Source organism: Amycolatopsis melonis (genome assembly GCF_040064235.1).
Lineage (GTDB): Bacteria > Actinomycetota > Actinomycetes > Mycobacteriales > Pseudonocardiaceae > Amycolatopsis > Amycolatopsis melonis.
This window is the reverse complement of sequence record NZ_JBDZYD010000014.1, coordinates 1-57,671: the sequence shown is the minus strand read 5'-3', so window position 1 is coordinate 57,671 and position 57,671 is coordinate 1. Positions and strand designations below refer to the sequence as shown.

Genomic DNA, 57,671 nt, shown 5'->3' with positions numbered 1-57,671 from the left:
GACACCGACCTGCTGCAGGTCCGAAGCGATCGCCTGGGCCATGTCGCCGGGAAACGCGGGCGTGGACGGGATCACCACAGGCAGCTCGAACCCGCCGCCCACCCCGGCCTCGGCCAGCAGCTGCCGCGCCTTGCCGGGATCGTGGGTGTAGAAGGGCTGTTCGGAGTAGCTGTCCTGGGCGGGCGCCGAGGGCTGGTCGACCGGGATGCCGTACTCGCCGAGCAGTGCCGCGGTGATCTTCACGCGGTCGACGGCGTAGTTGAGGGCCTGGCGCACCCGCACGTCGCCCAGCGGACGGCACAGTGTCCCGGCCCGGTCGTTGAGCTGCAGGCCCATCACGATCGCCGGGCTCGACGCCACCTTGAGCCCGGCGGCCTTCGCGCCGCCGGCAATGGCGTAGCTGCCCTGGACGACGTCGACCTGGCCGGTCTTGAGCGCGGCGAGCGCGGTGTTCTCGTTGGGCAGCACCTTGACGGTGATCCGGTCGTAGAACCGGCCCTCGGCGTTCCAGTACTTCGGGTTGGGGCCGTAGGTGTAGTGGTCGTTGGCGACGGTCTCGCCGGGCAGCAGCACGTACGGGCCGGCGCCGACGGTGCCGGTCGCCAGCCGCGCCGGGTCGGCGACCCCGGCCGGGCCGATCACGTCGCCGGCGAGGAAGTCCTGGGTGAACAGCGCGGGCAGCAGCGGGTGCGGCTGGTTCAGCGTCAGGCGCAGGACAAGCGGTCCGGACACGGTCATCGTGGCGATCGGGGCGAGGAAGGCCGCCGCCTGGCCGGCGGAGCGGCGGAAGTGCTCGATGCTGCCCTTGAGGGCTTCGGCGGTCAGCGGGCTGCCGTCGCTGAAGGTCACGCCGTCGCGCAGCGAGATCTCGAACGCGGTGTTGCCGGTGCCGAGGTAGCGCCACGCCGTGGCCAGGCGCGGCTGGTAGCTGCCGTCGGCGGCCCGGTAGATGAGCGGGTCGTAGGCGGGTTGCAGGAACAGCTGGGACTCCCCGCCCGCCTTGCCGGGGTCGAGGCTGGTCGGCGGCCAGTACTGGCCGATGCGCAGGGTGCGGCCGGTGGCGGGGGAGCCGGACGGCCCGCCGCAGGCGCCGGCGGCCAGTCCGGCGGCGAGCAGCAGGCCGCCGACGGTGAATTCGCGGCGGGAGAGGACGGCAGCGGAGGACATGGGGAACCTTTCGCGGGAGGACGCGGTCAGCCGCGCCAGTGCCGGTCGAGCAGGGAAACGCCGTCCTGGACGACCTTTCCGGTGGCGTCGAGGGTGGTCGCGGTGGCGGTGACGGCGATCTCGACGGTGACGTGGGCGCCGGTCGCGGTGTCGACGGTGCCGGTGATCCGCCCGGCGACGGTGGAGGCCGCCGGGTCGAGCCGGTGCGCGGTGGCGACCAGTTCCTGGTCCACCTGCAGCCGGTGCCGCGCGCCGGGGACGTCCTCCGGCCCGATCCGGTTGCGGCCGGCCAGACGCAGGGAAACCGTGTCGTGCAGGAGGTCTTCGGTGACTTCCCAGGACGCCTCCGGTTCGCCACCGCCGTCGAGCCGCTCTTCGAGGTCCGCGATCGCGGGTTCGGCCGGCTCCGGCATCGGGCAGGCCCGTCCCTGTGCGGGATCGGCGAGGGGGAGTGTCAGCGTCCGCACCACCGGCCAGCCTTCCGGCGGTTCCTGCGGCCAGACGCGCGGGAAGTCGCCGGGCGCGACGACCACGCGCAGCCGGTGCCCGGCGGCGACCTGGTAGGTGGTCGGGGTCAGCGGCACGACGGGGTCGTCGCATTCGAGTCCCGCGCAGATCATCAGGGACCGTCCCGCCGGGTCGACGTCGGTGAGCTTCACCGACACCCGTGGCCAGGGCCCGGTGACCGTCACCGCGGGCCGTCCGCTGATCAGCAGCGGGCGGGGCAGCGGCGGCGAGGTCCAGCAGAGGCTGCGGCTGTCGTCGCCGTGCTGGTCCTGCGGCTGCCCGAACTGCCCGGCGGGGGTCGCCCACAGCCCCGACTGCAGGCCGGTGGCCGGATCCGGTTCGGGCGGCGCGGACCGCTGCCAGCCGGAGAGGTCGTCGGTCCGGACGGTGCCTTCCGGTGGCCAGCACGGGAAAGCGAGCCAGCGCGGCTGCTCGCCCTGGACGTAGACGCGGACGGCGGGCTCGTCCGCGGTGCCGGTGTCGTCGCCGAGCAGCCAGCGGTCCCACCAGGACCGGGCGATCTCGAGGAAGTCGATCGGCGTGACCGGGCATTCCTGCGGCATGACGTGCATCCACGGCCCGGCGATGAGTGCCTTGGTCCCGCGCAGGCTTTCGTACGCGCGGATCGCGCCGTCCACGAACAGGTCCCGCCAGCCGGCGACGCACAGGGCGGGGACCTCGACGGCCGGGACGTCGATCCGGCGCCGCGCCCACACGGGCGAGCCGGGACCGTGGCGGAACATGTCGAGCACGTACGGCGCGAAGGTCAGCCGCCGGTGCCAGCGGGCCTGCTCGTCGGCGTCGGCGAAGTCGTCCACCGGCGGCAGCAGCTGGTTGAACAGCGTGCTCACCGACCACGACGCGAGCGGTGAGAACGCGCCGCGCGAGCCGCCGGGGTGGACGAAGTCGCGGCCGGGATCGGTCGGGCCTTCGAGCGCGATGATCGCCTTGAGCGCGTCGGGCCGCCGGGCGGCGGTGCGCAGGGTCGTGATGGCGCCGTAGGAACCGCCCCACATGCCGACCGCGCCACTGCACCACGGCTGCGCGGCACCCCACCGGATGGCGTCGAGCGCGTCGTCGGCGTCCCCGGGATCGAACGGCGGCCGCGGCACGCCGTCGGACGAACCGGTGCCGAGCAGGTCGACGAGCAGGGACGCGTACCCGCGCTCGGCGAACCAGCGTTCGGTGGGCGAGCCGTTGAGCACCGCGACGTCCCGCCGGTAGGGCAGGACGGTCACCAGCAGCGGGAACGGCCCCGGCCCGGCAGGAAGGAAGAGGTTGGCCGAAAGCGTGATCCCGGGGTCGAGCGTGGGGATGCGGACATCGCGCCGCAGCACGACTTCGTGGCGCCGGTCGGTCTCCGTGCGTGCGGGCATCGTCGCCTCCGTGGGTACTAGATCCAATACTTCAGTACCGGATTCCGTACGTTAGACACACGCGCGGCGGCAGCGCAAGCCCTCGCGGGGGAGTGCGCTACTTCCCGGCCGGGTTGGTCAGCGCGGCGAGCACCAGCGCGCCCAGCTCGGTGTAGGCGTCGGCCATCGACAGTCCCGACCGGTCCAGCAGCTCACCGTGCTGGATGCCGTCGATGAGCAGGCTGACCGCGGCGCCGACGAAATCGGCGTTGACCGCGCGGAACGCGCCGGAGGCGACACCGTCCTGAATGGACTCCCGCACCCGGTGCGCCGCGGCGAGCGAATGCCGGGCGTACAGCTCGGCGGTGGCCTCGAAGCTGAGCAGGTCCGCGTAGCACTCCGGGGACATCCGCCGCAGCTCCGACCCCAGCCCGGCGAGGTACTCGGCGATGCGCTGGGGCGGGTCGGTGATCGGCCCGACCTTCTCCTCGACCCGCGCGGCCGCCTCCTGGAAGAAGTGCCGGACGGCGACGACGACCAGCTGCTCCTTGCTGCCGGCCACCGCGTACAGCGTCGACTTCGAGCACTGGAGCCTGCTGGCCAGGTCGTCGACGGTCAGCCGGGCGAAGCCCTCGTCCAGGAACAGCCGTTCCAGGCGCAGGATCAGCTCCTCGCGCTTGGCGTCGGACATGCGTCGGCTTCGCGCCGTGCGCGCTCCCGGTGGCGTCATCCAAGGTGGCTTCGCGGTCATGGTTCCGTAGCCTCGCACACGCCCCGGGTGGAGGCGGCGCACGGTACTACCGTACCCCAATCGGTACCCTCACGGGAGTAGCCCGAAGCGCCGGGCGCTGACCACGGCCTCCATCCGGCTGCGCGCGACGAGCTTGCGCATCGAGCTGCGCAGGTAGCTTTTCACCGTCTCCGCGGTGATCCCGAGATCCTCCGCGATCTGCCGGTTGGTCCAGCCGAGTGCCACGCAGGCGAGCACGTCGAGTTCCCGTGCCGACAGCACCGGCACGTTCCCGCTGCGCGGCGGGCGGCCCGCGACCGCCGACAGCGTCTCGGCGACCGCGCGGACGCGGCCGCGCAGCACCGGGTCGTCCACGGTCTGGGTGAGGATCCGCAGCTCGGCGTAGGCCTCGCGGACCAGCTCCCAGTGCGGCCGGTGGCAGTCGGTCGCGTCGTAGCGGTCGAGCCAGGCCAGCCGCCGGGTCACCTCGTCGCGGACGGCCAGGCCCTGCTCCAGCTCCCGCGCCGCCTCCACGACGGTCTGGACCACCCGGTCGCCGAGCGGCAGCGGGCTGCGCAGGGCGCCGTAGAGGACCCCGCGCACGGTCCGAGCCACCACGACCGGCACGGCCACCATCGCGCGCAGCCCTTCGGCCTGGATGATGTGGTCGTAGTGGTGGCTGATGCCGGGGGAGCGCACGTAGTCGTCGACGACGATCGGACGCCGCTGGACGACGGCCTTCCCGCCGAGCCCGCGCCCGGGTTCCAGGCGCACGCCCCGCAGCGCGCCGGTGTTCGGGCCGGCGATCTGGCTGAGCTTGACCTGCCGCGCGGCACCGACTTCGCCGCCGAAGGTGATCGGAAGCCCGGTGGCGTCCCGCATCCGGGCGAGCGCGCGGTAGATCTCCGGGCGGTCGTCGGCCGTGGCGTTCGGGTTCACGCCTGCCTCCTCGCGAAAGCGTGCGCCGGGGGACGGCTCCCCTCACCCGGGGGTAGCTGGGTCCCCGGCGCGATGGGACATTTTTGCCACGGTACGGCAGTGCTGCCGGATCGCGAAGCCGCAGGAGGCCGCCATGACGAGGACCCGCCGATCCGGCTCCGCCGTCCGGCCGCCGACTGTCCACTTCGGTCTGCCGTTACCGATGACGCACGCCTGAATCCCGCCGCCCGCGCGGGTTCTCGGCTGCTCTTCCTCCGCCTGGCGTCCCTGACCGGTCGCACCGGCGCGCCCGAGCACGTCCGGGACGCCAGGCTCCGCACCCCTCACCCCTGGAGGCAACGATGCCCAGGCCCGTCGAAGACCGGCAGATCCAGCCCACGCTCTCGCGGCGGACGTTCACCCTCGGAGCGGCGGCCGCGGGGCTGTCCGCACTCGCGTTCGCCCGGCCCCGGCCCGCGAGCGCCACCGGCGGGGCGAGAGTGCTGGCGGAGCAGCGGCTGAGCCCCACGATGCTGGACCTGACGATCGATTCCCCGGCGCTGGGCAGTACGGCGATGGTCCGCCTGCTGCACCCGGCAGGCTGGGCACCCGGCACGACCCGCACCTGGCCGGTCCTGTACCTGCTGCACGGCGCGGGCGACGACTACACGTCGTGGACGCGCTCGACGGACGTGGCAACGTTGACCCGCGGCGCGGAGATGCTGGTGGTGATGCCGTCGGGTGGCCGCGACGGGTTCTATTCGGACTGGTACAACCGGGGCGCGGGCGGCCCCCCGCGCTGGGAGACGTTCCACCTGACCGAGCTGCGCGAAATCCTGGAGCGCGGTTACGGGGCGGGAACGGACCGGTCGATCGCGGGCCTGTCGATGGGCGGCCTGGGAGCACTGGCGTACGCGGCCCGCCACCCGGGCATGTTCGCGGCGGCGGCGTCGTACAGCGGAGTGGTGCACACGAGGTACCAGGGAGCCCGCGGCCCGAGCCTGATCCAGGGGGTACTGGTGAAGGACGGCTACGACCCGACGGCCCTGTGGGGCGACCCGAACCTCAACGCGGACATCTGGGCGGCCCACAACCCGTACGACCTGGCCCGCAACCTGGTGGGAATCCCCCTGTACCTGGCGTGTGGCAACGGAACCCCGGGTCCTCTCGACCCGCCGGGAACACCCCCGGACCTGTTCATCGAGCCGTTGTGCGCGGAGATGAACACGGCACTGGCGGCCCGCCTGCGCGAGCTGGGGGCCGGCGTGACAACGGACTTCTACGGCCCGGGAACGCACAACTGGCCGTGGTGGCAACGGGATCTGCACCTGTCGTTCCCGTTGCTGACGGAGCCGTTGAGCAGATGAGGACCGGATCCTTCGGGACGCGGATAGCCCGCGCCCCGAAGGATCGCCGAGGATCGGCCCTGCCGTTTTCGGACAGGGAGGAATCGATGCGATCCATCGCAGTAATCGCGGCCATACTGGGCGCCCTGCTGCCGGCCGCCACCCCGGCATCGGCAGCGGACGTGTCCACACAGGACAGGGAGTACCTGAACCGGGCCCACCAGAGCAACCTTTTCGAGATCGTGACGGGGAATCTGGCGGAGCGGGGAGAGTGCACCCGGGTACGGCAGCTGGGTCCTCGTTTCGCAGCTCACCACACGGAGCTGGACGCGGACCTCGTGGCGGTGGCGACCCGGGTCGCGGTCCCGTTGTACTCGGTCCCGGAGGCGGATCAGCTGGGCCAGATCACGGATCTGGCATCGCGCTCAGGCCCAGACTTCGACGCGGCGTGGCTGCGCGACCAGTTTGCGGCGCATGTGCGAGCGATCGAGCTGGGGGAGCGGGAGCAGCGGATCGGGTGGTCCCCGGAGGTGAAGTCCTTGGCCGCGCGTTCGGAGCCGGTGCTGCGGCACCATCTGGAGGAGGTCCAGGAGGCAGCGGCTGAATGCACCCCCGGCTGAGGGGCCGTCTGACCTGCGCCTGTCCGGGCCGCCTGCCCCGGGGGTTGCCGTTGCCTGACGGTGTTCCACCACAAAGGGCCCGTGAGCTGCGGTTTCGCTGCTCGCGGGCCCTGCAGGTGTGTCTGTCGGGCTGACAGGGTTTGAACCTGCGACCCCTTGACTCCAGGCCTTCGGTGCGCCCCGACCTGCGAAAAGAGCAAGATGGGCTGTCGCTTGTGGATGCTCTTTGTCAGCTTTCGCGCGTTTCAGCGGTGCGACTGCTGGTTGACCGGCTCGCCGTGCTCGACTTTCCCCGCACCTACGAGGGCCGTAAGCCTGACCGGAAGGCGAACACCCTTCTCCGCGGGACACCGGCTGGCCGGGGGCCGGACGCGCAATCGCCGCACCGGGGTTGTCACGAACGCCCCCGCGGCCGCCCGGGGCGTGCCGGTCAGCGCCGCCGCGGCGCAGTGGCGCGGCGAGATCATCCCACACCCGCCGTCTCGTGCCGAGCCTGTCGTCGGGAACCCTGGACCGGTTCGCGCTACTCTGCGCCGCGTCGCGGCCGACGCCGAGACCACCGGGGAGGGTCGGTGAACGCGCCGACGCTGCAGCCCGGGCTGCGTTCGACGCCGAGGTCAAGGCAGCGGGGCTATGCAGGTGCTTGCCGACCTGCCCGAGGTGCTGACGTTCGAGGACTTCCTGCGGGAAACCGGGGAGCCGGCGGCGGTCACCTACGGGGCGCGGAAGCTGTCGAAGATCGTGCAGCTGGACATGTTCGGCAACGAGGACGAGGTCGACCGCGAGGCGTTCGTGCGCACACGCGCGACCTTCCACGACGTCATCCGCGCGACCGAGGTGCACCGCTACAAGGCCCGTCGTGGTGGAGAACGTCCCAGCTGTCGCGACGGACTGGGAGCTGTTCGGGGTCGTCGGGTTGGCAATTACGGCCAACAGTACGACTACGTGTGTCCGCAGGTGGCGCGGCACCCGGGCAAGCGCCGGGTGGTCGAGTCCGACGTCCGGCCAGCCGTGGCCGCATCAACTGGCACGAGCTGGGCACCCCGCTCGGTGAGCGGAAGAGGCCACTCAAGGCGCCGACGACGGCGAAGATCAAGAAGGCGGTGGCGATGCTCGCCGCCGAGTCGGTGGTGGTCACCCTGACCCACGGCGCGAGCAGTGACGACCGGCCTTCCCGGTGGGCGCGGCACTGCTGCCGACATGCACGGTCAAGATCGGCGAGGGCTTCGTTGTGCTGCCGTTCGTCACTATGTTGCGCCGCAACGGCGGGCACCACCTGACCACAGCCGGGTCGCTGGCGACGATGGCGGCCGGCGGCAACTATCACGGTTTGGCGGTGCCACCGGCCGGCGAGCTGACGCTGCCGGAGGCATGGGATCGCACCCTGGTGATCCCGTACCGGCGCGGCTCCGCGCCGCACCGGGTCGACGAACCGGTCTCCACCGTGGCGACACGGACACAGCACGGCCTGGTGCACCCCGCTGCCGACGTCGACCTGGACGCCGTCCGGTTCCGGATGCTCAAGCCCCGTGAGCAGGCCCGAGCGCAGGCCTTCCCCGACATCTACGAGATGACCGGCGGCCCGACCGACCAAACCAAGCAGGCTGGCAACGCCGTCGCCGCCAACGTCGCGCGCTGGCTCGAGCAAGCCCTCGCCAAGGTCCTCTTGACGGGCGGACAGACGTGATCGCGCGTCATCAGGGCGAAGGGGATGGTTACGCCACGTCGCGCTGCCGCAGTAGAGTGTACGGGGCGTAGCCATCCCACCATGCAGCGCAACCCGCTCGGCCGATGCCCGCGTCGAGCAAGGAGCTACGCGACTAGAAGAGGTGAACCGTGAGCGACAGGTCCAGCATCGAGTGGACGCAGGCCACGTGGAACCCGACCACCGGGTGCGACCGAATTTCCGCTGGCTGCGACCACTGCTACGCGCTGACTTTGGCTAAGCGGCTCAAGGCGATGGGGTCGGCGAAGTATCAGACCGACGGTGATCCGCACACCAGTGGCCCCGGTTTCGGGGTTACGACGCACGCGCCCTCGCTGGCGGAACCATTCCGGTGGCGCCAGCCGCGGCTGGTGTTCGTCAACTCCATGTCCGACCTGTTCCACGCCAAGGTCCCAGTCGACTTCATCCGCCGCGTGTTCACGGTCATGGAGGCAACCCCGCAGCACACCTACCAGGTCCTGACCAAGCGGTCGCGGCGGATCCGACGCATCGCTGGCTCCCTGGACTGGCCCCGCAATCTGTGGCTGGGGGTGTCGGTGGAGAACCAGGACGCCGCCTACCGGGTCGACGACCTGCGGGCGGTGCCCGCCGCGGTGCGCTTCCTGTCGTGTGAACCACTGCTCGGCCCGCTGGAGCAGCTCGACCTCGACGGGATCGGGTGGGTCATCGTCGGCGGCGAGTCCGGGCCCGGGTGCCGGCCGATGGCTGCGGTGTGGGCCCGCGACCTGCGCGACCAGTGTATCGACGTCCGGGTGCCGTTCTTCTTCAAGCAGTGGGGCGGGCGAACTCCGAAGGCCGGCGGCCGGGAGCTCGACGGCCGCACCTGGGATCAGATGCCCCAGCTGGCCGGTGCTACAGCAGCTTGACCTCTGAGCCTCGGGTGACCCGGCCGACCGGGTCGATCCGCAACACACCTTCGTCCACCAAAGCGCGCACCGCTTGCGGGGCGTGGGTACCGCGCCAACGCGAGGTTTCCCGCTCCAGCCAATCGCGGAGCACCCCAACCGTGACGCTGCCGTCCCGGAGTCGTTGAACGACGAGTTCACGGAGCTCGGGATGGACGGCCCCGCCGGTGCCGAAGAGGTCCGTCTGACCGATGATTTCGGCCCCGCGAGTACGCGGATCGCGAAACAGCGTGCCGCCTTCGGGGTCCACCTTCCACATGGCGTCCTTCATGACCTCGACGCCGGCTGGGTGCTTGGTGCCGTAGACGAGGTAGAGCGGTTGCCCGGTGCGAGGTACAACCTGGAACTGCAGTCGATATTCGAACCCCGCTCTTCCCAACGCGTCTCGGTAGGTCGACAGCCAGACCCGCCAGCGCTCATCTGGGCTTGTTTCGCGGTCGGCGCGTTGCCAGTACTCGTGGCCGCCAAAGACCGCGTCGAGCTGGTCGGGGTTCTGCTCTTCGCGACGGCTGAACCAGTTGGGGCCGAACGTCACGATCGACTCGCTGCCGCCGTTGCCCGCGATCCGATGCAGCAGGGACAGTGGCACGTTCACATTGCCCCAGCTATCGAAGATCGTCAGCATCGGATTTCCCCAAGCGTTGAACTTGTTGAGCACGCGGGTGGTCTCTGTTGCGGCGTCGCCGCGGCGAACCTCCACTCGTACCGGCAGGGTCGTGAGGTCGCCGAACTTGCGGGCAAGCTCGGCCTTCAAGTACTCGAACCGGTCGCGGCGCTTCTCGATGAACGCCAGCTGTACCCGGTCGCGACGGAGGTCCATCCGGTCCCTGGCCGCATGCTCCAGAAGGCCTTTGAGCACGAAGACAGGGGAGCCTTCCTCGCCGCCTTCGTACCGGCCGGGGCCGGCAAACGCGTCGACGTACGTCACCTTTGGCCAGCTGAAGCCCTTGGCATTCGGCTGAAGCATTTTCGCCCACCAGCCGCCGAGGTAGCGCTTGTACAGGCGATGCTTCGCCTCCGTCGCTGGCTCCAACGGCCACAGCGTGTCTTCCATGGGGCCCCTCCGCGAACGTCAACCGTAGACACAGATTACCTAGCGTGTGCAACCGGTCAGAGCGAACATGTGTTCGTGAGCATGGTCGATCGTCCGGAGTAACGCTGAACCTGCGGGAAAGACGGCCACCGAGATGCTCCGCGCAGCGGGTCGCAACTACGATCGAGAAGTTCGATGTCAACTGAAGTCTGGACGATCTTGCGGGTGCAAACATCGGCGCCGGATGAAGGAGTGAGGTCGTGTGGTGAACGGCTGGACGCTCGCTTTGATTCTTTACCCGGCTGTGGCCGCCGGAAGTTTTGCGCCGGTTGGGCGCGTCCTGCTCAAGGGGGTTGACCTGCATCCAGGTGGCCCGTCGTTCGACGAGTCTCCGCACTTCTCCGAAGAGGCCAGGAAGCTGCTCGAACAGCACTTTGAACGCCTTCGTGGCACGTTGGGCTACTGGAAGACGCAGGCGAGCAAGTACAAGGCGTTCCACACGTACTGCCTGGTCTGGATCACGCTGGCCACAGCGTCCGTGCCGTTCCTGTCGCAAGCCATCACTGACGACGCCCAGTCCAAGTGGCTGCTGACGATCGTCGGTGCGCACGCCGCCATCCTGCTGGCTTTCTCGCGGGCCTTCAGGGTCGAGAACAATTACAAGGCGTTTCGGCACGGCGAGTCCGAGTTCTACGACTTGTACAGGCGGCTGCTGGACCGGCCAAGGCTATTTGGCCAGACTGAACAGCAGCAACTGGCGGCGTACTTTGAGCAGGTAGAGATTGTCCGTCGCTCCATTCGAGCTTCCGAGACCGACAATTTTCCCTCTGTTGAGGAGATTGCGCCAGTCCGGCCTGCGAACGGTGGGGACTCCGCAGGCCAGTCCGCCTCACCTGGCTGAAGCACTGGCAACCGAGTTGATCAATGACGGTCATGATGACGGCGAATTCGACCGCAACCCCGCCCGGAACACCGGATGGCAAGCTTAATTCCAGCAGGCCGAGGACGAACTCGACGATCCGCGAGCATTAGCCATGTCCAATTGGGAGGCTCTGACCGAAGTGGCCGACGCCCTCGTCGCGTGATCAGCAAACCGGTATACCGGCTGGGCGACCTTGTGAAGTTCAGGGGCGTGCACCGCCGTGCGGATCGGTGAAGTCTCGGGCGTGCGCAAATGCGACATCGACGAGAAGGAGGGGATCTGGAATCTCCGCGGGCAGACGACGCCCGGCCCGGGCAGTCTCATCGACAAGGGCACGAAGGGGGCCAGGCAAGGAAGTTCCCCTGAGCGAGGAGATTCGGCCGCTGGTGGCGGTTCGACTCGCTGCAGTTGAAGACCCCATGGGTAGGCTCTTCACTGGCCCGTGGTGGGGCCTGTGACGACCGCCATCCTTTGCGATGCGACGCACTGGGACGAACTCCTGAGGAAACTCGGATACGGGTACCTGTGCCGATACGACCTGAGGCACTCTGGACCCGCCTGGATGGCGGACCCCGACGTGCCTGTCCATGTTCTCCGAAAGATTGCTGGCCACGGCTCGCTCGACGACGTAGCGCTACCTGCACCCGGACCGCCAGAAGATCCAGGACGCAGGCAATCTGCTGAGTGCTCATCTGTCTGCGCCGAGGAAGCCCGAGGGCTCGCACCGGCGGGCGGTATAGGACAAGCCGCCTGTCCTGCCGGTCCAAGGTGGGTCCAACGCGCGATCGGCGCAAGATCCACTACGACAGCTGATCCTGACCATTACAAAGGGCCCGTGAGCAGCGGTTTCGCTGCTCACGGGCCCTGCAAGTGTGTCCGTCGGGCTGACAGGATTTGAACCTGCGACCCCTTGACCCCCAGTCAAGTGCGCTACCAAACTGCGCCACAGCCCGGACCCGCACTCCCTGAGTGCGTGAGAAGTACTCTAGCGTGCCCGCCGAACGGCCCTGCAACCAGGGTCCCCGTTCCCTCTGACCTGCGAAAACGCGGTATCAAGCCGGATTGCCGGCATGGGTCAGTGTCTGCCATGCCACGAACAGGTTGTTCGTCCCCGCCGGGCGCTGGCGCTCGGTCAGGGTCTGTGTGTTCGTCATCGTCAGGCCGAGACGCGTGTGGAGCGCGTTGAACCCCACCTCCGTCACCGGGCCCATGCCCAGCTTCAGCGTCCCCGAGCACAGCCACGACGGCACCGCCGCGCCCAGCTGGTACTTCGCGTGGAAGCCCAGTGCCTGCCTCAGGCGCTCGCCCACGTCCGTTCCGTACACGTCCTGGCCCTGGATGCGGAGCGTCTCCGCCACGTCCGCGATCGCCGCGATGCCGTACCCCGTGTGGGTGAAGTCGCGGCAGGTTTCCTGGCTGAGGCCGGTCACGAACGTCGACTGGCCCTGCCAGTACGCCACGATCTCGTCGCGCGTGTCCAGGCCGCTGCCCGGGACCGTCTTCGGCAGCGATCCGTCCGAAGACAAATACACATAAGCCGCGACGCGGTTGCGGTATCGCGTCACCGCCTTGTCGAAACTCGTCCTGTCCTCCAAAAACACCGAAATGCCGACCGCGGCCTCCATCATGGACAGTTCCCAGTTTCCGTTGCTGCCGCTGCCGTTGATCACCTTCGCCAGGTACACGTTCCGCAGCATGGTCGCGAACCGGCCGGAGTTCGGCCAGCTCGGATACGTGTACTTGATGATTTCCGCCGCACGGGGCCAGGACGAACCCGCCCAGCCCGTCTGCAGGGGCGCGTTGCTGTTGGTGTGGCTCGTGATCACCGCCGACCACGCGTCCATCAGTTCGATCGACTTCTGCGCGTACCGCGCGTCGCCGGTGATGTACCAGATCAACGCGTCCGTGTACGCCGCTATCGCGTCCTCGCGCTCGTCCGTGCAGCCGTAGTTCGGGTTCGAATACGAGCCGCATTCCACCACCGCGCGCGGTTTCGGCGTCCGGGACAGCGAGGCGTACGCGCTCGCCGCCGCTTGGTCGTAGGCCGCCTTCCACGGCTGCGCTCCGGCCTTCACCTTGGCCTTGACGAAGTCCAGCTGCGGGCGGCTCACCAGCACACCTGGGTGGGTGAACGTCGCCGGCGCCGCCGGGGCCGGGGCGGCGAGCAGCCCCAGCGCCAGCGGAACCGCCGCGGCGAGCGTGACCAAGGTGCGGAAGCGGCGCATGGCTCTCCTCGAGACGACGGTGTCCGAGAGCCCAGTTTCATGGTCCAGACCACGATCGGTCAACGTCCGGCCCGCTGAACGGAAACCCGTTCAGCGGGCTGAACGACCTCAGCCGAGACCGGCGCTCACCGCGTTCATCAGCACGCCGGTGTCGCCCGACATCTCCCACGCCATCACGCCCAGCAGCCCGCGCGACTTCAGCCACGCCGTCTTCGCGCCGATCGACCAGGCGTCGTCGAACGTCCACCACTGGCCGCCGTTGCCGGTGTAGCACGACGTCGCCACCGCGGCCGTGTCGTGGTGGACCGTGCAGCCGGGCACGCTCGCCACCAGGTTCGCGTAGCCGCGCGTGCCCGCCTCCTCGGCGAACTGCCCCGGCGCCGCGCCGGTCGCCGACTGCCATTCGCCGCTCTTGCCGCCGTCGGCGACGCCCTGCCAGCCGCGGCCGTAGAACGCCAGCCCGAGTGTCAGCCGCCGTGGGTCGGCACCCGCGTTCGTGTACGCGTTGATCGCCGCCTCGGCGCTGAAGTGGAACGGATACGGGTCGTCCGCGTCGGCGTAGAGGTTGCCCTGGTGACCGGTGCGGTTCGGCTCCCACGAGTTGTCGCTGCCCGCGCCGTGGAAGTCGTAGCCCTGCACGTTCGCCACGTCCAGCGACTCGAAGATCCGCGGCACGTCCCAGCCCGCCGCGACCTTGGCTGGGTCCGCCGGCGTGAAGGCGTGCAGCTGGTACCGCTTGCCGGTCGTCGCGCCGTACGCGTCGAGCTGCGCGCGGAACTCCGCCAGCAGCGCGGTCAGGTTGTTCTTGTCGTTCGGGCTCCAGTGGTTGCCCGGATGGCCGTCGGCGCTGCCGGGCCACTCCCAGTCGACGTCGATGCCGTCGAAGATCCCGGCCGCGGTGCCCGGGCCGCCCGCGCCGCCGTAGGGCGCGATGTTGCCCTTGATCCACGTGTCGACGCAGGAGGAGACGAACTTCTTGCGCGACGCGTCGGTGGCCGCGACGTCCGAGAAGTACTTCGAGTACGTCCAGCCGCCCAGCGAGACCAGGACCTTGATGTTCGGGTGCTTGGCCTTGAGCTTCTTGAGCTGGTTGAAGTTGCCGCGCAACGACTCCCAGCCGGTGTCGGCCACGCCGTCCACCGACTGCGCCGCCGCGAACGGCCGCGAGTAGTCGGCCTCGGCGTCACCGGCGCCGTCGCCCTGGTTCGGGTCCTGCGGGTTCGCCGTGGTGCCCTTCGTGACGCCGGACAGGCACGTCAGGTTGACCGGATCGATGTTCTCGAACGCGTACAGCAGATGCGTCAGTTTCGCCGCCGCACCAGAGGTTTCCAGGTTCTTCACGAAGTATTGGCGCCCGTAGATGCCCCACTGCACGAAGTAGCCGACCTTCGCGTAGCCGGACACGATGTCGCCGGTCTTCGCGGTGACGGCGGCACTCGGCGCCGACACGTTGTCGTAGCCGTCGCGGGCTTTCACCGTGAACGTGTACGAAGTGGACGGTGCCAGCCCGGTCACCACCGCCGACGTCGTGGTCACCGTCGTGGCCAGCACCGATCCGCGGTAGACGTCGTAGCCGATCACGCCGGTGTTGTCCGTCGACGCCGTCCAGGCGAGGGACACGCTGCCCGAGTCGGCCGCGGTCGCCCGCAGGCCACCCGGCGCCGACGGCGGCTGGGTGTCGTCGGCCGGGTTGTTCGTCGTGACGGCCAGCGCCGTGCTCACCGGCGACGTGTTTCCCTTGCTGTCGCGGGCTTTCACCGTGAACGAGTACGCGGTGGCCGGCGTCAGCCCGTTCACGGTGGCGCTCGTCCCGGTCACCGAGACGGCCAGGGAGGCGCCCTGGTAGACGTCGTAGGCGGTCACCGGCAGCGAACCGGCCGCCGAAGGGGTCCAGGTCAGCGAAACCGACTTCGTCGTCTTCGTGACCAGCCGCAGGTTCGACGGCGCGCCCGGTGGCGTGTCCGGCGAGCCGTCGCAGTTGGCGTTGTCCACACGGCACTGCGTCGGCGTCGCGGCCGCGCTGAGCCGGAAAGTCGGGCTGTACGGGTAGGTGTTCCGGCCCGGCGCGAGCGTCGCGATGTAGTACGCCGGAGTCAGCGTGACCTGCGTGCCGTTCTGGGTCACCGTGCCGTTTTCGCCGGTGCTGGCGGTGATCCCGGCGGGCAGCGTGAAGGTGATCGCCCAGTTGCTCACCGACGCGGTGCCGGTGTTGGCGACGGTGTAGGTGCCGGTGGTGCCGTTCATGGCCAGGGTGGCGGTCAGGGAACCGGCCGCCGCGGCCGGGGGCGCGAGCGCTGCGGTGCCGCCGAGTGCGATGAGCACAGCGGCCAGTGCGGAGCGTAGTCGTGCGGGAGTACGTCTCATGGCGGTTCTCCGGGAGGCGGGGACGATATGGTCTAGACCACATCGAATGTAACCCCGGCCGCGGCGAACCGCGCACGCCCGAACGGCGGCAACCGGTGTCCGAACGGACTGTTAACGTCCCGAGAAAGTCGCTTTCCCCGGCCCGTCGGCCAGGAACGACTTCACGGCGTTGCGGAGATCCTCGGTGTCGAACAGCTCCGCCGCGATCGTCGTGATGTGCGCGTTCGCCTCGGGGACGCCACCGGCGGAGAAGTGGTCGAGGACGCGCTTGGTCGCGGCGTGGGCGCGCGTCGGGCCTTCGGCCAGCCGGGCGGCGAACGACCGCGCCGCGGCGTCGAAACCCTCGTCCGGCAGGACGCGGTTGACGACGTTCCAGCGCTCCAGCGTGGCCGCGTCGTAGGTGTCGCCGGTCATGACGAACTCCTTGGCGCGCCCGACACCGGCACGGGCCGCGAGCCGCTGGGTGCCGCCCATGGTCGGCGTCAGCCCGACGACCTTCTCGACCAGCCCGAACTTCGCCCGCTCCGCGGCCAGAACGATGTCGCAGGCCACCGCGACCTCGAACGCCCAGGTCAGGCAGAGCCCGTGCGCGGCGAACACGGTCGGGAACGGCAGCGCCGCGATCCGGTCCGGCACCGCCAGCATCGCGTCGAACAGCACCTTCGCCTCGGCGGCCGAGCCCTGGGCGTCGAACAGCGAGACGTCCACGCCACCGCTGACGATCTTGCCCTCGGCGCGGATCAGCAGCGCCCGCGCGGGCTCGGCTTCCAGCGAGCCGATCGCCGAGGACAGCGCGTCCTGCAGCGAAGCCGTGTAGAGGTTCAACGGCGGCGCGTCGATGGTCAGGACGGCGAGCCCGCCGTCGCGATCGAGGCGGACCTGCTCGCTCATGATCACCCTGCTTCTTCGGCTTCGACGATGTCGTCCCAATACTGCTGGGCCTCGGGCCGCCAGTCGACGTGTTTGTGATGGAACAGCTCCGCCGCTTTCGTCCCGCTCCACTTCGCCGGCAGCAGCTCGGCGGGCAGCTGCGGGTCGAGGAAGGGGAAGCGGCGCCACTCGTGCACCAGCTCGGTCTGCGCGCGCAGCACCGCGCGGCCGCCGGTCGGGTGCAGGCCGGTGAAGCGGTCGATGAAGTCCTCGTAGCGGTCCTTCAGCTCGGTGAGGTCCCAGGAGCGGGCGACCATGGACTCCTGCTCGCCGATCTCGCCGTAGGCCGCGGTGAACGACATCGCCTGCGCGTCGAGGCCCAGCTCGTTGACGATCTGCTGGGCCTCGCGCTGGCGGGTCAGGTCGGGGCTGACCCACACCCCGGCCACCGGCGAGCCGAAACCCGCCCAGGTCAGCCGCGTGCGCAGGCGGTGGCGCAGGTCGCGCTTGGCCTCGGGCACGGAGACGATGAGCATCAGCCACTGGCCGTTCCACTGGCGTTCCTCGCGGCCGAAGGCGTAGATCCGTTCGGCGCCCTCGGTCAGCAGGCGGCGCCCCGGCGGCGTCAGCGACCAGCGCACGCGGCGCCCGACGCGCTCGGAGACGACCCAGCCCTCGGCGGCGGAGCGGGCCAGCGCCTGCCGCGCCGACTTCTCCTCGATGTCGAGGATGCCCAGCACCTCGACGAGCATGGAGGTCCAGACCGGTTTGTCGCGGGGCAGCGCGTACTCGCCGAGCACGGTCATCAGCAGCGACCGCGCGCTGGCGTGGCTGACCTCCCGGCGCCGGCTCACGGTCGGCCGCGGCGCCGACGGGCGGCCTTCCCTCGGCTTCGGCCTGCGGCCGAGGGTGACCGGGGGAGCGGGTTCGCCCATGTGTCTTCACCAGCCTCATCGCACGGGACATCGACAACCCAACAGGTTACCCACACTGAGTGATCAAAGCGCCACCGGACACACACAGTGGGTGTCTTTGACCATGATCTGACACCTCGCCGGGGCCCCGTAGACTCGGGTTCCTCATGAGCGCAACACTCGTCGCGAAGGACCTGGCCGCCGGCCACGGTGACCGCATCCTGTTCTCGGGGCTCGATCTCGTCGTCGCGCCCGGCGACGTCGTCGGCCTGGTCGGCGTCAACGGCGCCGGCAAGTCGACGCTGCTGCGGACCCTCGCCGGGCTGGCCAAGCCGGACGACGGGGAGATCCGGCTGAACCCGCCGACCGCGACCGTCGGGCACCTGCCGCAGGAGCCGGAACGCCGCGAAGGCGAGTCGGTGCGGGCGTTCCTGGCGCGGCGCACCGGCGTCTCGGCGGCACAGGCGGACCTCGACGCCGCCACCGAAGCACTCACGGCGGGCGAGTCCGGCGCGGACGACCGCTACGCCGCGGCTCTGGACCGCTGGCTGGCCCTCGGCGGCGCGGACCTGGACGACCGCGCCGCCGAAGTGGCCGCCGACCTGGGCCTGGCGGTCGACCTCGACCAGCCGATGACGTCGCTGTCGGGCGGTCAGGCAGCGCGCGCCGGGCTCGCGTCGCTGCTGCTGAGCCGGTACGACATCTTCCTGCTCGACGAGCCGACGAACGACCTCGACCTCGACGGCCTGGCCCGCCTGGAGCGGTTCGTGACGGGCCTGCGCGCGGCGACGGTGCTGGTCAGCCACGACCGCGAGTTCCTGGCCCGCACGGTGGACCGCGTCGTCGAGCTGGACCTGGCCCAGCAGCAGGTGAACGTGTACGGCGGCGGGTACGAGGCGTACCTCGAGGAGCGCGAAGTCGCCCGGCGGCACGCGCGCGAGGAGTACGAGGAGTACGCCGAGACGAAGGCCTCCTTGGAGGCGCGCGGCCGGATGCAGCGGGCGTGGATGGAGAAGGGCGTCAAGAACGCGCGCCGGAAGGCGCCCGACAACGACAAGTCCGCCCGCAAGTTCCGCAGCGAGGCCACGGAGAAGCAGGCGTCGAAAGCCCGCCAGACCGACCGCATGATCGAGCGGCTGGAGGTCGTCGAGGAGCCGCGCAAGGAGTGGGAGCTGCGGATGGAGATCGCCGCGGCCCCGCGCGCGGGCGCGGTGGTCGCGACGCTGCGTGGTGCGGTGGTCCGCCGTGGAAGTTTCACCCTGGGCCCGGTCGACCTCCAGATCGACTGGGCGGACAAGGTCGCGATCACGGGAGCGAACGGCTCGGGCAAGTCGACGCTCCTGGCAGCCCTCCTCGGCCGCATCCCCTTGAACGAAGGCGACGCGTCCCTGGGCCCGGGCGTGGTGGTCGGCGAGGTCGACCAGGCCCGCCGCCTCTTCCTCGGCGACGTCCCGCTGGCCGAGGCATTCGCCCGGGAGGTCCCGGAGTTCGCGGACGCAGAGGTCCGGACATTGCTGGCCAAGTTCGGCCTCAAGGCGGCACATGTACTGAGGCCGGCGGCAACGCTGTCCCCAGGAGAGCGGACTCGGGCGGCGCTGGCGTTGTTGCAGGCGCGGGGTGTGAACCTGCTGGTGCTGGACGAGCCGACCAACCACCTCGACCTCCCGGCGATCGAGCAGCTGGAGTCGGCGCTGGACAAGTACCCGGGAACGCTGCTGCTGGTGACGCACGACCGCCGGATGCTCGACGCGGTTCAGGTGACTCGTCGTTTGGAAGTCGATGGCGGGAAGGTGCGTGAGCTGTGACGCTGGGGTGGCTGCCGGGAGGTCGTTGGGTGAGCAGTGCTCTCGGACGAGAGCGATAGTCTGGATGGACTGTGAGCAGCGCTCTTGAAGTTGGGCAGTGTTCCGCGGCTGATGTGAGCGGTGCTCTCTGTTCTGGGCGCCGCTCTGGCGGAAGAGTGGGCAGCACTCTCGGCGTGAGTGTCACGCTCGTTGAGGCAGTGAGCAGTGCTCTCGGTGCGAACGCCACGCTTGTGGATCAGTGAGCGGTGCTCACGGTGAGAGCTGTGTCTGCCGAGGTAATGAGCGGTGCTCTCGGCGCAGTTGCCCGGGCATGCAGACGTGACGGGCGGTGCTCTCCGTGTGCCTGCTGCACCTGCTGTGCCTGCTGAGATGGTGAGCGGCGCTCTCGGTGCCGCGGCCTCCCTTGTTGGGCAGTGAGCGGTGCTCTCGCTAAGCGGGTGTGCCCGGTGGGCGAGTAGGCGGCGCTCTCCATGGCGTCGCCGCGCTTGCTGAGGTGGCGAGCGGTGCTCGTGGTGAGAGTGCTGTGCCTGCCGAGGTGGTGGGCGGTGCTCTCGAAGTTGACGGCCGCTCCTGTTGGTTGGTGAGCGCTGCTCTTGAAGTCGAGCAGTGTTCGCTGGGCGGCATGAGCAGTGCTTCTGGATCGAGGATGCTGCCGTCCTGTGACGCAGCGCTCTCGCGTTTGAAGGGTGGCTGGAGTCCTGTGTGAGCGGTGCTCTCGAGCCGCGAGGTGTCCGCCCTCTTGTGTGAACAGTGCTCTTGAGGGCGGGGTTGCGCGCAGGTGGCTTGTGAGTGGTGCTCTCGGATCGCAGTGTGGCTCGATGCGCTGTGTGAGCGGCGCTCTCAAAGCGGGGCGCTGCTCGCTGCCGGGGGGGGGTGCTCTTTGCCGGTCACCCCTTTGTCGCTCCTCCCGTCAGGCCCTTCACGAACTGCTTCTGCAGCGCCAGATAGAACACCAGCACCGGCAACGTCGCCAGGAACATCAACGCGAACACGCTTCCCAGGTCCGCCTGGTACTGGCCGATCGATCGGTAGATGCCCGTCGTGATCGTTGTTCCCTGGCTGGGGCCGAGGATGATCAGGGGGTCGATGAAGTCGTTCCAGATCCATACTCCCAGGAAAATCAACACCGATGCCGTTGCCGGGCGGAGGAGGGGGAATACCACTCGCCAGAACACCTGCCCGCGGCTTGCTCCGTCGAGGCGGGCTGCCTCCTCCAGTTCCACCGGTACGCCGCGGATGAATCCGGTGAACACGAACACGCCGAACGGCACGTAATAGCCGACGTTGAACAAGATCAGCCCCGGCAGGGTGGCCATCAGGTGGGTCACCCGGAGGACATCGGTGATCGGGATCAGGATCACCTGCGGTGGAATCATCAGCCCGGCCAGCAGCACCATTGTCAGCACCTTCGTCCACCGCCTGGCCGACCGGGCTAGGTAGTGGCCCAGCATTGCCGACAGCACCGTCAGCACCAGGATCGACAACACGGTGACCACGACGCTGTTCGCCAGGCTCACCCAGAACAGCCCGTCCGGGCGGGTCAGGACCGCGTGGATGTTCGCCAGCGTCGGCGGGAGCGGCAACGACGCCGGCTCCTTCGCGATCAGGTCGCCGCGCTTGAACACGTTTGCCAGCACCAAATACAGCGGCACCGCGAACAGTGCGCCCAGCACCAACGCGACCAAGCGCCGCGTCACAGGTCCACCTCGCGGCGGCGGAGGATGTTCAGCACCACCGTTGTCACCACCGCGACGATCACCAGCATCAGCACCGCCATCGCCGACGCGTAGCCGACGTGGTTGGCGTCGAAGCCCGTCTGGAGTACGCCGAACGCGATTGTTGCCGTGGCGCCGGATCCCGGGCCGCCGTTGGTGATCACCTTGACGTAGTCGTACGTCTTGAATGCCGAAATCAGCAGCACCACCGTGGTGATCGTCAGCGACGGCGCGAGCAGCGGCCACGTGACCGCGCGGAACCGGCGCAGCGGCCCGGCGCCGTCGATCTCCGCCGCCTCCAGCAGCTCCGGCGGGACACCCTGCAGGCCGGCCAGGTACACCACCACGCAGAACCCGAGCATCTGCCAGCACACGATCGACGCCACCGAATACAGCGCCACGTCCGGATCGGACAGCCAGCCTGGCGGATGCTCGACCCCCAGTGCGCGCAACAGGGTGTTGAACGGGCCCTGATCGTCGAGCAGCCGCGACCACACGATCGACACCACCACCGAGCTGAGGATCACCGGCGTGAAGAACACACTGCGCAAAGCGTTGTACAGCCACCCTTTCCGGTCCAGCAGCACCGCCACACCGAGCCCGGCGACGTTCGGCACGATCACCACGATCAGCGTCAGGATCGTGGTCACCTTCAGCGCCGTGAGGAACTGCTCGTCGGTGAACAGCAGCCGGTAGTTGTCCAGGCCGACGAACTTCGCCGGCGGGTTGAACGGGTTGTAGCTGGTCAGGCTGTAGCCGAAGCTGACCAGGATCGGTGCCAGCACGAAACACGCGTAGACCAGCACCCCGGGCGCGCCGAACGACGCGAAGTGCCACACGCGCGGCAGGATCGGCCGGCGCCGCCGGGCCGGGGAAGGGGAACGGCGGGTCTCGGGAGGAGTGGCGACGGCGGTCAACTGCCTCAGCCCGCCTTCGCCCACTCGGTGTCCAGGAACGCGCACGCCTCGGCCACGGACCGGCGGCCGGTGATGACGTCCTGGGCGGCTTGGTCCACTTTGTCCTTCATGCCGGGCAGCAACCCGTCGTCGGCGGTCTCCCAGCGGAAGGCGTGCACGACCGCGTTCTGCCGCACCGCTTCCGCGTACAGGTCGTACCCCGCCTTGAACACCGGGCCGGCGTCCGGCGGCGGCGTGTAGCCCTTGATCGCCGGGAACAGGCCGTCGGCCCGGACCGAGGCGTCGAGCTGGTCCTTGTCGAGCTGGAACGCCAGCGCGAACTTCCGGGCGGCGTCCAGGTGCGTGGCGTGCGCGTTCACGATCATGCCGCCGCCGGTGTAGGCCGGGACGGCGAGCTTGCCGTCTTCGGTGGGAAAGTTGAAGACACCGACCTCGAAGTCGTGCTTCTTCGCGTCGGCGTTCGCGGCGAACCAGTTGCCCATCGGGTACATCGCGCCCTTGCCGTCGAGGAACGCCTGCTCGGTCGCGGCGTAGTCGCGGGACACGCTCGTCTTGTCCACGTACCCCTTCGCCGCGAGGTCGGCGAGCTTCGCGAACGCGTGCTGGAACGCCGGATCGGTGAACTTGACCTGGTCCTGACGCCGCCGCGTCAGCCAGTCCGGCATCGTGGTGTAGACCTCGGTGCTGACCAGTCCGGAAAGGATCATCGACGACGGGAAGCCGTCCTTGCCGCCGCCGATGGTGAACGGCGGATAGCCCTTGTCCGTGAGCTTTCCCGCGTCGGTGACGAGTTCGGCCCAGGTCTTCGGCGGGGTAGTGATGCCCGCGTCGGCGAACATCTTCTTGTTGTAGTAGATCGGCGGGATCGTCTGGGTGTTGGCGGGCAGCTGGTAGTACTTGCCGCGCACCGGATTGGCCGCCGGGAACTGGAAGTCCTTCAGTTCCTCGGGGGTCCAGGCGTAGAGGTGGCCCGCTTCGGCGAAGCCCGCCGAGTCGACGGCGATCATGACGTCCGGGAACTGGCCGGACTGCAGGAGCTGTTTCGCATACGACGTCCGCCCGTCGGCGGTCGGCGCGACGAGCTTCTTGACCTTGATCCCCGGCGTTTTCCCGGTGACGCGGGCGATCGCGGCGTCCCAGTACGCGGGGGTGAGGTTCGGGGTTTCGAACGTCAGGAACGTGATTTCCGCGTCGCCGCTGCCGGTGCCCGCGCCGACCGAGCACGCGCTCACCGCCAGGAGTGCCGCCGCCCCCAGGGCCAGGAACCTTCTCATCCCGCCGTCTCCCATCCCGACCATATGTGATGTACGACGCAGTTGATCGGACCTATCCGGGAGTGTCAAGGCAGGAATACCGCTGAATGGGACTATGTAAGGCAGATAGATCAGATCTTATCTGCTCGAGCCGGACGACTGTGCTGGCGAAATCGCCGGTCGGAAGGCCGAGCGGCAGGCCGCGGGCGAGCAGCACCGCGCCGCTGTGCGTGATGCCGGAATCCGGATCGAGGTACCGCTGAGCGGGATCGAGGCCGTCGAGCCGCAGCGGCCGTTCGGGCGCATTGAAGTGCGCGGCCTGCCGGTAGGCGAAAACCACCGCCCGGTCACCCAGGACGTATTGCAGCGCAACGACACCGTCGTCGACCGGCGGCCGGAGCCGGTACAGCGCGCCGTGCTGCACCACCGGCCGGATGTCGCGGTACAGCGCGACCAGTTCCCGGGCGAGCGCGAGGTCCGCCTCCGGCCAGCGCAGGATGTCGCCGCCGAGACCGAGGACGCCGGACATGGCGACGTGGAACCGGAACCGCAGCGGAACCGACCGCCCCGTCACGAAGTTCGGGGTGTCGGTGACCCACGCCGCCATCGTGCCCGCCGGGTAGAGCTGGCCGTGACCGTGCTGGATCCGCAGCCGGTCGAGGGCGTCGGTGTTGTCGGAGGTCCAGACCTGGTCGGTGCGCGCGAGCATGCCGAGGTCGACACGCCCGCCGCCGCCCGCGCAGCTTTCGATGCGCAGCCCCGGATGGCCGGCGCGCAACCGGTCCATGAGCGCGTAGACCACGCGGGTGTGCTCCACCCAGAGCCGGTCCTGGTCGGCTTCGCCGGGCCAGCCCGCTTCGCCGAACGGCCGGTTCATGTCCCACTTCAGGAAGTCGATCCCGTGCTCGCCGACGAGCCGGTCGAGCCAGCCGTGGGCCCACGCGGCGACGTCCGGGCGCGCGAAGTTGAGCACGAGCTGGTGCCGCAGCTCGGAACGACGGCGGTGCGCGTGGTGCAGCACCCACTCCGGATGAGCACGGTAGAGGTCGCTGTCGGGGTTGACCATCTCGGGCTCGACCCACAGCCCGAACCGCAGGCCGAGTTCGTGCACGGCCGTCACCAACGGCTTGAGGCCACGGGGAAAGCGGTCGCGGTTGACCACCCAGTCGCCGAGCCCGGCGTGGTCGCCGGTACGGGCGCCGAACCAGCCGTCGTCCAGCACGAACAGCTCGGCGCCCAGCGCCGCGGCGCGCTCGGCGAGCACGAGCTGGCCGTCCTCGGAGACGTCGAAACCCGTGGCCTCCCAGGAGTTGTAGAGCACCGGACGCAGTTCGCCGGGATGCGGCAGGACGTACCGGCGGACGTACGCGTGCCACGCGCGGCTCGCCGCCCCGAATCCGCCGGTGGTGTACAGCCCGGCCGACACCGGCGTGGTCAGCGGCCGCCCGGGCCCGACGCGGTGGGCGACGCCGTCCTGGCCGAAGCCGCCGCTCACCGTCAGCCGCCCGGTCGGCGAGCGGGCGGTGGTCAGCCGCCACGAGCCGCTCCAGGCGAGCGCGACGCCATAGACCTCGCCGTGGCGTTCGGTCGCGGTGCCGTCGTCGACCATCACCCACGGATTGGCGTGATGGCTGGTGATTCCACGCCGGCTCGCGAACACCGTCTCGCCGTGCGGCACGGGCGTCCGGCGCAGCTGGGTTTCCGCGGCCCAGCGGCCGGTGACGTGACTGAGCCGGTAGTCCTCGGACACCGGCAGCGCCCAGGTCGCGGAGTCCGCACGCAGGACCTCGACGTCGATGTCCGCACTCAGCTCGGCCCAGCGCTCCAGGACGTCCCCGCGCAGCCGGTAGTGCAGGGTGACCGAAAGGGGATAGTGCCGGTCGGTGAACGCGATCCGCAGGTGCGTGCCCGTGATCGCGCGGTCGCGATAGCGCCACTCGAGGCCGCGCGCGCCGTCGGCGAAGCGAACCTGCAGGGCGGGTGGCCAATACCGGGTGCCGCCCTCGGCCAGCTCGCCGAGGCCTTCGTTCGGATCGTTGAACCCGTCCCACCACGGCAGGGTCTTCTCGGTGACTTCGACGACCTCGGCCGCGGACAGCATCGGGCCCCAGTGGACGTGGACCGGGACGTCGGCGGAATCGAGCCGCAGCGCGTAGGTGCACGAATCGCCGGTGAGCACCCAGGTGCGGTGCCCGGCGAGGAAGCTGATCCCGGCCATGCCGGACATCCTGCTCACCGGCGGGGCCGCCGCCAAGGAACGTCCCGATCACCGGTACCGCGGTACGCCATACGGCCATCCGGGTGGCCTTGACCGGGCATTACTGGTGCCTTCGGGTAATGGTGGTGACAATGAGTGAGATCGAGGGAGAGGCGACGCCGTCACGTCGTCGCCGGGCGAGGGGAGATCGCCATGGTGGTCGGCAGCAGGAAAATCACCGCACTCGCGGATCCGGAGCCGGGAATTCAGCTCGGCTGCCCGTCCGTGCACGACCTGGTCGAGGCCTACCGGGAACGGGGCCGCCCGCGGTTCGCGCAGTTGCGGAAGGCGTACGAGGCGGCGCACGGAAAGATCGTCGAAGAGTATTACGCCCTGCATTTCGAGGCGGCGCTGCTGCTCGTCGCCAACGACCGCCGGGAATCCGGTGGTGACGGGGACCGGATCCACAAGCTGCGGTTCTTCTACGACCCGGTCGAAACGACCCCGGACGTCGACGACGTCTTCCGGTCGGTGCGGCGGGCGGAGCGGAAGTACTCGGTGCTGCTCGGCGGCCAGCCGCAGGAGATCCTGGTGCAGGGCCTCTACACCGCCACCGTCGCCCTGCTGGGCGTGCTCGACGCGATGGTGGCGTCCGGGCAGAAGGAAAGCCGGGTGACCGCCGCGGTCGCCTCGGCGCGGAAGGAGATCCGCCAGATCGAGCAGAATGCCCGCGAGGCGGCACTCGACCGCGCGCTGATCCGTTATCTCGGCGGCCTGGCCGTCGGCGTGGTCGCCGCGGCCGTCGTCGCGGTCGCGGTGTATTTCCTGCCGTTGAAAGTCGAGATCGGATCGCAGCTGATCATTTGCGTGGTGTCGGGGGCGATCGGCGCGATCCTGAGCGTCATGACGCGCACGGCGAACCGGGAAAGAGTGCGGGTGAGCCTCGACCAGGGCTGGCTCGTGATCATTCTTTCCGGCTGTTTCCGGCTGATCATCGGTGCTGTTTTCGGGGCGGCGATGTTCGTGCTCGTGCGCGCCGGGCTGCTGCCGCTCGCCGTTCCCGGCGAGGGGGAGCGGGGCACGCTGTTCTTCGCGGGCCTCGCCTTCCTCGCCGGGTTCAGCGAACGCCGGGCGCAGGACACGATCGTCCGTACCCTGCCCGGTGCCCTGGAGCAGAACGTGGCCGAACCGGGGCGGGGCAAGGACGGCTGACCCGGTCAGGGCCGGTCGGTGAGGTACCCGCCCATCGTCTTGAAGTACTCGTGCGCGGGCAGGTCCGTGCCGTCCGCGGTGCGGACCCGCTCGACGAGCAGGCCGGGGGACTGGCCGCGGCGCGCGTCCGGCCCGGCCACGATCACGACGCCGTCGCCTTCCCGGATGAAGATCCGGCCCGGCGTGCCGCCGTAGTGGCCCTGCGACACCGACGCCTTGATGATCCGCAGCTCTTCGCCGCGGTGGTAGGTGAACGCATTGGGGTACGGGTCCGGCAGCGCCCGCACGAACCGCTCGAGGTCCGCGGGCGGCCACGTCCAGTCGATGAGGCTGTCGCGCTTGGCCCGCTTGTGGAAGAAGCTCGCCTTCGACCGGTCCTGCGGCACCGGCGTGTAGCCGGTCTCGATCAGCGAGATGGCCTCGGCGGTGATCGGCGCGATGAGGTCCACCGTGCGGTGGAAGAGGTCGGTGGTGGTGTCGGCGGGGCCGACCGGGATCGCGCGCTGCAGGACGATGTCGCCCGCGTCGAGCTCGCCGTCCATCATGTGGGCGGTGACGCCGACCTCGGGCTCGCCGTTGATCATCGCCCAGATGAGCGGCGAGAAGCCCGCGTACGCCGGCAGCAGCGAGTCGTGGATGTTGAGCGTGCCGTGCCGCGGCAGCTCGAAGATCTCCGGCGGCAGCCAGGTGCGCCAGTTGTTCGCCACGATCAGGTCGAGGTCGGCGGCCTTCAGCTCGGCGAGCAGCTCGGCGTCGTCCGGGCGGGTCCGCAGCAGGACCCGGATGCCGTGGGCCTCGGCGAGGTCGGCGACCGAGTCGGCCCAGATCCGCTCGTAGGCGTGGTCGCTCTTCGGGTGGGTGACCACGAGGGCGACCTCGTGGCCGGCGTCGATGAGCGCCTGGAGGGTCCGGTGCCCCCAGGTCTGGTAGCCGAACATCGCCACGCGCATTCGAGAGTGCCTTTCGGGGTCGGGGGACGAACATCACCACGAACGTACTAGGCGAGGCTCGCCTAAGTTAGGTTAGGGTTCCCTGAACCGTACCGGAGCGCGCGAGGGAGCAACATGACTGCAGAGGTCCCGATCTACGACATCGTCGGCGTGGGCTTCGGGCCGTCGAACCTTGCGCTGGCGATCGCCCTCGCCGAGCACAACGGGGGCCAGGGCGAGCCGGTGACCGCGCACTTCCTCGAGCGGCAGCCGCGGTTCGGCTGGCACCGCGGGATGCTCATCGACACCGCGACCATGCAGGTGTCGTTCCTCAAGGACCTGGTCACCATGCGGAACCCGACCAGCGCGTTCAGCTTCCTGAACTACCTGCACGAGGCCGGGCGGCTGGTCGACTTCATCAACCACAAGAACCTCTTCCCGCTGCGCGTGGAGTTCCACGACTACTTCGAGTGGGCGGCGGCGAAGGTCGACGACGTCGTCTCCTACGGCACCGAGGTGGTGGCCGTGCGGCCGGTGTACGACGGCGCGGAGGTCGCCTACTTCGACGTCGAGGCCTCGGACGGCACGTCGCTGCGGGCCCGCAACCTGGTGCTGGGCACGGGCCTGCGGCCGCAGCTGCCCGACGGCGTCACCGCCGGGCCGCGGATCTGGCACAACAGCGAGCTGCTGTTCCGCGTCGAGACCCTGCGGCAGAGCGATCCGAAGCGGTTCGTGGTGGTCGGCGCGGGGCAGAGCGCGGCCGAGGTCGCGGCGCTGCTGCACGACGAGTTCCCGCGCGCGGAGGTGTGCGCGGTGTTCGCCCGCTACGGCTACAGCCCCGCCGACGACAGCTCGTTCGCGAACCGGATCTTCGACCCGGAGGCGGTCGACCAGTTCTACCAGGCGGGCGAGCCGGTCAAGGACCGCCTGATGCGCTACCACGGCGCGACGAACTACTCGGCCGTCGACATCGACCTGATCGACGAGCTGTACCGCCGCGTCTACCGCGAGAAGGTGCTCGGCGTCGAGCGGCTGCGGCTGTTCAACGTCTCGCGCCCGGTCGAGGTGACCGACGCGGGCACGGTGACGGTCGAGTCCCTGACCACGGGCGCGCAGACGGTCCTGGAGGCCGACGCGGTCGTCTACGCGACCGGCTACCGGCCGGCGGACCCGACCCCGCTGCTCGGCGAGCTGGCCGCGGGCTGCGTCCGCGACGAGTCCGGCCGCCTGCGCGTGTCGCGCGACTACCGGATCGCCACGGAGTTCCCGCTGCGCGGCGGGATCTACCTGCAGGGCGGGACCGAGCACACGCACGGGATCACCTCGTCGCTGCTGTCGAACACCGCGGTCCGGGTCGGCGAGATCCTCCAGTCCATTGTGGACCGCCGGGTGGTCGCGGAGCCTGCGGGGGAGTACGCGGTCAGCGCGAGCTGAGCTGCTCGGCGAGGATGTCGCCGTGGCCGGCGTGCCGGGCGAAGTCCTCGATCAGCAGCAGGTGGACGAACCGGAGGCTGACCTCGCCCAGGACGGGATGGGTCCAGGTGTCGTCGAGCCCGAACCGGGCGGCGATCTCCCGCGAGCGCGCGCTCGCCCGTTCGAACTCGGCGATCACCCCGGCGACGGTTTCGTCGTCGGCCACGGCGAAGCTGGCCTCGCCCGGGGTCGACGGGCCGTCGCAGTCGTCCTCGCCGAGGCCGAGCACGAGCCGCTGGAACCACCGGCGTTCGACCATGGCGGCGTGCTTGACCAGGCCGATCGGCGTGGTCGCCGAGGGGACGAGCCGGGCGCGGGCCTCGGTTTCGGAGAGCCCCCGGACGGTGTCGGCCACGGCACGGCGGTTGCGGTCCAGCATGGCTTCCAGCAGGAGCCGCTCGGGGCCGGTGGTGGTTTCGGGCAGCACGAACATGAGCCCAGCATCCCGGAAGTGGCCGTCAAACCGCCGGGGCCGGGTGGTGGCGGCTGATCGGAATCACCATCGGCGTCCCGCTCACCGGGTCCGGGGCCACCTGGCACCGGACGTCGAAGACCTCGTCCACCAGCTCCTCGGTGATCACCGACGCCGGGGCGCCTGATGCCACGATTCGGCCCGCCTTCATCGCGATCAGGTGGTCGGCGTAGCGGCAGGCCTGGGGGAGGTCGTGCAGCACCATCACCACCGTCCGGCCCTCCTCCCGGTTGAGGTCGACCACCAGGTCCAGCACGTCGATCTGGTGGGCCAGGTCGAGGTACGTCGTGGGCTCGTCGAGCAGCAGCACCGGGGTGCCCTGCGCGACCGCCATCGCGATCCACGCCCGCTGGCGCTGGCCACCGGACAGCTCGTCGACCGGGCGGTCGGCCAGGTCTGTCATGCCGGTCGCCGTCAGGGCCGCCGCGACCGCTCCTTCGTCCGATGTGGACCACTGGCGCCACCAGCTCTGGTGCGGGGCGCGGCCGCGGCCCACCAGGTCCGCCACCGTCATGCCCTCGGGTGCCACCGGAGACTGCGGCAGGATGCCGACGCGCTGGGCGACCTGACGGGTCGGCAGGTCGTGGATCGACCGGCCGTCCAGGTAAACCCCGCCGGCCTTCGGCGTCAGCAGCCGGGCGAGGGTGCGCAGCAGCGTCGACTTCCCGCACGCGTTGGGCCCGACGATCGCGGTGATCCGCCCCGGCGGGATCGTCAGGTCGAGGCCGTCGATGACGACCCGGTCGTCGTAGGCGACGCGCAGGTCCTGCACGCGCAGGGAAGGAGTCATCTTCTCAGCCTCCGGAACCGGATCGGTTGGCCCTGGCGAGCAGCCAGAGCAGGAGCGGGGCGCCGAGCGCGCCGGTGACGATGCCGACCGGCAGCGCGGACGCCGTGAGGGAGCGCGCGATGAGGTCGCTGCCCAGCACGACGACCGCGCCGGTGAGCGCGGACGCCGTGACCGGCGGGGACGACAGCCGCGCGAGGCGCTGCGCGACCTGCGGTGCCGCCAGTGCCACGAACGAGATCGGGCCCGCCGACGCCGTCGCGAACGCCACCAGCCCGGCGCCGGCCAGCAGGAGCCCGAGCCGCACCGGCTGCACCGGCGTGCCCAGCCCGGCCGCGACGTCGTCGCCGAGCAGCAGCGTGCCCATCCACCGCGACAACGCCAGCACCAGCGGGAACAGCACGGCCAGCGCTCCCAGCAGCGGCCAGACGTGCTCCCAGCCGCGGTTGGCGAGATTGCCGACCAGCCAGCCGATCGACGCCTGCGCCTCGGTGATCTGCGCCTTGCTGAGCAGGTAGTCGGTCAGGCTGGTGCACATCGCGAAGATCCCGATGCCCACCAGCAGGATCCGGTACCCCGTGGTGCCGCGCCGCCACGCCAGCACGTACACCAGCAACGCCGTCAGCAGCCCGCCGAGCAGGCCGAGCGTCGTCGTGCCGAGCCCGCCGCCGAAGCCGAAGGCGATCCCGGCGACGACCGCCGTCGCCGCGCCCGCGTTGATCCCGATCATGTCCGGGCTCGCCAGCGGGTTGCGGGTGATGGTCTGGAACACCGCGCCGGACGCGCCGAACGCGAGGCCGGCCAGCAGCCCGGTCAGCGCCCGCGGCAGCCGCAGTTCCTGGACGATGTAGCCGGTTCCGGCGTCACCGCTGCCGAACAGTCCGGAAAGGACGTCGGACACGCTCATCGGAACGTCGCCGATCGTCATGCCTGCGCAGAACAGCACGAACGCGGCCACCGCCAGGACGGCCGAGACGAGCAGCAGCCGGGGCCGCAGGCGCCCGGACACCGGTCCGGCGCGGAAGGTGACGCGGTCGAGCACGCTCACGTCACGACTCCACGAGCTTGCGGCGGCGGACGAGGTGGATGAAGAAGGGGGCGCCGACGAACGCGACGATCACCCCGGCCCGGATCTCGCCGGGCCGCGCCAGGATCCGGCCGAGGATGTCGGCGGCCAGCAGCAGGCACGGCGCGAGCACCGCGGTGTAGGGCAGCAGCCACCGGTGGTCCGGCCCGATGACGAACCGGACGGCGTGCGGGACGACCAGGCCGAGGAACACGATCGGGCCGGCCACCGCGACGGACGCCCCGGTCAGCAGCGTGATGGCCAGCGCGCCGCGCAGCCGCAGCGGGCCCAGCTTGCGGCCGAGCGCGATCGCGACGTCGTCGCCGAGCGCGAGGCTGTTCAGCGCCGGGCCGCTGGTGATCGCCAGGACCAGGCCGGCCAGCAGGAACGGCGCGATCCGCAGCAGCGAGCCGCCGTCGACGCCGGCGAGCGAGCCTGCCGACCAGAACCGGTAACGGTTGAGCGCCACCGGATCCGTCAGCACCATCGCGCTGGTGAACGACCCGAGCAGCGCCGTGACGGCCGCTCCGGCGAGCGCGAGCTTGACCGGGCTCGACCCGCTGCGGCCGCGGGTGCCGAGGTAGTAGACGAACGCCGTCGCCAGGAGCGCGCCGGCGAAGGCGAACCAGATGGAGCCGGAGAGCGAGCCGACGCCGAGCACGGTGATCGCGAAGACGATCGCGAACGCGGCTCCGGCGCTGACCCCGAGCAGGCCAGGGTCGGCCAGCGGGTTGCGGGTCAGCGCCTGCATCACCGTGCCTGCCAGGCCCAGCGCGGCGCCGACGAGCACCGCCAGCAGCGTCCGCGGGATCCGGACACTGTGGATGATCACGGCGTCGGCCGAGCCGTCGTCGTGCCACAGCACCTGCCACACCGCGCCGAACGAGATCTCCTTCGAGCCCAGCCAGATGCTCAGCAGGCACAGGAAAACCAGGACGCCGAGGGCGGCCAGCAGACCGAGGGCGCGGCCCGTGTGTGGCGGGCGTCGCGTGAGAGCGATCCCTCCGGGGTCTGTTCGCACCGCACCTCCGACTGGTAGTGATTTAGGTAAGGCTAACCGATGGTACAGGAGTGCGTCCTCACCATCCGTTTGTTAGGGTCACCTAAGTTTGCGCCCCGATCGGGGTGCTGTCAGCAGCGGGAGGCGGGTCTACCGGTGAGCAACGGTGACGCTGTGCAGCAGGTTTCGGCGATCGGGTTCTGGCGGGACCGCCTCGGCTCGGCGCCGAAGGAACTGCCGCTGCCGGTCGACCGGCCGTACCCCGCGGCACCTGCAGCGCCGCGGGCCCGGCTCACCCGGCCGATCACGGCCGGCGAACCGGACGTCCTCGCCGCGTTCACCGTCCTGCTGTCCCGCTATGCGGGCACCACCGACGTCGTGCTCGGCATCGGCTCGCTGGTGCCGCTGCGGGTGGATCTGAGCGGGGCACCCGGTTTCGCCGACGTCGTCACCCGTGTCCAGGCGGCCCGGGAAGAGGCGCTGGCTCACGCGATTCCGTTCGGCGACCTCGTCGCCGAGCTGGGCCCGGAGCCGGGACGCGGGGGATCGGTGCTGGTCAACGTCGGTTTCGGGGCCGAGACCGACCTGCCGCTCGACCTGAACCTCACCCTCGACGACGGCGTGCTCACCGCCGACTACCGCGCCGACGTCCTCGACGCGTCCACTGTGGACCGCATGCTGGACCACCTCGGCCGTCTCGTCGAAGCGGGCCGCGAGCGTCCACAGTGGCCGGTCGCCCGGCTGGACCTGATGGGCCCGGCGGAACTGCGCCGGATGCTCGAAGAGTGGAACGACACGGACCTCGGCACGCCGCTGTCGACGCTGCCCGAGCTGTTCGCCGCCCGCGTCCGGGAAGCGCCGGACGCCGTCGCGCTCGTCTTCGAGGACGAGGAACTGACCTACGCCGAACTCGACGCGCGCGCCAACCGGCTCGCCCACGTCCTCATCGGACGCGGCGCCGGGCCGGAGCGCGTGGTCGCGCTCGCCGTGCCCCGCTCGATCGCGATGATCGTGGCCGAGCTGGCCGTGCTCAAGGCCGGTGCCGCCTACCTGCCGCTGGACCAGGACTACCCGGCCGAGCGGATCGCGTTCATGGTGTCCGACGCCCGCCCGGTGTGCGTGGTGACCACGAGCGACCTCGCCGACCGCTTCGACGGCGACGTCCTCCTGCTCGACGAACTCGACCTCGCCGCGGCGCCCGCGACCGACCCCGGCGCTCGGGTCGTCCCGGCCAACGCCGCCTACGTCATCTACACGTCCGGCTCGACCGGGCGTCCCAAGGGCGTCGTCGTGTCCCACGCGGGCGTGGCGAAGCTGGTCGCGACGCAGTCCGAGCGGTTCGGGGTGGGCCCGCACAGCCGGGTGCTGCAGTTCGCGTCGCCGAGTTTCGACGTCGCCTTCTGGGATCTGTGCCTCGGCCTGCTTTCGGGTGGGCGTCTGGTGATCGTCCCGGCCGAGCGCCGCGTGCCCGGGCCCGAGCTGGCGGACTACGCCCACGCCCACGGCGTCGACTTCATGATCCTGCCGCCCGCGCTGCTGGCCGAGTTTCCGGAGGACTGCGACCTGCCGCGGGACAGCGTCCTGCTGGCCGGGACCGAGCGCGTGTCGCCGGAGCTGGTGCGGCGGTGGGCGCCGGGACGCCGGATGTTCAACGCCTACGGCCCCACCGAGGCCACGACCAACTCGACACTCGGGCTGTGCGACCCGGAGATCGCGCCCGGCTCGGCCGTGCCGATCGGCGTGCCCGACCCGGGCACCCGCGCGTACGTCCTCGACGCGTACCTGGCGCCGGTCCCGGCCGGTGTGGTGGGGGAGCTGTACCTCGCCGGCTCCGGGCTGGCCCGGGGATATCTGGGACGGCCGGGGCTGACCGCGGAGCGGTTCGTCGCCTCTCCCTTCGGGTCCGGCGAGCGTCTCTACCGGACCGGTGACCTGGTGAAATGGCTGCCGGACGGGCGTCTGGTGTTCCTGGGCCGGGCCGACGACCAGGTCAAGATCCGCGGGTACCGGATCGAACTCGGCGAGATCGAGGCGGTGCTGGCCGAGCACCCGCGCGTCGCCCAGTCCGTCGTCGTCGCGCAGGACGGGCGGCTCGTCGCCTACGCCGTGCCGGTGCCCGACCGCGATCCCGCGGCCGAGCAGGGGCACGTCGACGAATGGCACGACGTCCACGAGGAGATGCTCGCCGGGTCCACCGGGATCGAGGAGAACTTCGCCGGCTGGAACTCCAGCTACGACGGCTCGGAGATCCCGCTCGGCGAGATGCGCGAGTGGCACGCGGCGACGATCGACCGGATTCGCGCGCTGCGCCCGAAGCGGGTGCTGGAGATCGGCGTCGGCAGTGGCCTGATCCTGTCGCGGATCGCGCCGGACGCCGAAACCTACTGGGGTGTCGACCTTTCCGAGAGCGCAGTCGAGAACGTCCGGCGCGAGGTCGCCGCGACGCCGTTCGCCGACCGCGTCCACCTCTCCGCTCGTCCGGCCCATGACCTGGGCGAGCTGCCGGACGAGCCGTTCGACACGGTGATCGTCAACTCCGTCGCGCAGTACTTCCCGAGCGCGGACTACCTCGCCGAAGTCGTGCACACTGCGGCCGGGCTGCTGGCTCCCGGCGGGGTGATCTTCCTCGGGGACATCCGGAATCTCCGGTCGCTGCGGGCGTTCCGGACGGCGACGGAGCTGCGGCACGGCCGGGCCGATGTCGCCGCGGTGGACCAGGCGATTGCCCGTGAGGGTGAGCTGGTGCTCGACCCGGATTTCTTCCCGGCGTTGGCGCGGGAACTCGACGGCTTCGACGTCGACCTGTGGGTCAAGCGCGGCGAGGCGCACAACGAGCTGACCCGGCACCGCTACGACGTTGTGCTGCGCAAGGCACCGAAGCGGGACCTGCCCGACGAGCAGGTGGTCGCGTTCGGCGATCTCGCGACGGTGGAACGGTTCCTGGCCGCCGAGACACCGGAGCGGCTGCGGGTCACCGGGATTCCGGACGCGCGGGTGTCCGGCGAGCTGGCCGCGGTCCGCGCCCTCGACGCCGGTGACCCGGCGGCCGCGCTCGCGGCGCTGGACGACCGGGACGGCGTCGACCCCGAAGACCTGCACCGCCTCGGCGAGCGCGCGGGTTACGAGGTCGCGGTCACCTGGGGTGCCGACGCCGGTGAGCTGGAAGCGGTCTTCAAGCGCCCCAATGTGGCCTTCGGTGCGTTGGACGCAACCAAGGCCACATTGGGGCGCCCGGGCGAAGACGGTCAGGACGGTCCGGTCTATCGTCCGGTGCGGCAGGCGGGCGCACCCGCGTCGTTTGCCAACAACCCGGCCGCCCGGCGGGAAACCGGGGCGCTGGTGGCGTCGCTGCGGGCGCACGTGCGGGACCGGCTGCCGCTGTACATGGTGCCCTCGGCGTTCGTCGTGCTGGACAAGCTTCCCGTGCTCGCGTCCGGGAAGCTGGACCGCAAGGCCCTGCCGAGCCCGGAGCGGTTCACCGCCGGGCCGGGCCGCGCGCCGCGCACGCCCGTCGAGCAGCTGCTGTGCGAGATGTTCGCCGACGTCCTCGGCGTCCCGCAGGCCGGGCCCGACGACGACTTCTTCGCCCTCGGCGGGCATTCGCTGCTGGCCACCCGGCTCGTCCAGCGCATCCGCGCGGCCGCCGGTGCCGAGGTGCCGGTGCGGGCGGTGTTCGACGCGCCGACCCCGGCCGCGCTCGCGGACTTCCTGACCGGGGCCGCGACCGGGACCGAACGGCGCCCGCTCACCCGCGTCCCCGAGCGGCCGGAGCGGCTGCCGCTGTCGTTCGCGCAGCAGCGGCTGTGGTTCCTGCACGGCCTGGAAGGCGGCTCGGCGACCTACAACGTCCCGCTCGTCATGCGGCTGGCCGGCGAGCTGGACGTCGAGGCGCTGCGCGCGGCGCTCGACGACGTCGTGGCGCGGCACGAGGCACTGCGGACGGTGTTCCCGGTCGACGGCGGCGTGCCGTACCAGGAAATCCTCGACGACAGCCGGGTGGAGCTGCCGGTACGGACGATCCCCGAGTCCGAAGTGGACGCCGAAGTGGACACGCTGGTCCGCGGCGTGTTCGACCTCGGCGCCGGCGTCCCGGTGCGGGCGGCCCTGCTGACGGTCGATCCGCGGCGGCACGTGCTCGTCCTGGTCGTCCACCACATCGCCGCCGACGGCTGGTCGCTGACCCCGCTGTGGCGTGACATCGCCACGGCCTACGGGGCCCGGCTGCGCGGTGAAGCTCCACAGTGGACACCGTTGCCGGTCCAGTACGCCGACTACACGCTCTGGCAGCGAGACCTCCTCGCCGCCGAGGAAGCCGCCCAGCTGGACTACTGGCGGGAAACGCTGGCCGGCCTGCCCGAGCGGATCACGCTCCCGCTCGACCGGCCGCACCCCGCGAGGTCCGCCTACCGCGGCGAGTTCTTCACCTTCGCCTGGGACGCCGGGCTCCAGGCCGGGCTCACCGACCTCGCGCGGGCCTGCGGTGCCAGCCCGTTCATGATCGTCCACGCGGGACTGACCGCACTGCTGTCGCGGCTGGGCGCCGGGACCGACATCCCGATCGGCACCCCGATCGCCGGCCGCACCGACCCGGCGCTCGACGACCTCGTCGGCTTCTTCGTCAACACCCTCGTGCTGCGGGTCGGCACCGGCGGCGATCCCTCCTTCCGCGACCTCGTGGCTCGCGTGCGCGAGCGCAGCCTCGACGCCTACGCCCACCAGGACGTCCCGTTCGAGCGGCTGGTCGAGGCGCTCAACCCGGCTCGCTCGCTGGCGCACCACCCGCTGTTCCAGACCATGCTGGCCTGGCAGAACACCCCCGGCGCCGGCGTCGAGCTGCCCGGGCTGACCGTCACCGAGCAGCCGGTGGGCACCGGCACGGCCAAGTTCGACCTCTGGTTCTCCTTCACCGAGCGGGCCGACGGCCTCCACGGCCAGGCCGAGTTCAACGCCGAGGTGTTCGACCGGGCCACCGTGACCGGCCTGCTCGACCGGCTCGAACTCCTGCTGCGGCAGGTGGTTTCGGCGCCGGACCGGCGCCTGGCCGAGCTGGACGTGCTGACCCCGGCCGAACGCGACGGCCTCGCCAGGACCTGGTCGGGTGCGGTCGAGGACGTCCCCGCGGTCACCGTGCCGGAACTGTTCGCCGCCCAGGTCGCGCGGACCCCGGACCACCCGGCCCTGGTCTTCGAGGGCGAAGTCCTCACCTACGCCGAGCTGGACGCGGTCTCCACCCGCCTCGCCCGGGTGCTGGCGGCCCGCGGCGCCGGTCCCGAGCAGGTCGTCGCGCTGGCGCTGCCGCGCTCGACACACCTGGTCACCGCCATTCTCGCCGTGCTCAAGGCGGGCGCGGCCTACCTGCCGCTCGACCCCGGCTACCCGGCCGAGCGCATCGCCTTCATGCTCGAAGACGCCGCCCCGGCCCTCGTCCTCGCCACGGCGGAGACGGCGGTGGAAGGCGCCCTGCTGCTCGACGACCCGGCCACGCTCGACGGGGTTCCGGCCGAGCCGCTCGACGTCGTGCTGCGGCCGGAGAACCCGGCGTACGTCATCTACACGTCCGGCTCGACCGGGCGCCCCAAGGGCGTCGTCGTCCCGCACGCGGGCATCGTCAACCGGCTGCTGTGGATGCAGGACGAGTACGGCCTCACCGGCGACGACCGCGTGCTGCAGAAGACGCCGTCGAGCTTCGACGTCTCGGTGTGGGAGTTCCTCTGGCCGCTGCTCACCGGCGCCACCGAGGTCCTGGCCCGGCCCGACGGCCACAAGGACCCCGCCTACCTCGCCCGGCTGATCCGCGAGCAGGCGATCACCACCGTCCACTTCGTCCCGTCGATGCTCCAGGTCTTCCTGCAGGAGCCGGCGGCGCGGGACTGCACGAGCCTGCGCCGGGTCCTGTGCAGCGGCGAAGCCCTGCCGCCGGACGCCGTCGACCGGTTCGCCCGGGTGCTCGACGCCGAGCTGCACAACCTCTACGGGCCCACCGAAGCCTCGGTCGACGTCACCGCCTGGCGGACGTCCACAGAGGACACGACCGTCCCCATCGGACGTCCGGTGTGGAACACCCGCACCTACGTCCTCGACGCCGCCCTCCGCCCAGTGCCGCCGGGCACGCCCGGCGAGCTGTACCTGGCGGGTGTCCAGCTGGCCCGCGGCTACCTCGGCCGCCCGGGGCTCAGCGCGGAACGGTTCGTGGCCGACCCGTTCGGCGCGCCCGGCTCCCGGATGTACCGCACCGGCGACCTCGCCCGCTTCCGCCCCGACGGGGTCCTCGAATTCCTCGGCCGCGGGGACGAGCAGGTCAAGATCCGCGGCTTCCGCGTCGAACCGGGCGAGATCGCCGCGACCCTGTCCGCCCACGAGGACGTCGCCCACGCCGTCGTCGTCGCCCGTGAGGACCGCCCGGGCGACGTCCGCCTGGTCGGCTACGTCGTGCCCGCCGACACTCCCGGCACGCCTGCCGAAGAAACCGGGCAGGTCGCCGAGTGGCGCGAGCTGTACGACTCGACGTACGCGCGGGCCGAAGACGGCTTCGCGGGCTGGAACTCCAGCTACACCGGCGAGCCGATCCCGCGGGCGGAGATGCGGGAGTGGCGGGACGCGACCGTCGCCCGGATCCGGGAGCTGGCGCCGCGGCGCGTCCTCGAAATCGGGGTCGGCGGCGGCCTGCTGCTGGCCGAGCTGGCCCCGGACTGCGAGACGTACTGGGGCACCGACGTCTCCGCCGAGGCGATCGCGTCGCTGGGCCGCCGGGTCGCGGCCGATCCCGCGCTCGCCGGGCGCGTCGAACTCCGCACCGGCGAGGCGGCCGACGTCGCCGGGCTGCCGTCCGGGTTCTTCGACACCATCGTGCTGAACTCCGTCGTCCAGTACTTCCCGAGCGGCGCCTACCTCCTGGACGTCGTGCGCAGGGCCCTGGACCTGCTCGCCCCGGGCGGCGCGCTGTTCCTTGGCGACGTCCGTGACCTGCGCCAGATCCGGGCCTTCCACGCCGAGGTCGTCCGGCACCGCGGCGGTGACGTCGAGCAGAACCTCCTGCGGGAGAAGGAGCTCCTGGTCGCCCCGGAGTTCTTCGCCGGGCTCGCCGGGGTCGCCGCCGACATCCGCGTCAAGCGCGGCCGGGCGGTCAACGAGCTGACCCAGTACCGCTACGACGTGGTCCTGCGCCCGGGAACCGCCGAGCCGCAGCCCGTCACCACGATGAGCTGGGGCACCGATGTGTCCACTGTGGAGGAGGTCGCGGCGGCTCTCCGGGACACCGGGCTCCGCGTCGACGGCGTCCCGAACGCACGCACCACCGAAGGCGGCGTCGATCCCGAGGACTGGTACGCCCTCGGTGACGACCGCGGCTACCGCACCGCCGTCACGTGGTCCGCGGCCGGTGACGGCTCGGTCGACGTCCTGTTCACCACCGGCGACCCGGCGGGGGCCTTCCGGCCCGGCACCGGGCCGCTGCTGTCCTACACCGGCAATCCGGCCCGCTCGCGCCGGAGCGCCGCGCTGCCCGCGGCCCTGCGGACGCTGGCCGCCGGGCAGCTGCCGGAGCACATGGTGCCGTCGGCGATCGTCGTGCTCGACGCGCTGCCGGTGACGGCCAACGGCAAGCTCGACCGCCGCGCGCTCCCGGCGCCCGACCTGGCCGCGCCGACGTCGGACCGCGAGCCGCGGACCCCGGTCGAGCGGCAGCTGTGCGAGCTGTTCGCCGAGGTCCTCGGCCTGCCGCGGGTCGGGCCGGACGACAGCTTCTTCGCCCTCGGCGGCCATTCGCTGCTGGCCACCCGCCTGATCGCCCGGGTCCGCGCGGCGCTGGACGCCGAGCTGGAAGTCCGGTCGGTGTTCGAGACGCCGACCCCCGCCGGCCTGGCCGGGGTGCTCGCCACCGCCCGCGGGACCGCGCGGCCGCCGCTGGTCCGGATGCGCCGCCCGGACCTCGTGCCGCTGTCGGGCGCCCAGCAGCGCCTGTGGTTCCTGCACCACCTCGAAGGACCGTCTGCGACCTACAACGTGCCGCTGGTCATGCGGCTCGAAGGCGACCTCGACGTCGAGGCGCTGCGAGCGGCACTGTCCGATGTGGTCGCCCGCCACGAGGCGCTGCGCACCCGGTTCCCGCAGCGGGACGGCGTGCCCTACCAGGACATTCTCCCCGCCGGGGAGATCGACCTGCCGGTGCGGGAAGTCACGGATCCCGGCGCGGCGCTGACCGGGCTCGTCCGCGGCGCGTTCGACCTGGAGCACCACGTGCCGATGCGCGTGGAACTGCTCCGGCTGGGCGAGCGCGAGCACGTCCTCGCGCTGGTGTTCCACCACATCGCCTCCGACGGCTGGTCGATGGCGCCGCTGTGGCGGGACATCGCCACGGCCTACGGTGCCCGGCTGCGCGGCGAAGCTCCACAGTGGACGCCGCTGCCGGTGCAGTACGCGGACTACACGCTGTGGCAGCAGGAACTGCTCGGCCGCGAGGACGACCCGGACAGCGTGCTCGGCGAGCAGCTGGACTACTGGCGGACCACTTTGGACGGCCTGCCCGAGCGGATCGAGCTGCCGCTGGACCGGCCGCATCCGGCGGTCGCGACGTTCCGCGGCGAGCTGCACACCTTCGGCTGGGACGCGGACCTGCACGCCCGGCTGGCCGGGCTGGCCCGCGAGTGCGGCGCCAGCGTGTTCATGGTCGTGCACGCCGCGCTCGCCGCCCTGCTGACCCGGCTGGGCGCGGGCACCGACGTGCCGATCGGCTCCCCGATCGCCGGCCGCACCGACCAGGCACTGGACGACCTCGTCGGGTTCTTCGTCAACACCCTCGTCCTGCGGGTCGACACGGGCGGCGAGCCGACGTTCCGCGAGCTGCTGGCCCGGGTCCGCGAGCGCAACCTCGACGCGTACGCCCACCAGGACGTGCCGTTCGAGCGGCTGGTCGAGGTGCTGAACCCGGCGCGGTCGCTGTCGTACCACCCGCTGTTCCAGGTCATGATCGCCGGGCAGAACAACGCCCGCGCCGACGTGCGCCTGCCCGGCCTGTCCGTCACCGAGGTCCCGGTGACCACCGGGACGTCGAAGTTCGACCTGGCGATCTCGCTGACCGAGCGCGACGGCGGGATCGACGGCGTGCTGGAGTTCAACGCCGACGTCTTCGACTACCCGACGGCGAACGGGATCCTGCGCCGTCTCGAAGTGCTGCTGCGTGCGGCGCTGGCCGAGCCGGACCGCCCGGTCGGCGCGCTCGACCTGCTCGACGGCGACGAGCGCGACCGGGTGCTGGGGGAGTGGGCCGGCTCGCTCGAACCGGCGGGCACCGAGACGTTCCCGGGGCTGTTCGCCCGCCGCGTGGCCGAGGCACCGGACGCGGTGGCGCTGGTCTTCGAAGACGTCGAACTCACCTACGCCGAGCTGAACGCGCAGGCCAACCGGCTCGCGCACCTGCTGGCCGCCCACGGCGCCGGGCCGGAGCGGGTGGTCGCGCTGGCCGTGCCGCGGTCGGCGGAGATGATCGTCGCGGAGCTGGCCGTGCTCAAGGCCGGCGCCGCCTACCTGCCGATCGACGTCGACTACCCGGGCGACCGGATCGCCTACATGGTCGAGGACGCGGCCCCGGTCTGCGTGGTGACGACGCGGGAGATCGCCGCGAAGCTGCCCGCGGACCTGCCGCGGGTCCTCCTCGACGACCCCGCCATCGGTGAAATGTCCACAGAGGACCCGTCGGTCGTGGTCAAGCCGGAGAACGCGGCGTACGTGATCTACACGTCCGGCTCGTCCGGGCGCCCGAAGGGCGTGGTCCTCCAGCACTCGGGGGTGGCGAAACTGGTCGCCACCCAGGTCGAGCGGTTCGGCGTGGGGCCGCACACCCGGGTGCTGCAGTTCGCGTCGCCGAGTTTCGACGTCGCGTTCTGGGACCTGTGCCTCGGCCTGCTCTCGGGCGGCCGCCTGGTCGTCGTCCCGGCCGAGCGGCGGGTCGCGGGCCCGGCGCTGAGCGAGTACGCGTTCGCCCACGACGTCGACTTCATGATCCTGCCGCCCGCGCTGCTCGACGCCATGCCCGAGGACTGTGACCTGCCACGGGACAGTGTCCTGCTGGCGGGGACCGAGCGCGTGTCGCCGGAGCTGATCCGGCGGTGGGCGCCGGGACGGCGGATGTTCAACGCCTACGGCCCCACCGAGGCGACCACCAACTCGACCCTCGGCGAGAGTGATCCGGTGGAACTGGCGGACGCGACGGTCGTCCCCATCGGCATTCCCGACCCGGGAACCCGGGCGTACGTGCTGGACGCGGGGCTGCGGCCGGTCCCGCCCGGCGTGGTGGGCGAGCTGTACCTCGCCGGTTCCGGGCTCGCCCGCGGCTATCTCGGGCGGCCGGGGCTGACGGCCGAGCGGTTCGTGGCGGACCCGTTCGGTTCGGGCGGGCGGCTCTACCGCACCGGTGACCTGGTGAAATGGCTGCCGGACGGGCGTCTGGTGTTCCTGGGCCGGGCCGACGACCAGGTCAAGATCCGCGGCTACCGGATCGAACTCGGCGAGATCGAGGCGGTGCTCGCGGAGCACCCGTCCGTTGGGCAGTCGGTCGTCGTCGCGCAGGACGGGCGGCTCGTCGCCTACGCGGTGCCGTCGGCGGGCCGCGACGAGGAAGCCGAGCTGGAGCACGTCGGCGAGTGGCGTGAGCTGCACGAGAACGTCTTCACCGAGGCGGCGTCCGGCGGGCTGGAGGAGAACTTCACCGGCTGGAACTCCAGCTACGACGGCTCGGAGATCCCGCTCGGCGAGATGCGCGAGTGGCACGCGGCCACGATCGACCGGATTCGCTCGCTGCGGCCGAAGCGGGTGCTGGAGATCGGGGTCGGCAGTGGCCTGATCCTGTCGCGGATCGCCCCGGACGCCGAGGAGTACTGGGGCGTCGACCTGTCCGAAAAGGCGATCGCGAACCTGCGCCGCGAACTCGCGGCGACGCCGTATGCGAGCAAGGTCCACCTCGCCGCGCGGCCCGCCCACGACCTGGGCGAACTGCCGGAATTCGACACGGTGATCGTCAACTCGGTCGCGCAGTACTTCCCGAGTACCGGTTACCTCGCCGAAGTCCTCCGCACGGCCGCCGCGCACGTGCGGCCGGGCGGGGTGATCTTCCTCGGGGACATCCGGAATCTCCGGTCGCTGCGGGCGTTCCGGACGGCGACCGAGCTGCGACACGGCCGGGCCGATGTCGCCGCGGTGGACCAGGCCATTGCCCGTGAGGGTGAGCTGGTGCTCGACCCGGACTTCTTCCCGGCGCTGGCCCGGGAACTCGACGGCTTCGGCGACGTCGACGTCTGGGTCAAGCGCGGTCACGCCCACAACGAGCTGACCCGCCACCGCTACGACATCGTCCTGCGGAAGGCCCCGAAGCCCGCCGCACCCGACGAGCAGGTTGTCGCGTTCGAGTCCCTTGTGGAGCTGGACCGGCTCCTGGCCGGGCGTCCGGACCGGCTGCGCGTGACCGGTGTGCCCGACGCCCGGCTGTCCGGCGAACTCGCCGCCGTCGCAGCGCTGGCCGCCGGGGACGCCGACGCCGCACTGTCCTCTTTGGCGGACCGGTCCGGCGTGGACCCCGAGACCCTGCACGACCTCGGTGAGCGTCACGGTTACCGGGTCTTCGCGACGCTGACGGCGGACGCCGGAGCCCTGGAGGCCGTGTTCACCACCGGCGAGCCGGTGCGCATCCACCGCGCCCGCCCGGTGCGGGCCGCCCTGGCCGCGCTCGGCAACCACCCGGCCGGGCAGCGGGACACGAACGCGCTGGTGACGGCGTTGCGCGCGCACGTGCGTGACCGGCTGCCGCAGTACATGGTGCCCTCGGCGTTCGTCATCCTGGACCGGCTGCCGCTGCTCGCCTCGGGCAAGCTCGACCGCCGGGCCCTGCCGAGCCCGGACCGGCAGGCGGAAACCACCGGCCGCGCCCCGCGCACGCCGGTCGAAGAGGTCCTCTGCGGCCTGTTCGCCGAAGTCCTCGACACGGCCTCGATCGGCGTCGACGACGACTTCTTCGCCCTCGGCGGTCATTCGCTGATGGCGACCAGGCTGGTCGCGCGGCTGCGCGCGGTCTTCGGCGTCGAACTGCAGGTGCGGTCGGTCTTCGAGACGCCGACCGTGGCCGGGCTCGCCGCCCTGCTGTCCACTTCGGACGCCGACGCGGCCCGGCCCGCGCTGGTGCGTGCCGAGCCCCGGCCGGACGTGCTGCCGCTGTCGTTCGCGCAGCAGCGGCTGTGGTTCCTGCACTGGCTGGAAGGCCCGTCGCCGACGTACAACATGCCGACCGCGGTCCGGCTGACCGGCGACCTCGACGTCGAGGCCCTGCGCACCGCCCTGTCCGATGTGGCCGGACGGCACGAAGCCCTCCGGACCGTCTTCCCGGAGATCGACGGCGAGGCCCGGCAGCTGATCCGCGACGACGTCACGATCGAGCTGCCCGTCCGCACGGTCACCGAGGCCACGCTCGCCGACGCGGTGTCCGAAGTGGCCGCGACGGTGTTCGCGCTGGAGTCGGAGATCCCGCTGCGGGCCGAGCTGCTGCGCCTCGGCGCCCGCGAGCACGTCCTGGTGCTGGTGTTCCACCACATCGCCTCGGACGGCTGGTCGACCGCGCCGCTGTGGCGGGACCTCGCCACGGCCTACACCGCCCGCCGGTCTGGCGAGGCTCCACAGTGGACTCCGTTGCCGGTGCAGTACGCGGACTACACGCTGTGGCAGCGGGACGTCCTCGGCGAGCGGGTGATCGAGCCGCAGCTGGCCTACTGGCGCGAAGCGCTGGCGGGCCTGCCGGACCGCATCGAGCTGCCCACCGACCGGCCGCACCCGGCCGAGGCGTCCTACCGCGGCGAGCAGTTCGCCTTCGGCTGGGACGCGGGACTCCACAGTGGACTCGTGGAGCTGGCCAGGGCCTGCGGCGCCAGTGTCTTCATGGTCGTCCACGCCGGGCTCACCGCCGTGCTGACACGGCTGGGCGCGGGCACCGACATCCCGATCGGCACGTCCATTGCCGGCCGCACCGACGCCGCGCTCGACGACCTCGTCGGGTTCTTCGTCAACACCCTGGTCCTGCGCGTGGACACCGGCGGTGACCCGACGTTCCGCGACCTCGTCGCCCGCGTGCGCGACCGCAGCCTCGACGCCTACGCCCACCAGGACGTGCCGTTCGAGCGGCTGGTCGAGGCGCTCAACCCGGTCCGGTCGCTGGCCTACCCGCCGCTGTTCCAGACAATGCTGGCCTGGCAGAACAACGCCGTCGCCGACCTCACCCTGCCCGGCCTCACCGTCGCGGAGGAACCGGTCCGGACCGGCACTGCCCGGGCCGACCTGACGTTCTTCGTCGGCGAGCGGCCGGGCCACCGGGCCGGGATCCGCGGCACCGCGGAGTACAACAGCGACGTCTTCGACCGGGCGAGTGTCGAAGCGATCCTGGAGCGCCTGCGCAGGCTGCTGCAGGCCGTCGTCGCCGACCCGGACACCCGCATCGGCGCCGTGGACCTGCTCACCGCCGCCGAGCACGACCAGCTCGCCCCCGATCCGGCGACGCCGCTCCCGGCGGAAACGGCGGCCGGGCTGTTCGCCGGCCAGGCGGCGCGGACCCCGGACGCGACCGCGCTCGTGTCCGGCTCCGACCGGCTCACCTACGCCGAGCTGGACGACCGCGCCACGGCCTTGGCCAGGGCGCTGCTCGCCCGCGGGGCCGGGCCGGAACGGGTCGTGGCGGTCGCGCTGCCGCGGTCGGCAGACCTCGTCGTCGCGCTGCTGGCCGTGCTCAAGACCGGCGCGGCCTACCTGCCCCTGGACCTCAACCACCCGGCCGAGCGCCTCGAGCTGATGCTCGCCGACGCGGATCCGCACGTGGTCGTCGCCGAGGACGGCTTCGGCGACCGCCTGGTCCGGCCCGGCGCGACCGCCGCCGAACCGGCCGCCTGGCCGGCGATCAGCCCGGACAGCCCGGCGTACGTGATCTTCACGTCCGGCTCGACCGGCCGCCCGAAGGCCGTCGCGGGGACCCAGCGCGCGCTGGCCAACCGGCTGCACTGGGGCCGCGACCTCGCCCACGGCGTACGGCTGGCGAAGAGCGCGCTGACGTTCATCGACGGCTCGACCGAGCTGCTCGGCGGGCTCGTCGCGGGTGACCCGGTCGTCTTGGCCGACGACGCGGCGGCCACCGACCCGCACGCCCTCGCCGAACTGGTCCGGACCTCCGGCGCGCAGGTGCTCACCGTGGTGCCGAGCCTGCTGGACACGTTCGTCTCCGACGTCGACGCGGACGCTCTGGCCTCGGTGACCACGTGGATCACCAGCGGTGAACCGCTGACGGACGCCCTCGCGGAGAAGGTCGCGGCCCGGTGGCCGTCGGCGAAGCTGGTCAACCTCTACGGCTGCTCGGAGGTCGCGGGCGACAGCCTCGCCCAGGTCTGCGGGCCGGTCGCGATCGGACGGCCGGTCGCGAACACCCGTGCGTACGTCCTCGACGCCGCGCTGCGGCCGGTGCCGCCGGGCGTGCGCGGCGAGCTGTACCTGGCCGGAGCCGGGCTCGCCCGCGGCTACCTCGGCCGTCCGGCGCTCACCGCCGAACGGTTCGTCGCGTCGCCGTTCGAGCCGGGGGAGCGGATGTACCGCACCGGCGACCTCGTCCGCCGCCGCGCCGACGGGGCACTGGAGTTCCTCGGCCGCGCCGACCAGCAGCTCAAGATCCGCGGGTTCCGCGTCGAGCCCGCCGAGGTGGAAGCCGTGCTGACAGCGGACACCGCGGTGGCGCGCGCGGCCGTGATCGCCCGGGACAACCGGCTGATCGCCTACGTCGCGCCGTCGGGCGACCCGGCCGCGCTGCGGGCCCGGGTGGCCGGGCGGCTGCCGGAGTACCTGGTGCCCTCGGCCGTCGTGGTGCTGCCCGAACTTCCGGTCAACGCCAACGGAAAGCTCGACCGCGCCGCCCTGCCGGACCCCGAGGTCCGGGCTTCGGGGCGGGTGGCGCGGACGCCGTCGGAACAGGCGTTGTGCGACCTGTTCGCCGACGTCCTCGGCGTCCCGGCGGTCGGCCCGGACGACGGCTTCTTCGCCCTCGGCGGGCATTCGCTGCTGGCCACCCGCCTGGTCAGCCGGATCCGCGCGCTGCTCGGCGTCGAGGTGCCGATCCGGGCGGTGTTCGACGCGCCGACCCCGGCCCGGCTCGCGGAACTGCTCGACCCGGGCCGCCGCGGCCGTCCCGCGCTGGTCCCGGCGCAGCGGCCCGAAGTGCTGCCGCTGTCGTTCGCGCAGCAGCGGCTGTGGTTCCTCGACCGCCTGGACGGTCCTAACGCGACCTACAACATCCCGTGGGCGTGGGAGCTGACCGGCCCGGTCGACGCCGGTGCGCTGCAGGCCGCCCTCACCGACGTCGTTGCGCGTCACGAAGTCCTGCGGACGCTGCTGGTCGAGGACCAGGGCACGCCCCGCCAGGTGGTGCTCGGCGAGGCCCGGCCGGTGCTGGTCACCGAGACCGTCACCGAGGCCGAACTCGACGAGCGTGTCGCGGCCGCGGCGTCGTACTGCTTCACCCTGGACGCCGAACTTCCGATCCGGGCGACGCTCGTGTCGGCGGGTCCCGAGCGGCACGTGTTCGTGCTGCTGGTGCACCACATCGCGGGCGACGGCTGGTCGCTGCCGCCGCTGAAGCGGGACCTCGACACCGCCTACGCCGCGCGGCTGCAGGGTGATCGTCCACAGTGGACGCCGTTGCCGGTGCAGTACGCGGACTACACGCTGTGGCAGCGGGAGATGTTCGGCCGGGCCGACGACCCGGACAGCCTCCTGGGCCGCCAGGCCGCGTTCTGGCGGGACACCCTCGCGGATCTCCCCGACGAACTGGCGCTCCCGGCGGACCGGCCGCGCCCGGCACGCTCGTCCAACCGCGGCGCCGCCGTGCCGTTCACCGTGCCCGCGACCGTCCATCGTGGACTCCGCGAGCTGGCGCACGGCAACGGCACCAGCACGTTCATGGTGCTGCAGGCCGCACTCGCGGCCCTGCTGACCCGGCTCGGCGCGGGCACCGACATCCCACTGGGCACGCCGGTCGCCGGCCGCGGCGACCACGCGCTGGAGGACCTCGCCGGGTTCTTCGTCAACACCCTGGTCCTGCGCACCGACACCGGCGGCGACCCGACGTTCCGCCAGCTCCTGGCCCGTGTCCGCGAAGCCGACCTGGCCGCCTACGCCCACCAGGACCTGCCGTTCGAGCACCTCGTCGAGCTGCTCAACCCGCCGCGGTCCCTGGCGCGGCACCCGCTGTTCCAGGTCATGCTCGCGGTGTACCACTCGGGTTCCGAACCGGAACGGCTGCTCGGGCTGGACGCGTCCTACCGGGACACCGGGCTGCGGCAGGCGAAGTTCGACCTGTCCTTCGACCTGGTCGAAACCCCCGAGGGCATCGACGGCGACCTCGAATACAGCCTCGACCTCTTCGACGAGCCGACCGCCCGCACGCTCACCGAGCGCCTGGTGCGGCTGCTGGCCGCGGTCGTCGCGGACCCGGACCGGCCGCTGAGCCGCCTCGACGTCCTCGACACGGCCGAACGGCACCGGATCGTGCACGAATGGGGATCCGGCGCGCCGCTGACGGTTCCGGCGCCGACGGTCGTCGACCGGCTGGCCGCGCAGGTGGCGGCGACGCCGGACGCGATCGCGCTGAGCGACGCGGATTCGCGCGTCACCTTCGCGGAGTTCGCCGCGCGGACCGACCGCCTCGCCCGGTGGCTCGCGGCGCAGGGTGCGGGTCCCGAGAAGATCGTCGCGCTGGTGCTGCCGCGGTCGGCAGCGGTCGTCGAGGCCATCTTCGGCGTCTTCAAGACGGGCGCGGCGTACCTGCCGGTGGACCCGGACCAGCCGGGGGAGCGGATCGCGGCGATCCTCGCCGACTCCGGTGCCTCGCTGGTGCTCACCAGCCGCGCGCTGGCTTCGCGGGTCCCGGGGGCGCTGTGCGTCGAGGACATTGTGGACAGTGACGCGGCGCTGACCCCGCCGTCACCGGCGAATCCGGCGTACGTGCTCTACACGTCCGGCTCGACCGGCAAGCCCAAGGGTGTCGTCGTCCCGCATTCCGGCCTGGTGAACCTGTTCCACAGCCACCGCGAGACGCTCTACCGCCCGGCGGTGGCCGCGGCGGGCGGGCGGCGGCTGCGGGTCGGGCACGCGTGGGCGTTCTTCTTCGACGCCTCCTGGCAGCCGCAGCTGTGGCTGCTCGACGGGCACGAGGTGCACGTCGTCGACGACGACACCCGCCGCGACCCGGACCGGCTGGCCGCGGTCGTGCGCGAACGGCAGCTGGACTTCCTCGAACTCACGCCGTCGCACTTCGCGCAGCTGGCCTCGGCCGGGGTGATCGCGGACGGCGAATGCGCGCTGGGCGTCGTCGGCGTCGGCGGCGAAGCGGTGTCCCAGACGCTGTGGGAGACGCTGAAGTCCATGCCGGGCACGGCGGCGTACAACCTCTACGGCCCGACCGAGGCCACAGTGGACGCTCTGGTCGGCCGGTTCGCCGACGCGGACCGCCCGGTGGTCGGCCGCCCGGTGCACAACGCCCGCGCGTACGTCCTCGACGGCGGCCTGAGCCCGGTCCCGGCCGGGGTTCCGGGCGAGCTGTACCTGGCCGGCGCGGGACTGGCACGCGGCTACCACGGCCGTCCCGCGCTGACCGCGGAACGGTTCGTCGCCTCGCCGTTCGAGCCGGGTGAGCGGATGTACCGCACCGGCGACCTGGTCCGGTGGCGGCCGGACGGGCAGCTGGAGTACCTCGGCCGCACCGACGACCAGGTCAAGATCCGCGGCTTCCGGATCGAGCCGGGCGAGATCGAGACGGCGCTGACCCGCCACGACGACGTCACGCAGGCACTGGTCGTCGTCCGGGACGAGCGGCTGGTCGCGTACACGACCCCGGCGGCCGCGGACCCGGCGCGGCTGCGGGAGTTCCTGGCCCGGTCGCTGCCGGAGTACATGGTGCCCGCGGCGATCGTCCCGCTCGACGCGTTCCCGGTGACGCGCAACGGGAAGCTCGACAAGGCGGCCCTGCCGGTGCCGGAGTTCGAGGCACGCGGCCGGGCGCCGGAAACGCCGCTGGAGAAGGCCCTGTGCGAGATCTTCGCGGAGGTTCTCGGCGTCGCGGCCGTCGGCGCCGACGACGACCTGTTCACCCTCGGCGGGCATTCGATGCTGCTGGTGGTCCTGCGCAACCGGATCACCGAACGGCTCGGTGCCGAGCTGGAGATCGCCGAGTTCTTCCGTACCCCCACCGCGGCGGGCCTCGCCGCGCTGATCACCCGAGACGCGAGGTAGACGTGCACCGCACCCTGATGAACGCCAAGATCCACCGCGCCACCGTGACGCAGGCCGACCTGCACTACGTCGGCTCGCTGACCATCGACGCGGACCTGATGGCCGCGGCGGACATCGTCGAAGGCGAGAAGGTCCAGGTCGTCGACATCACCAACGGCGCCCGGCTGGAGACCTACGCCATCACCGGCGAGGCGGGCTCCGGCGTCATCGGCGTCAACGGCGCGGCCGCGCACCTGGTGCACCCCGGCGACCTGGTCATCATCATCACCTACGCGCAGGTCCACGAGTCCGAGCGGGCGGGCCACCGGCCGCGGGTGGTGCACGTCGACGCGGACAACCGGCAGGTCCACTTGGGCCACGATCCGGCCGAGCCGGTGCCCGGCGCGGAAGCCCAGCTCTCGGGCCGGGGTGGGCGCTGACACAGTTGCTTTCGCAGGGTGCCCTAAATAAGGTGTGCCTATCCTAAAATCTGGTCGAGAGGTTCTCATGTCCGTGTTCGAAGGTGCTGCCGGGCTCAGCCGGCGTGGATTCCTGATCGGGGCCGGCGGCTTCGCGGCGACCGTCGCCCTCACCGCGTGCGGGAACGGCAGCGACAAGCCCGCCGCCGCGGCGTCCGGGCCCTGGGAGTTCACCGACGACCGCGGTCAGAAGGCCTCGCGCGACCAGCGCCCGTCGCGCGTGGTGGCCTACGTGAGTTCCGCGGCCGCGCTGTGGGACTACGGCGTCCGCCCGGTCGGCGTGTTCGGCCCGCAGAAGAAGGCCGACGGCGGCAAGGAGATCCAGGCGGGCAACATCGACCTCGCCGCCGTCACCTCGATCGGCAACGCGTGGGACGACTTCAGCATGGAGAAGTTCGCCGCCACCAAGCCGGACCTGGTGATCACCGGCCTGACCGGTGCCAAGCCGACCGACCTGTGGGTGCTCAAGGACGACCTCGGGCCCAAGGTCCAGCAGGTCGCGCCGATCGTCGCGCTCTCGGAGTACAAGGTCGCCCTGCCGAAGGTGATCGAGCGCTACGAGCAGCTCGCCGTCGCCCTCGGCGGCGACGCGAACTCGGACGTCATCAAGAAGGGCAAGGAGGACTTCCAGAAGGCCTCCGACGACCTGAAGGCGGCCATCAAGGCCAAGCCGGGCCTGAAGGTGCTGGTCGTGTCCAGCGACAAGGACAACCTGTACGTCTGCAAGCCGGAGTTCTTCGCCGACCTGGCCTACTACCGCGACCTGGGCCTGGACATCGTCAACGGCGGCGGCTCCGACGACTACTTCGAGACGCTCAGCTGGGAGCAGGCAGGCAAGTACCCGGCCGACCTGATCCTCACCGACAGCCGCACGTACGCGCTTTCGCGGCAGCAGCTGGCGCAGATCCCGACGTGGGCGCAGCTGCCCGCGGTCAAGGCGAACCAGGTCGCCGACTGGTCGACCGAACCCCGCTTCAACCCGGTGCTCGCGGCCCCGGTCATCCGGCAGCTGACCGAGGTCGTCAAGGGCGCCCGCACGGACATCACCGCCTGAGGAGGCCCGCCGTGACCAACCCGTTCGAAGACCCTTCCGGCACGTACCTGGTCCTGGTCAACGCCGAGAACCAGCACAGCCTCTGGCCGGAGTTCGCCGACGTCCCGCCCGGCTGGACGGTCACCTTCGGCCCCGCCGCCCGCCAGGCCTGCCTCGACCACGTGGAAGCGAACTGGACCGACATGCGTCCCAAGTCCCTGGCCGACGCCATGGACGCCTGACCCGCTTCCCTCCGACACGCCGGGAACCCGCAAGGTTCCCGGCGTGTCGTCGTCCCAATCACGAGTGATGCCCTTCCAATCACGCGAGATGCCCGCCCAATCACGCGGGTTACGTCTTTGATCACGCGAGTTCCGCGTTCAATCACGCGAGTTACGTCTGCGATCACGCCAGTTCCGACTCCGATCACGTGAGATCGGTGAGCCGGAACGGCGATCACCGGTGATCAGAAAGGCATCACGTGTGTCTGGAGGGGCATCACTCGTGATTGGAGGGGCATCACGGCGTCAGGGACGGTGACCGGACCAGGCCGCCCAGAGCTTCGCGTACTGGCCTCCCGCGGCGACCAGCTCGTCGTGCGTGCCGGACTCCACCACGGCGCCCGCGTCCAGGACCACGATCCGGTCGGACGCCGCCGCCTGGGTCAGGCGGTGGGCCACCACCAGGGCCGTCCGTCCCTCCAGGGCCGCCGCGGCGGCCGACTCCAGGACCCGCGAACCCGCGCTGCCCGCCTCGGCTGTCGCCTCGTCGAGGATCGCGATCGGCGGGTCGGCCAGCACCAGCCGGACCAGGGCCAGCTGCTGGGCCTGCGTCACCGTCAGCTGGTGACCGCCTTCGCCGACCACCGTCGCCAGCCCGTCCGGCAGGGAGTCCACCCAGGACAGTGCCCCCACCTTCGCCAGTGCCGCCCGCAGTTCCGCGTCGGACGCCGACGGGCGCGCCAGCCGCAGGTCCTCGGCCAGTGGCCCGGCGAAGACGTGGACCTCCTGGCTGATCAGCGCCACCGTCCGGCGGGTGGCCTCGCCGCCCAGCTCGTCCAGCGGGACGCCGCCGAGCGTGACCGATCCGGTGTCCGGGCGGTGGATTCCGGCGATCAGCTTGGCCAGCGTCGTCTTCCCGGCCCCGCTCGCCCCGACCAGCGCCACCCGCTCGCCGGGGGAGACGTCCAGGTCGATGTCGCGCAGCACCGGGTGACCATCCACATAGGAGTGCCCGACGCCCGCCGTCTTCACCGACGCGTCGACCGGGCGCGCCGGCCGCTCGGGTGCCGCCTCGGCGGGCAGGTCCGCGACGCCGATCAGGCGCGCGAGGCTCGCCGCGGCCGCCTGCGCGTCGTCCACCAGTGCCAGTGCCGTCGTGATCGGGCCGAACAGGCTGTGGAAGTACAACGCCGCCGCCGTCGCGACGCCCGCCGTCACCGCGTCCGCCCCGACCAGCACGAACCCCATGGCCAGCACCGCCGACAGCCCGACGAACTCCGCCAGGTTGAGCCGCGCGTAGAACCGCGTCACCAGCCGGATCCCGCGCAGCGCCAGCTCGACCGCCACGCCGGACCGCTCCCGCACCCGCTCGAGGTGCGTGTCCTCCAGCCGGAACGCGCGGACGGTCTTCGCCCCGCCGATCGTGTCGAGTAGCTGCTGCTGTTGCGCCCCGACCGCCTCACGCTGGCTCGCGTACAACGGCTTCGCGCGCGGCACGTACCAGCGCACGGTCCACAGCTGGATCGGCACCGCCACCAGCGCGGCCAGCAGGAACCGCCAGTCCAGCACGGCCAGCGCCCCGAGCGTCAGGACGACCGTCAGCACCGACCGGCCCAGTTCGGGCAGCGCCTGCCGGACGGCTTCGGCGACGACCGAGACGTCGTTCGTCACGCGCGTGGTGAGGTCGCCGGACCCGGCGCGTTCGAGCTGGTCGAGCGGCATCCCGAGGGCCCGCTCGACGAAGCGCTCGCGCAGCTCGGCCAGGATCGTCTCGCCCAGCCGCGCGACCAGCGAGACGCCGATCGCGGTCGCCACCGCCTGCCCGAGCGCCACCAGAACCAAGCCCACGACGGGCGTGACCAGCTCGCTCGCCGGGTGCCGCGTCGCGACCAGGTCGACGACCCGGCCGAGCAGGGGCGCGGTGAGCAGGCCGATCGCCGTGGCCGCGACGAGCATCGTGAACGCCGCCGAGGTGCGCCCCTTGGCGCGCCCGGCCAGCTCGGCGACGACGGCGCGGATCCGGCGCCCGTCGGCGACGGGGAGGAGTTCGCGGGTCATGACAGCACCACCGCCCGGTAGTCGGCCCGATCGGCCAGTTCGGCATGACGTCCTTCGCCCGCGACCCGCCCGTCGTCGAGCAGGACGACGCGGTCGGCCGCGGCCAGCAGCGCCGGGCTGGTGGTCACGAGGATCGTGGTGCGGCCACACCGCAGCTCCGCCAGCCCGGCGGCGATCCGCGCCTCGGTGACGGTGTCGACGGCGGTCGTCGGATCGTGCAGCACCAGCACGGGCGCGTCGGCGGCCAGCGCACGGGCCAGTGCGACCCGCTGGCGCTGCCCGCCCGAGAGCGACCGCCCGCGTTCGGTGACGGCGGTCGCGACGCCGTCGGGCAGCGCGCCGGCCACCTCGTCGACGGCGGCCGCGGCCATCGCTTCGGCGGCCAGCGGGCCGGTTCCGACGTTCTCGGCGACCGTTCCCGCGAACAAGCCGGCGTCGTGCGCCGCGACCAGCACGACCTCGCGGACCCTGCTGGGGTCCACAGTGGACAGGTCGACGGCGTCGACCGTCACCGCGCCGCTCGCTGGATCGGCCGCGCGGCCCAGGCAGTCCAGGAGGTCCGTCGCCGCGGCCGGGTCGGTGGCGACCACGCCGAGCAGCTCGCCGGGCCGGGCCTCGAAGGCGACGTCGCGCAGGACGCCGTGGCTCAGCGAGGAAAGCCTGACGTGCCCCGCCGGCGGGTTGGGCAGCGTGGCGTCCCCGGCACCGACGGCGGGCGGCGCGTTCAGGACGTCGGCGATGCGTGCGGCCGAGGCCCGGCCCTGGGCGAGTTCGCCGTTGACCCACGAGAAGATCGAGAACGGCGTGATCAGGTACTGCGCGAGCCCGACCGCGGCGACGAGGTCGCCGACACTGATGTCACCCGACGCGGCGAGCGTGCCGCCGACGAGGGCCACCACCGCGATGAAGATCCCGGTGAGCGCGAGCAGGGCGCCGTTGTGCCAGGCCTGGGCGCGCGCCGCGCGCAGCGTCGCCCGCAGCGAGTCCCGGCTGGTCCGGCGGTAGCGGTCGACGGCGGCGCGTTCGGCGCCGATGCCCTTGAGCACGCGCAGCCCGGCGACGAGATCGGTGGCGACGCCGGAGGCGAACGCGGACCGCTCCTGCTCGGCCTCGCTGCGGCGTTCCAGCGGCTTGCCGACCAGGTGGGCCAGGTACAGCATCGGCGGCGTGCCGAGCAGCACCAGCAGGCCGAGCGGCAGCGACATGGTCAGCAGCGCGACCGCGCTGACCAGCAGCCCGGCCAGCCCGGCGACGCCGAACGGCAGGACGCCGTTGACCGTGCCGACGCGCTTGGCGTCCGACGTCGCGATGCTGACCAGCTCACCGGCGAGGGTGCCGGACTCCGTGCCGCCCGCCGGGTGCAGCACGCGGCGGCCGAGGTCGAGCCGCAGGTCGTGCGCGGCGCGTTCCGCGGCCCGCTCGCCGAAGCGGGCACCGAGGCGGTAACTGGTCGACAACGCCGCGAAGAGCACGCCGAGGACCGCCAGCCAGAGCACGAGCGTGCCGGCCGAGCCGCCGGCGACGGCCCGGTCGATGACCACGCCGATCACCACCGGCACCAGTGCCTCGCCGCCCTGGTGGCCCGCCGTCAGCAGCGCCGCGAGGGCCACCGATCGGCGTTGCCCGGCGATCGAACGGCGGAGGACTTCCCGTCCGGTCGTGCGCACCCGCGCCTCCCTGTCCAGTCGTGGGATAGGTAAGGCTAGTCTAAGTAAAGAAGTTACGGGGACACGGTCGGCTTCGTCTCAGTTCCCGGTTCGGCCGCCGGCTCGCCGAACCGGGCCAGCGCGAGCGCGGCGGCCACGGCGAGCACGAACCCGGCGACGGCCACGACGGCGAAGCCGGGCCGCGTGCGGTCGCCGAGGGCGAGGACGCCGACCAGGGACGGGAACACCGTCTCGCCGAGGACCATCATCGCGGTCGAGGTGGTGACGCTGCCGCGTTGCAGCGCCGTCGCGTAGAAGAGCATCGCCATCCCGCCCGCGACCGCGACGACGTAGGTCGCGGGGTCGGTGAGCAGGTCGAGCGGGGCGAGGCTGGGGATGATCCGCCCGGCGATGGCGACGACGCCGAAGCACAGCCCGGCGACGAGGCCCAGCGCGGGCGTCCGGATGCGGCGCCCGGCCTTCCCGGCGGCGATCCCGGCGGCGGCGAGCACGACGACCGCCCCGGCCAGCACGAGCCGGAACCCGAGTCCGACCGGATCCGACCCTTCGCTCTCGGCGGCGGCGCCGAGCAGCCCGAGCCCGGCGCACACGACGACCACGGCACCCCATTCGCGGCCGCCGAGCCGGACGCCGAGAAACCGCGCGGCCACGGCGGTCACGGCCAGGCTGGCGGCCAGCGCGGCCTGCACGACGAACAACGGCAGCACATGCAGGGCGGCGATCTGAGCGACGAACCCGAGGACGTCCAGCGACAGGCCCAGCACGAACTTCCACTGGCCGAGCACGCGCACGAGCAGCCGGGGATCGACACCGTCGCGGCCGGTGTCGGTGGCCTGCGCGGCGACCGACTGCATCACCGAAGCCACGCCGTACGCACATGCCGCGCCGAGGGCGCAGAGCAGTCCCCACCACATGTCGATCACTCTATGGGGTGTGCCGGGCGGCGCGTGTCCGGAAACTGTCGGTGCCGCGCGGTAGCTTGTCCCCATGTCGAACACGAGTTCGAAGACGCACCGGTCCTGGCCGCCCCGGCTCGCCGGCGACGAGCTGCGCCTTCTGCTGGATTTCCTGCAGTTCCTGCGGGCCACGGTGGTGAACAAGCTGGCGGGCCTGACCCGGGAGCAAGCGGCGGCCACGCCGTTGCCGTCGTCGCCACGGACGAGCGCGCTGGGCGTGGTCAAGCACCTCACGGCGGTCGAGCGCTGGTGGCTGTCGATCGAGGCGGGCGGGGCGGACCTGCCGTCGTTGTGGGCGGGCACCCCGGACCCGAGCTGGGACCTGACCCCGGACGACACCCCGGCCTCGGTGGTGGCGGCGTACAAGGCGGAGTGGGAGAGGGCGGAGAAGGCGCTTCGGGGGCTGGGCCCGGACGACCGGACCCGGCGGCGGTCCGGGTTCACCGTGCGGTGGGTCGTGGCGCATGTGGTCCAGGAGACGGCGCGGCATGCGGGACATTTGGACGTTCTGCGTGAGCTGGCCGATGGGGAGGTGGGGGGGTGAGGGGACCGG

35 protein-coding genes and 1 tRNA gene (1 of these 36 running past the window's edge) are annotated in these 57,671 nt (G+C 71.5%); 14 read left to right on the top strand and 22 right to left on the bottom strand.

Annotated features, from left to right (window positions below; translation table 11 throughout):
- From ABJI51_RS33345 to ABJI51_RS33330, 4 genes are all read right to left on the bottom strand, one after another.
- Nucleotides 1-1,167, bottom strand: partial view of an ABC transporter substrate-binding protein gene (locus ABJI51_RS33345; protein ID WP_348955057.1) — the 5' portion only. Its footprint begins 375 nt before the window's first position; 1,167 of the gene's 1,542 nt are visible here — the first part of the coding sequence; the start codon lies at nucleotides 1,165-1,167; the stop codon falls past the left edge of the window.
- Nucleotides 1,168-1,193: 26 nt separating this feature from the next.
- Nucleotides 1,194-3,050: a CocE/NonD family hydrolase gene (locus ABJI51_RS33340; RefSeq protein WP_348955056.1), complete on the bottom strand. Its 1,857-nt coding sequence runs from the start codon at nucleotides 3,048-3,050 to the stop codon at nucleotides 1,194-1,196.
- Between the two features lie 97 nt (nucleotides 3,051-3,147).
- Entirely contained in the window at nucleotides 3,148-3,720 is a 573-nt protein-coding gene (locus ABJI51_RS33335; protein WP_348955055.1) for a TetR/AcrR family transcriptional regulator, read from the bottom strand.
- Nucleotides 3,721-3,849: 129 nt separating this feature from the next.
- The gene (locus ABJI51_RS33330) at nucleotides 3,850-4,698 is read right to left on the bottom strand and encodes a helix-turn-helix transcriptional regulator (protein WP_348955054.1); all 849 of its coding nucleotides are present in this window, start codon (nucleotides 4,696-4,698) and stop codon (nucleotides 3,850-3,852) included.
- A 341-nt stretch (nucleotides 4,699-5,039) separates the two neighbouring features.
- Between ABJI51_RS33330 and ABJI51_RS33325 the strand changes: the two genes are divergently transcribed.
- From ABJI51_RS33325 to ABJI51_RS33305, 5 genes are all read left to right on the top strand, one after another.
- Complete coding sequence (locus ABJI51_RS33325; RefSeq protein WP_348955053.1) at nucleotides 5,040-6,044, top strand: alpha/beta hydrolase; 1,005 nt, start codon at nucleotides 5,040-5,042, stop codon at nucleotides 6,042-6,044.
- A gap of 86 nt (nucleotides 6,045-6,130) precedes the next feature.
- The gene (locus ABJI51_RS33320) at nucleotides 6,131-6,643 is read left to right on the top strand and encodes a DUF4142 domain-containing protein (RefSeq protein WP_348955052.1); all 513 of its coding nucleotides are present in this window, start codon (nucleotides 6,131-6,133) and stop codon (nucleotides 6,641-6,643) included.
- 633 nt (nucleotides 6,644-7,276) lie between these two features.
- Nucleotides 7,277-7,786: a hypothetical protein gene (locus tag ABJI51_RS33315; RefSeq protein ID WP_348955051.1), complete on the top strand. Its 510-nt coding sequence runs from the start codon at nucleotides 7,277-7,279 to the stop codon at nucleotides 7,784-7,786.
- 34 nt (nucleotides 7,787-7,820) lie between these two features.
- Nucleotides 7,821-8,330: a DNA cytosine methyltransferase gene (locus ABJI51_RS33310; RefSeq protein ID WP_348955050.1), complete on the top strand. Its 510-nt coding sequence runs from the start codon at nucleotides 7,821-7,823 to the stop codon at nucleotides 8,328-8,330.
- A gap of 149 nt (nucleotides 8,331-8,479) precedes the next feature.
- The gene (locus ABJI51_RS33305; protein WP_348955049.1) at nucleotides 8,480-9,235 is read left to right on the top strand and encodes a DUF5131 family protein; all 756 of its coding nucleotides are present in this window, start codon (nucleotides 8,480-8,482) and stop codon (nucleotides 9,233-9,235) included.
- On the opposite strand, the gene ABJI51_RS33300 is transcribed toward ABJI51_RS33305, so the two are convergent.
- Nucleotides 9,222-10,328: a three-Cys-motif partner protein TcmP gene (locus tag ABJI51_RS33300; protein ID WP_348955048.1), complete on the bottom strand. Its 1,107-nt coding sequence runs from the start codon at nucleotides 10,326-10,328 to the stop codon at nucleotides 9,222-9,224. The two genes, ABJI51_RS33305 and ABJI51_RS33300, sit on opposite strands and share 14 nt — an antisense overlap.
- A 244-nt stretch (nucleotides 10,329-10,572) precedes the next feature.
- Between ABJI51_RS33300 and ABJI51_RS33295 the strand changes: the two genes are divergently transcribed.
- Nucleotides 10,573-11,208, top strand: coding sequence for a hypothetical protein (locus ABJI51_RS33295; protein ID WP_348955047.1), 636 nt, complete (start codon nucleotides 10,573-10,575; stop codon nucleotides 11,206-11,208).
- A 900-nt stretch (nucleotides 11,209-12,108) separates the two neighbouring features.
- Here the strand turns inward: ABJI51_RS33295 and ABJI51_RS33290 are convergent.
- From ABJI51_RS33290 to ABJI51_RS33270, 5 genes are all read right to left on the bottom strand, one after another.
- A tRNA-Pro gene (locus ABJI51_RS33290) sits at nucleotides 12,109-12,182 on the bottom strand.
- A gap of 99 nt (nucleotides 12,183-12,281) precedes the next feature.
- On the bottom strand, nucleotides 12,282-13,454 hold the full coding sequence (locus tag ABJI51_RS33285) for an alginate lyase family protein (protein WP_348955046.1): 1,173 nt from the start codon (nucleotides 13,452-13,454) through the stop codon (nucleotides 12,282-12,284).
- A gap of 108 nt (nucleotides 13,455-13,562) precedes the next feature.
- Entirely contained in the window at nucleotides 13,563-15,776 is a 2,214-nt protein-coding gene (locus tag ABJI51_RS33280; protein ID WP_348955045.1) for a glycosyl hydrolase family 18 protein, read from the bottom strand.
- A 153-nt stretch (nucleotides 15,777-15,929) separates the two neighbouring features.
- On the bottom strand, nucleotides 15,930-16,709 hold the full coding sequence (locus ABJI51_RS33275; protein WP_348955044.1) for an enoyl-CoA hydratase/isomerase family protein: 780 nt from the start codon (nucleotides 16,707-16,709) through the stop codon (nucleotides 15,930-15,932).
- 2 nt (nucleotides 16,710-16,711) lie between these two features.
- Complete coding sequence (locus ABJI51_RS33270) at nucleotides 16,712-17,623, bottom strand: PaaX family transcriptional regulator (protein WP_348955043.1); 912 nt, start codon at nucleotides 17,621-17,623, stop codon at nucleotides 16,712-16,714.
- Nucleotides 17,624-17,769: 146 nt separating this feature from the next.
- Here ABJI51_RS33270 and ABJI51_RS33265 point away from each other — a divergent pair, with 146 nt between their 5' ends.
- On the top strand, nucleotides 17,770-19,407 hold the full coding sequence (locus ABJI51_RS33265) for an ABC-F family ATP-binding cassette domain-containing protein (RefSeq protein WP_348955042.1): 1,638 nt from the start codon (nucleotides 17,770-17,772) through the stop codon (nucleotides 19,405-19,407).
- 887 nt (nucleotides 19,408-20,294) lie between these two features.
- Here the strand turns inward: ABJI51_RS33265 and ABJI51_RS33260 are convergent.
- From ABJI51_RS33260 to ABJI51_RS33245, 4 genes are all read right to left on the bottom strand, one after another.
- A complete protein-coding gene (locus tag ABJI51_RS33260) occupies nucleotides 20,295-21,104 on the bottom strand; it encodes a carbohydrate ABC transporter permease (RefSeq protein WP_348955041.1) in 810 nt (269 codons plus the stop codon).
- Nucleotides 21,101-21,961: a carbohydrate ABC transporter permease gene (locus ABJI51_RS33255; RefSeq protein ID WP_348955040.1), complete on the bottom strand. Its 861-nt coding sequence runs from the start codon at nucleotides 21,959-21,961 to the stop codon at nucleotides 21,101-21,103. Before ABJI51_RS33255 ends, ABJI51_RS33260 begins: the two co-directional genes overlap by 4 nt.
- An 83-nt stretch (nucleotides 21,962-22,044) precedes the next feature.
- Nucleotides 22,045-23,313 carry an extracellular solute-binding protein gene (locus tag ABJI51_RS33250; protein ID WP_348955039.1) on the bottom strand — a complete coding sequence of 423 codons (1,269 nt, stop codon included), beginning with the start codon at nucleotides 23,311-23,313 and terminating at the stop codon, nucleotides 22,045-22,047.
- A gap of 52 nt (nucleotides 23,314-23,365) precedes the next feature.
- The gene (locus ABJI51_RS33245; protein WP_348955038.1) at nucleotides 23,366-25,510 is read right to left on the bottom strand and encodes an alpha-galactosidase; all 2,145 of its coding nucleotides are present in this window, start codon (nucleotides 25,508-25,510) and stop codon (nucleotides 23,366-23,368) included.
- Nucleotides 25,511-25,645: 135 nt separating this feature from the next.
- Between ABJI51_RS33245 and ABJI51_RS33240 the strand changes: the two genes are divergently transcribed.
- Nucleotides 25,646-26,701: a hypothetical protein gene (locus ABJI51_RS33240; RefSeq protein WP_348955037.1), complete on the top strand. Its 1,056-nt coding sequence runs from the start codon at nucleotides 25,646-25,648 to the stop codon at nucleotides 26,699-26,701.
- A 5-nt stretch (nucleotides 26,702-26,706) separates the two neighbouring features.
- Here the strand turns inward: ABJI51_RS33240 and ABJI51_RS33235 are convergent, their stop codons facing one another.
- Nucleotides 26,707-27,651: a methionyl-tRNA formyltransferase gene (locus ABJI51_RS33235; protein ID WP_348955036.1), complete on the bottom strand. Its 945-nt coding sequence runs from the start codon at nucleotides 27,649-27,651 to the stop codon at nucleotides 26,707-26,709.
- A 114-nt stretch (nucleotides 27,652-27,765) separates the two neighbouring features.
- On the opposite strand from ABJI51_RS33235, the gene ABJI51_RS33230 reads away from it, so the two are divergent.
- Nucleotides 27,766-29,064, top strand: a complete 1,299-nt coding sequence (locus ABJI51_RS33230; protein ID WP_348955035.1) for a lysine N(6)-hydroxylase/L-ornithine N(5)-oxygenase family protein — start codon at nucleotides 27,766-27,768, stop codon at nucleotides 29,062-29,064.
- Here ABJI51_RS33230 and ABJI51_RS33225 read toward each other — a convergent pair.
- From ABJI51_RS33225 to ABJI51_RS33210, 4 genes are read right to left on the bottom strand one after another with little or no spacing between them, the layout of a single operon-like run.
- Complete coding sequence (locus ABJI51_RS33225) at nucleotides 29,051-29,536, bottom strand: DinB family protein (RefSeq protein ID WP_348955034.1); 486 nt, start codon at nucleotides 29,534-29,536, stop codon at nucleotides 29,051-29,053. The genes ABJI51_RS33230 and ABJI51_RS33225 overlap by 14 nt on opposite strands.
- 25 nt (nucleotides 29,537-29,561) lie before the next feature.
- A complete protein-coding gene (locus tag ABJI51_RS33220) occupies nucleotides 29,562-30,365 on the bottom strand; it encodes an ABC transporter ATP-binding protein (RefSeq protein ID WP_348955033.1) in 804 nt (267 codons plus the stop codon).
- A gap of 4 nt (nucleotides 30,366-30,369) precedes the next feature.
- On the bottom strand, nucleotides 30,370-31,410 hold the full coding sequence (locus ABJI51_RS33215) for a FecCD family ABC transporter permease (RefSeq protein WP_348955032.1): 1,041 nt from the start codon (nucleotides 31,408-31,410) through the stop codon (nucleotides 30,370-30,372).
- 1 nt (nucleotide 31,411) lies between these two features.
- Entirely contained in the window at nucleotides 31,412-32,449 is a 1,038-nt protein-coding gene (locus ABJI51_RS33210; protein WP_348955031.1) for a FecCD family ABC transporter permease, read from the bottom strand.
- A 135-nt stretch (nucleotides 32,450-32,584) separates the two neighbouring features.
- Here ABJI51_RS33210 and ABJI51_RS33205 point away from each other — a divergent pair, with 135 nt between their 5' ends.
- The 4 genes from ABJI51_RS33205 to ABJI51_RS33190 all read left to right on the top strand — a co-directional run bounded on the left by ABJI51_RS33205 (nucleotide 32,585) and on the right by ABJI51_RS33190 (nucleotide 52,458).
- Entirely contained in the window at nucleotides 32,585-50,725 is an 18,141-nt protein-coding gene (locus tag ABJI51_RS33205; RefSeq protein ID WP_348955030.1) for an amino acid adenylation domain-containing protein, read from the top strand.
- Between the two features lie 2 nt (nucleotides 50,726-50,727).
- Nucleotides 50,728-51,144: an aspartate 1-decarboxylase gene (gene panD, locus ABJI51_RS33200; RefSeq protein ID WP_348955029.1), complete on the top strand. Its 417-nt coding sequence runs from the start codon at nucleotides 50,728-50,730 to the stop codon at nucleotides 51,142-51,144.
- A gap of 67 nt (nucleotides 51,145-51,211) precedes the next feature.
- A complete protein-coding gene (locus tag ABJI51_RS33195; protein WP_348955028.1) occupies nucleotides 51,212-52,237 on the top strand; it encodes an ABC transporter substrate-binding protein in 1,026 nt (341 codons plus the stop codon).
- Nucleotides 52,238-52,248: 11 nt separating this feature from the next.
- The gene (locus tag ABJI51_RS33190; RefSeq protein WP_348955027.1) at nucleotides 52,249-52,458 is read left to right on the top strand and encodes an MbtH family protein; all 210 of its coding nucleotides are present in this window, start codon (nucleotides 52,249-52,251) and stop codon (nucleotides 52,456-52,458) included.
- A gap of 285 nt (nucleotides 52,459-52,743) precedes the next feature.
- On the opposite strand, the gene ABJI51_RS33185 is transcribed toward ABJI51_RS33190, so the two are convergent.
- From ABJI51_RS33185 to ABJI51_RS33175, 3 genes are read right to left on the bottom strand one after another with little or no spacing between them, the layout of a single operon-like run.
- Nucleotides 52,744-54,495, bottom strand: coding sequence for an ABC transporter ATP-binding protein (locus tag ABJI51_RS33185; RefSeq protein ID WP_348955026.1), 1,752 nt, complete (start codon nucleotides 54,493-54,495; stop codon nucleotides 52,744-52,746).
- Nucleotides 54,492-56,162, bottom strand: a complete 1,671-nt coding sequence (locus ABJI51_RS33180) for an ABC transporter ATP-binding protein (RefSeq protein ID WP_348955025.1) — start codon at nucleotides 56,160-56,162, stop codon at nucleotides 54,492-54,494. Before ABJI51_RS33180 ends, ABJI51_RS33185 begins: the two co-directional genes overlap by 4 nt.
- A 53-nt stretch (nucleotides 56,163-56,215) precedes the next feature.
- Nucleotides 56,216-57,076: a DMT family protein gene (locus ABJI51_RS33175; protein WP_348955024.1), complete on the bottom strand. Its 861-nt coding sequence runs from the start codon at nucleotides 57,074-57,076 to the stop codon at nucleotides 56,216-56,218.
- A 73-nt stretch (nucleotides 57,077-57,149) separates the two neighbouring features.
- Here ABJI51_RS33175 and ABJI51_RS33170 point away from each other — a divergent pair, with 73 nt between their 5' ends.
- The gene (locus tag ABJI51_RS33170) at nucleotides 57,150-57,662 is read left to right on the top strand and encodes a DinB family protein (protein ID WP_348955022.1); all 513 of its coding nucleotides are present in this window, start codon (nucleotides 57,150-57,152) and stop codon (nucleotides 57,660-57,662) included.
- Nucleotides 57,663-57,671 lie beyond the last annotated feature (9 nt).

Bases quoted from the DNA above. Each gene is read 5' to 3' on its own strand.
- ABJI51_RS33300 (WP_348955048.1), bottom strand. From the start codon at position 10,328: ATGGAAGACACGCTGTGGCCGTTGGAGCCAGCGACGGAGGCGAAGCAT.
- ABJI51_RS33170 (WP_348955022.1), top strand. From the start codon at position 57,150: ATGTCGAACACGAGTTCGAAGACGCACCGGTCCTGGCCGCCCCGGCTC.
- ABJI51_RS33195 (WP_348955028.1), top strand. From the start codon at position 51,212: ATGTCCGTGTTCGAAGGTGCTGCCGGGCTCAGCCGGCGTGGATTCCTG.
- ABJI51_RS33220 (WP_348955033.1), bottom strand. From the start codon at position 30,365: ATGACTCCTTCCCTGCGCGTGCAGGACCTGCGCGTCGCCTACGACGAC.
- ABJI51_RS33265 (WP_348955042.1), top strand. From the start codon at position 17,770: ATGAGCGCAACACTCGTCGCGAAGGACCTGGCCGCCGGCCACGGTGAC.
- ABJI51_RS33245 (WP_348955038.1), bottom strand. From the start codon at position 25,510: ATGGCCGGGATCAGCTTCCTCGCCGGGCACCGCACCTGGGTGCTCACC.
- ABJI51_RS33225 (WP_348955034.1), bottom strand. From the start codon at position 29,536: ATGTTCGTGCTGCCCGAAACCACCACCGGCCCCGAGCGGCTCCTGCTG.
- ABJI51_RS33185 (WP_348955026.1), bottom strand. From the start codon at position 54,495: ATGACCCGCGAACTCCTCCCCGTCGCCGACGGGCGCCGGATCCGCGCC.
- ABJI51_RS33315 (WP_348955051.1), top strand. From the start codon at position 7,277: ATGCAGGTGCTTGCCGACCTGCCCGAGGTGCTGACGTTCGAGGACTTC.
- ABJI51_RS33285 (WP_348955046.1), bottom strand. From the start codon at position 13,454: ATGCGCCGCTTCCGCACCTTGGTCACGCTCGCCGCGGCGGTTCCGCTG.
- ABJI51_RS33335 (WP_348955055.1), bottom strand. From the start codon at position 3,720: ATGTCCGACGCCAAGCGCGAGGAGCTGATCCTGCGCCTGGAACGGCTG.
- ABJI51_RS33230 (WP_348955035.1), top strand. From the start codon at position 27,766: ATGACTGCAGAGGTCCCGATCTACGACATCGTCGGCGTGGGCTTCGGG.
- ABJI51_RS33235 (WP_348955036.1), bottom strand. From the start codon at position 27,651: ATGCGCGTGGCGATGTTCGGCTACCAGACCTGGGGGCACCGGACCCTC.
- ABJI51_RS33325 (WP_348955053.1), top strand. From the start codon at position 5,040: ATGCCCAGGCCCGTCGAAGACCGGCAGATCCAGCCCACGCTCTCGCGG.
- ABJI51_RS33175 (WP_348955024.1), bottom strand. From the start codon at position 57,076: ATGTGGTGGGGACTGCTCTGCGCCCTCGGCGCGGCATGTGCGTACGGC.
- ABJI51_RS33270 (WP_348955043.1), bottom strand. From the start codon at position 17,623: ATGGGCGAACCCGCTCCCCCGGTCACCCTCGGCCGCAGGCCGAAGCCG.
- ABJI51_RS33275 (WP_348955044.1), bottom strand. From the start codon at position 16,709: ATGAGCGAGCAGGTCCGCCTCGATCGCGACGGCGGGCTCGCCGTCCTG.
- ABJI51_RS33250 (WP_348955039.1), bottom strand. From the start codon at position 23,313: ATGAGAAGGTTCCTGGCCCTGGGGGCGGCGGCACTCCTGGCGGTGAGC.
- ABJI51_RS33320 (WP_348955052.1), top strand. From the start codon at position 6,131: ATGCGATCCATCGCAGTAATCGCGGCCATACTGGGCGCCCTGCTGCCG.
- ABJI51_RS33340 (WP_348955056.1), bottom strand. From the start codon at position 3,050: ATGCCCGCACGCACGGAGACCGACCGGCGCCACGAAGTCGTGCTGCGG.